Origin of the sequence: Protofrankia sp. BMG5.30 (genome assembly GCF_001983005.1) — a bacterium.
GTDB classification, from domain to species: domain Bacteria; phylum Actinomycetota; class Actinomycetes; order Frankiales; family Frankiaceae; genus Protofrankia; species Protofrankia coriariae.
In genome coordinates, this window is sequence record NZ_MOME01000039.1 from 1 (window position 1) to 57,671 (window position 57,671).

The following is a 57,671-nucleotide window of genomic DNA, read 5'->3' on the forward strand; positions in this document are numbered from 1 at the left end:
ATCTTGCTTGCGAGGGGTCATATCACCCGATGTCATCACTCACAGTGCCCATCCCGCCGGACCCCGAGGGCCCGGCGTGTCGGGCCGGAAACACCGATCTTGAAACAGTCCCGGGCCTTTTGGCGGCCGGATTCTCGACGTCCCGTGCGGCAGCGGCCGCCACAGCCTGGCGCTCGCGGCGCTCGGCCACCGGGTGACCGGGGTCGACATCTCGGCCGAGGCCGTCGGCCATGCCAGGCGGGAGGCGGCTCGGGCCGGCCTCGACGTCAGGTTCGCCCAGGCGGACATGCGCTCGATCCCACGGCCGGCGTCGTTCGACGCCGCCGTGTGCCTGGGCAACAGCTTCGGTTACCTGGACACCGCCGGCACCCGGGAGTTCATCGCGGCCCTCGCCGGTGCCCTCCGCCCCGGCGGGGGTCTCGTCATCGACTTCAACGCGACCGCGGAGACCGTCCTGCCGGGCTACACCGGTCAGCCACGCACCATGCGGACCGGGGACATCACGGTCGAGACGACGACCGAGTACGACGTCGACGAAAGTTGCCTGATCAGCCGGTACCGGTTCAGCCGGGGCGGGGAGGTCGTCGACGCCACGGCACTGCACCGCGTCTACACCAGCCGCCAGCTCGGTGAGCTGCTCATCGACGGCGGGTTCACCGGCATCGAGCGGTACGCCGGGCCGGACGGTGCGCCCTACCAGCTCGGCTCGAGCCGGTTGATGCTCGTCGCCCGCCGAACCTGACCCGCTGAATCACTCGAGTTCGTCCCTGACCAATCGAGAGCGGATCGGTCAGGGACGAACTCGTTCAACGTCCACGTCCGGGGCGCTGCCGGCCGAAGGAGCCGTGTCCGTCGAGCGGCATGCCGGACGGGGTAGCGCTGGGCCTATTCGTGGCTGTCGAGGCCGTAGGCGGCCAGGGCCTGGGTGGCGGCGGTGTGGATGCCCGCGACGATGTCGGGGGGCCCGAGAGCTCTGGCCTGGTCGCCGAGGCCGAGCAGCAGGCGGCGCAGCCAGCCGGGCTCCCAGATGCGCAGTTCCACCAGCAGACGGCCGCCGTCGAGCTCGCGGCGGGAGACGACCGGGTAGTGGTCGGCGACCCAGCGTGCGGCCGGTTCCAGCTCGAGGACGACCAGCGTCTCCGCCGGGCCGGGCTCGAACAGGCCGTCGGTGTCCCGCGGGCGGGCCTCCAGCGGCGGGTCGGCGGGTGTGTCGAGCACGGTGACGCCGTCCGGGCCGTCGATCCGGTCGAGGCGGAACAGCCGGACCGCCTGTGACCGGTGGCACCAGCCCTCCAGGTACCAGTGGCCGTCCCGGGTGAGCACCCGCATCGGGTCGACGTCGCGTTCGGTCAGCTCGTCGCGGGACCAGACCAGGTAGCGCAGGCGCAGCTGCCGGCCGCGGGCCACCGCGTCCTGGACGGCCCGCAGGACCCCGTCCTGGGCGTCGAGCTCGACACGGACCCGGTCGGCGGGCAGGGTGCCGACGGCGTCCGCCAGCTTGCCCAGCGCCCGGTCGAGCGCGTCGCGGGCGGACAGGCCGGGCACGTCGGCGAGCGTGCGGGCCGCGACGACCAGCGCCATGGCCTCGTCCGCGGACAGCCGCAGCGGGCGGTCGAGGGTCTGCGGGTCGAGGACGGAGATCTGGTCGGCGGAGTAGCTCAGATCGATCAGGTCACCGGGGGCGCCGCCGGGCAGGCCGCAGACGAACAGCAGGTCCAGGTCGTCCCGCAGCTGGCGGACGGTGATCCCGAAGGTGGCGGCGGCCTCGTCGAGGCACACCCCGGGATGGGCGCGCAGCCACGGCACCAGGGCCAGCAGCCGACTGAGCCGGTCGGCGGCGGAGGCGGAGGACACCGGCGGGCTCACGGCACGTTCTCCGGCAGCGTCGCCGCCCCGCTGGGCGCCCTGCCCGCTTCCCCGTCGGCCGGGGCGTCCGACGAGGGCAGCGGCGGTCCCGCCGGATCCCTGGCCACCGTGTCAGCGACCGGCGGGACCACCGGCGGAATCACCGTGTCCCCGGTTGGCTTCCCCGGGGACGCGGCCGCCGACTGCCTCTTCCGTCCCCCGGTCGGCTTTTTCACAGAGGTGGCCGGTGGGGAGGCCGGGGCCGCGGAGCAGAAGAACGCCCGGGAACCGGCTGGGTCCGCCGGTTTCGCCGCCGGGCGTGGCCGTTCGATGCCGTCGTGGGCCCGGGCGGCGTCGGCCAGTCGGCGTACCACCTCGGCACGCAGCTGTGCCGGCTGCTCCACCAGCACGTCCGCGCCGTAGCCGGCGATCCATCTGGCCAGCTGCTCGGTGTCGGAGTAGTCGAGCTCCACCCAGTCCATCCCGGCCGCCGCGGCGGCCAGGCGGCCCTCGTCGCTCCCCGGCGCGAGATGCCGCGGGCCGTCGGCGGGGAGCGCCCGGGCGTACCGGCGCAGCGCGTGACCGGCCCCCGGGCGGACGCACAGGACGGCGGTGCGGGTGGGCTCGGGCGACGGCGCCGACGCGGACACCAGCGCCCGCAGGTCGACCCCGTCGGGGACGCGGACCGCGCCTGCCGGCCCGACCGCGCGCACGGCGCCGGTCACCCGCGACAGCCGGAAGACCCGGGGGGCCCGCCGGTCACGGTCGTGGCCGACGAGGTACCAGCGTCCCCGCCAGGAGACCACCCCCCACGGCTCGACGTGGCGTTCGCGGGCCTCGGTCTGTTCCACCTTGCGGTAGGGGAAGCGGACGGCCCGCCCGGCCTGCACGGCGGCCAGGCAGGGTGCGAACGCGGGCTCCGTGGTGGCGACCCGCGGCTCCAGGCCGTCCGGGCCGGGCAGGGTGCGGATACCGCCGGCCGCGAGCTTGCGCAGGGCGCTGGCGGACGCGTCCGCCAGCGCCGTGCTGGACCACAGCTGGGCGGCGAGCCCGAGAGCGGCGGCCTCGTCCGGGTCGAGGGAGATCTCCGGCAGCGCGTAGTCGCCGCGGCGGATGCGGTAGCCGACCTCGTCGCTCCAGTACGAGTCCGACCCGGTCTCCAGCGGGATGCCGATGTCGCGCAGGTACTGCTTGTCCCGCTCGAACATGCGGCGGAACGCCTCCTGCTCGTCAGCGGTGTCGCCGGGGGTGTAACCCTCCACGAGCTCGCCGATTTCGGAGACGGTGAGGAACCGCGATGTGGCCATCAGGCACATCGTCAGGTTCAGCAGCCGTTCCAGCCGACGACGGGACACCGTACGAGGCTAGAACACCCCTGTTGGATCTTCAGCGTCGCCCATGCGACAACCCGGCCCGTAAAGCGTCGACCGCGCGTTCGAGGAGATCGAACACACGATCGACGCCTGTCGCCCGGACTGGCCGGCGGCCCGACCCGGCCCGGCCCGGCCCCGCCTGATCGGTCCGTCCGCGTCCGCGCGGACCGGTCGGGCGGGACACCGGTCAGTTGTCGCTGGCCTGGACGCCGACGAGATCGACGACGAAGACCAGGGTGGATCCGCCCGGGATCGGCCCCTGGTCCGTCGCGCCGTAGCCGAGTTCGGGCGGGATCACGAGCGTGCGCCGGCCGCCGGTCTTCATCCCGGCGATGCCCTGCTGGAAGCCGGGGATGACGCCGTCCAGCGGGAAGATCGACGGCTCTCCACGGTCCCAGCTCGCGTCGAACTCCTTGCCGTTGGCCCACAGGGTGCCGACGTACTGCACCGACACGGTGCTGGTCGGCGACGCCACCGCGCCGGTGCCGACCACGAGGTCGCGGGTCACCAGCGTCGCAGGCGGCGTGCCGGCACCGGCCGCGATCGTCGGCTTGGCCGACAGGTCGCCCGCGCCTGTCACTGTCGGTAGCTGCGATTCGCCCGTCCCGTCGGGCGCGGTGGAGCTTCCGCAGGCGGCAAGTGTGACGGGCAGCGTGGCGAGCAGAACGGCGGAGAGTATAACAAAACGGACACCTCGGCCAAGGCGTGGAACGACGGTCACAGGTAGGTGGTCCTCACATGCTGGCGATGAGTTTGTCGACCCGGTCGTCGACGGACCGGAACGGATCCTTGCAGAGCACCGTACGCTGTGCCTGATCGTTCAGTTTCAGGTGTACCCAGTCGACGGTGAAGTCGCGTCGCTTCTCCTGGGCCCGCTTGATGAACTCACCACGCAGCCGGGCCCGAGTGGTCTGCGGCGGGACGGACTTCGCCTCGAAGATGTCGAGGTCGCGGCTGACCCGTTCCACCAGCCCGCCGCGTTCCATCCGGTAGTACAGGCCCCGGTCACGATGGATGTCGTGGTACTTCAGGTCGATCTCGGCCACCCGAGGCGAGGCCAGCGACAGGCCGTGCCGGTGCCGGAACCGGTCGATGAGCACGTACTTGGTCACCCAGTCGATCTCGCGGGCGACCAGTTCCAGGTCGTCGGTCTCGATCGCGAGCAGGGTGCGGCCCCACAGGTCCAGGACGCGCTTGGCGACCGCGTCCCCGCCGCGGCGTTCGACGAACTCCTGCGCCTTGGTGAAGTACTCGCGCTGGATCTCCAGCGCGCTCGCCTCCCGCCCGTTCGCCAGCTTGATCCTGCGCTGGCAGGTCATGTCGTGGCTGACCTCGCGGATTGCCCGGATGGGGTTCTCCAGCGACATGTCCCGCAGCACCACCCCGGCCTCGATCATGCGCAGGACCAGATCGGTCGAGCCGATCTTGAGCAACATCGTGGTCTCGCTCATGTTCGAGTCGCCGACGATCACGTGCAGGCGCCGGAACCGCTCGGCGTCGGCGTGCGGCTCGTCCCGGGTGTTGATGATCGGACGGGACCGGGTGGTCGCCGACGACACCGACTCCCAGATGTGCTCGGCGCGCTGCGAGATGCAGTACACYGCCCCCCGCGGGGTCTRCAGGACCTTGCCCGYCCCGCACAGGATCTGCCTGCTGACCAGGAACGGCACCAGGACGTCGGCGAGCCGGCTGAACTCGCCGTGCCGCCCCACCAGGTAGTTCTCGTGGCAGCCGTAGCTGTTGCCGGCCGAGTCCGTGTTGTTCTTGAACAGGTGGATGTCGCCGGCGATACCCTCCTCGCGCAGCCGCCGTTCCGCCTCGACCAGCAGCCCCTCCAGGATGCGCTCGCCGGCCTTGTCGTGGGTGACGAGGTCGGGCACGGAGTCGCACTCGGGGGTGGCGTACTCCGGATGGCTGCCCACGTCGAGATAGAGCCGGGCACCGTTCTTCAGGAAGACGTTGCTGCTACGACCCCAGGAGACGACCCGACGGAAGAGATAGCGGGCCACCTCGTCCGGGGACAGCCTGCGCTGGCCGCGGAAGACACAGGTGACCCCGTACTCGTTCTCCAGGCCGAAGATGCGGCGATCCACACCGACGACCCTATGCCGCCCGCCCACCCTGGTGTGAGCGGACGCTCCAGCCGCCCTCGTCCGTGGCCGCCTGTGACCTCCTCGGCGCCCGTCGTGGCACAGAGGGTCACAACCCTGACGCAAAGGGTGGTGAAGTGGGTCGGATGCGCGCCCGCGTCCGGTAACGTCCGCGCCGGAGCCGCAGGCTGCGATCCAGAGACGATCAAGAGACAGTCCGGAGATGATCCGGGGCGCGATCCGAGAACTCCGAGGGCCGTCTCCGCCGGAAGAGCCCGCCGGAGACGGTAGAGAGGACGACCAGCATGACGGTGACGCCCGAACCCTCCGCAGTCGTCACGACCGTGGGTGGCACCACCCCTGCCACGGTGGTCACGCCGCGCCCGGGCAGTCCGACCCACGGCGGGGTGATCGTGGTCCAGGACGCGCGGGGAATCACGCCGTACCTGGTGTCGGTGTGCGTACGGCTGGCCGGTGCCGGCTGGCTCGCGGTCGCCCCGCACCTCTACCACCGGGACGGGATCGCCGAGGTCGACCCGGCCGGCAGCTGGCCGTCCGCGCCGCGGCAGATGGGCACTCTGACCGCCGCCGGCATCACCACGGACGTCGACGCCAGCCTCACCCACCTCGCCGGCGCAGGCTTCGCTCCCGGGCGGACCGCGGTGCTCGGCTTCTGCATGGGCGGGACCGTGGCGCTGGCCACCGCCACCCGCCATGCCGTGGGCGCGGCCGTGTCGTTCTACGGCGGTGGGGTGCGCACACCGTACTGGGACGGCATACCGCCGCTGGTGYGCCTCGCTCCGGCGCTGCGCGCGCCATGGCTCGGTCTGTACGGCGAGCAGGACACGCTGATCAGCATCGACGAGATCGACGCGCTGCGGACGGCCGCGGGCACGGCGGCGGTGCCCACCGCGCTGATCAGCTACCCCGGCGCCGGCCATGCCTTCCACAGCGACGACCGCGTCGAGATCCACCGGCCAGCGGCGGCCGAGGACGCCTGGAACCGAACGCTGGCCTGGCTGCGCGCCCATGTGGCCGCCGCCTGAACCAGTTCTCCCAGGCCGGCGGCGACGTGAGACGAGTCACACATCGCCGCCGGCCGCACCGGCCCTCCGGCGGAGGAACAGCCAGCCTGCCGGGTCAGGTCGGGGTGTCGGCGCCTTCGTCCAGCAGCGCGTCCAGCTGTGGGCCGGAGATGCGCTTGAACAGCCGACGGCTGCGGGTGCGGTCGAGCATCGCGACCTCGAGGTTGGCCGAGGACAGGACGCGGTCGCCGTTGGCGCCCGGGGGCGTGCCGGCCCGCAGCGCGTTCGCGGCGACCCGCAGCGCCGTGGCCAGCGGCTGCGCGTCCGCGTGATGCTCCTTCAGGGACGTGTTGACCTGCTCGGACTGCCCACCGATGGCCACGAACCCGCGTTCGTCCGCGATCGACCCGTCGTAGGTCAGCCGGTAGATCTGGTCGGAGACGGCATCCTCTCCGACCTCCGCGACGACGATCTCCACCTCGTACGGCTTGATGCTGTCGGTGAAGATCGTGCCGAGGGYCTGGGCGTAGAAGTTGGCCAGCGCCCGCCCGGTGACGTCCCGGCGGTCGTACATGTACCCACGGACGTCCATCATGCGTACACCCGCCGTCCGCAGGTTCTCGAACTCGTTGTACTTGCCGACCGCGGCGAAGGCCACCCGGTCGTAGATCTCGCTGATCTTGTGCAGGGTGGACGAGGGGTTCTCCGCCACGAACAGGATGCCGTCGGCGTAGCTGCGCACAACCACGCTGCGGCCGCGCGCGATCCCCTTGCGGGCGTACTCGGACCTGTCCCGGACCTGCTGCTCCGGACTGGCATAGCCGAAGGGCATGGTCATGTCAGCCTCCCGGATTCGTCAGACGGCCGGCGACGACGGCCTCGACCACGGCGCCCACCTCGTCGTCGGTGAAGCGGCGGAAACCGTCCTCGGTCACCGAGGCGACCACCGGGTAGATGCGGCGGGACAGGTCCGGGCCGCCGGTGGCGGAGTCCTCGTCGGCGGCGTCGTAGAGCGCCTCCACGGCGACCCGGACGGTCGCGTCCTGGGTGAGGTCGTCCCGGACCTTCTTCTTCAACGCGCCACGGGCGAAGACGGAGCCGGAGCCGATGGCCTGGAAGCCGTGTTCCTCGGCCCGGGAACCGGTGATGTCGTAGGAGAAGATCCGCCCCTTGCCGGCGTCGAGGTCGTAGCCCGCGTACAGCGGGATGACCGCGAGCCCCTGCAGCGCCAKGCCGAGGTTGTTCTTGATCATGAAGGACAGTCGGTTGGCCTTCGCGTGCAGGCTGAGGGTGGAACCCTCGATCTTCTCGTAGTGCTCGAGCTCGACCTGGAACAGGCGGACGAGATCCGCGCCGATCCCGGCCGTGCCGGCATAGCCGACACAGGAGTACTCGTCGGCGTGGAAGACCTTCTCGACGTCCCGCTGTGCGATTAYGTTCCCCATGGTCGCGCGGCGGTCACCGGCCATGATCACGCCGCCGGGGTACGTCACCGCCACGATCGTCGTGCCATGGGCCACCTCGGTGACGGCGGCCGGCAGACTGCCGCGTGCGCCTGGCAGCAGCTCGGGCGCGGCCATGGCCAGGAACTCGGTGAACGACGACGTTCCCGGTGTCATGAACACAGACGGTAGACGCCCGGCGACTCCCGCTGGATCAGCCACACATCCCCCTTCAGGTAGTCGGTGGGTCGGATAAGTGGTACCAGGTCGTCGGTGAGGCCGCCGAGACCCATGGTGCGGATGACGCACGCCATGACCCACGGTGCGCTGAGGCGCACAATGACCCACGGTGTGACGACGCACACGGAAACCCGTAGTGCGATGCCGCACACGATGTCACTGTCGTCCCGCGCCGCTGATGCCGGGGCGGCCCACCGGCGACGTTGCCGGGGCCGCGCACCGCCGCGACCGGGATGGGCCCTACGCGGCCCGGCAGCCGGCGGGCCCCGGTCGGGCATGCACCCGTCCCGCCCTGTCCGTCAGGCGGGCTGTGCCGTGCCCCACCCGGTGGCCGGCGTCCCGGCCGGTTCTCCCGGCCCCGGTCCCGATGTTCCCGCTCGGCCGTTGCGGCCGGTCGGCGGGGGCTGCCTACTCGCCCCCCTTCTGGACGTAGCCCTTGACGAACTCCTCCGCGTTCTCCTCGAGCACGTCGTCGATTTCGTCGAGCAGGGAGTCGACGTCCTCGGACAGCTTCTCGTGCCTCTCCTTGATGTCGCTGGCGCTGGACTCCTCGACCTCGACGTCGTCACTCTGGTCCGTCCGTCGGCCCGCGCGCTGCTGACCGCCGCCGGTGTCCTTCGTGGCCATGAGACCCTCCTTCGATCGTCTGGAGCGACACTATCTCCGGGCCCGGACATCCTGAGGCGTTCCTCGCCGCCCGCCATCGACCTCACCACGCCGACGTGGTGGTCGCGAGCCCGGCCCGCCATGAGCCCACCCGCAGGCTCCGGCCGCCGGCAGCGCGAAAAACATGATCGCTCTGCCTTTGGCCGGTGACCCAGGAGTCTGGCCGCCGGCAGCGCGAGGAACATGATCGCGCTGCCTTTGGCCGGTGGAGAACCACTTCATCACGATCCAGCGGATCCGTCGCGACGTCCGCCCATGGCGCAACGCACGGACGGCCCGCTCGGCCACCAGCCCCACCTCGTCGTCAGCGGCGGTGTGGCGGGCCTGCGGGCCCGCTACGAGGACGAACGAGGCAGGCCCGTACCCCAGGGGCGCACGCTGCACCCACGGGCCCAGGGCGCCCGGCCCGGCCCGGCGGTCGGTTCCCTGCCTGCTCGCCCCGGCCGAGCAGGGCCCCACGCCGGCGGTAGAGCCGGCTGGCGTGGGGCCTGGCGTCCGTGTGGCGGGGACGGTAGGAGTCCGGTGGGGGGTTGGTGGAGGCTGTGTGAGGTGGTCCCGGTCAGCCGCCGGTGAGGGCGTCCACGAGGTCCAGCGCGGTYGGGCAGCGGGCGAGCAGCTCGCCGACGTGCGCCTTCGTCCCGCGCAGCGGCTCCAGGGTCGGCACCCGCTGCAGGGAGTCGMGGCCGATGTCGAAGATGACCGAGTCCCAGGATGCGGCGGCCACCTGCTGCGGGTACAGCGCCAGGCAGCGGCCCCGGAAGAACGCCCGGGTGTCGTGCGGCGGCTCGGYCATGGCGCGGACGATCTCGTCCTCGGTGAGCAGCAGATCGACCCGGCCGCGCGCCACCAGCCGGTTGTACAGGCCACGGTCGGGCCGCACGTCGGAGTACTGCAGGTCGACCAGCTGGAGCCGGGGAGCGTCCCAGCCCACCCCGTCCCGGGCCCGGTAGCCCTCGAGGATGGCGAGCTTGGCGACCCAGTCCAGCTCCCGGGAGCAGCTCATCGGGTCGTCCTCAAGACGCACCAGGACGGACTCCCAGCGGGAGAGCACGTCCGCGGTCTGCGCGTCCGGGTCGGTGCCGAAGCGGTCCTCGACGTACTTGCGGGCCTGCTCGAGGTACTCCATCTGCAGCTGGACGGCGGTCATCTTCCGGCCGTCGCCGAGCGTCAGCAGGTGGCGCAGGGACGGGTCGTGGGAGACCGCCCGCAGGCTGCTCACCGGGTTGTCGACGCTGAGGTCGACGTCGAGCCAGGAGTCCTCGATCATCGCGAGCACGAGCGAGGTGGTGCCGACCTTGAGGTAGGTCGAGATCTCGCTCATGTTCGCATCGCCGATGATCACATGGAGCCGGCGGTACTTCTCCGGGTCGGCGTGCGGCTCGTCCCGGGTGTTGATGATCGGACGCTTCAGGGTGGTCTCCAGGCCGACCTCGACCTCGAAGAAGTCGGCCCGCTGGCTGAGCTGGAAGCCGGCCTCCCGGCCGTCCACCCCGATGCCGACCCGGCCGGCGCCGCAGACGACCTGCCGGGAGACGAAGAACGGGATGAGATGGCGCAYGATGTCGCCGAACGGCGTGGACCGGGCCATCAGGTAGTTCTCGTGGCAGCCGTAGGAGACGCCCTTGTTGTCCGTGTTGTTCTTGTACAGGTGCACCGGCATGGTGTTCGGCACGGACAGCGCCCGCCGGGCGGCCTCGGCCATCACCCGCTCGCCGGCCTTGTCCCACAGCACCACGTCGCGCGGGTTGGTCACCTCGGGCGTGGAGTACTCCGGGTGGGCATGGTCGACGTAGAGGCGGGCGCCGTTGGTGAGGATGACGTTGGCCAGGCCCAGGTCGTCCTCGTTGGCGGGCGCGGACGGATCGACCACCGGCTCGCGGGGCAGCTCGAAGCCCCGCGCGTCGCGCAGTGGCGACTCCTCCTCGAAGTCCCACCGGGCCCGGCTGCCGCCGGTCGCMTGTCGGCTGGCGTAGGAATTGACCACCAGCGACGAGGCAAGCATCTGGTTGGTGGTTGGCTGACCGGGCACCGAGACGCCGTACTCGGTCTCGGCTCCCATGATCCGGCGAACGCTCACACTGTCAGCGTAGGTGCTTTGAGCCCGCACCGAGACCTGGACCGGACGGGTGACCTTCGGTGACTGCCTGACAAAATCCCAGAAATACGGACCAAACACCCCATCGACGGCCCGCTGATGACCGGAAAACCCTGGCCCGGGAGCGTGCCGCGCCTGCGGAACGCCCAGGGAAATCGTTTACATCCACTCCCTCGGGGCTCCCTCGGCGCATCCTCGATGCCCCTCGACGTCCGCCCCGCCCCGGCCCGGGCGCGTGCCGCGCCCCGTCAACGCCGAGGGCGGGAGAGCGGGGATTCCCTGCTCTCCCGCCCTCGGCGGAACGTCCTGCGTACCCGGAAGACACCCGTGGCTGTGTTTCTTCGCCGTTCCCTCGCCGCGCTCCCCGATGCTCCCTCGCGGCTCTGTGCACACCGAGGAGAGGGCACCGAGAGGACACCGAGGGGAGACGAGACGGAGCGGGGCCCGGCCCTGGGACGCCCTGGCGTGGGTGCCCCGGGGCCGGGCCCCGCTCCGTCCGGTGCCTTCCGGTCTCTTCCTCCGATCGGCTGGGCCGACCGACTTACAGGTACTGGCCCGTGTTGGCGATCGTGTCGATGGACCGGCCGGCCTCGGTGCCCTTGGTCCCGGTGATGAGCGTGCGGATGTAGACGATCCGCTCGCCCTTCTTGCCGGAGATCCGTRCCCAGTCGTCCGGGTTGGTCGTGTTGGGCAGGTCCTCGTTCTCCTTGAACTCGTCGACGCAGGCGTTGAGCAGGTGCTGCATGCGCAGCCCCTTGACGCCCCCCTCGATGAGTTCCTTGACCGCCATCTTCTTCGCCCGGGCGACGATGTTCTCGATCATTGCGCCCGAGTTGAAGTCCTTGAAGTACAGGACCTCCTTGTCACCGTTGGCGTAGGTGACCTCGAGGAAGCGGTTCTCCTCGCTCTCGGCGTACATCCGCTCGACGACCCGCTGGATCATGCCCTGGCAGGTCGCCTCCCGGCTGCCGCCGTTCTCGGCGAGGTCCTCGGCGTGCAGCGGCAGATCGGGCGTGACGTACTTGGCGAAGATGTCCTTGGCCRCCTCGGCGTCCGGACGCTCCACCTTGATCTTGACGTCCAGTCGGCCCGGACGCAGGATCGCCGGGTCGATCATGTCCTCACGGTTGGACGCGCCGATCACGATCACGTTCTCGAGCTGCTCGACACCGTCGATCTCGCTGAGCAGCTGCGGGACGATCGTGTTCTCGACGTCCGAGGACACCCCGGACCCGCGGGTCCGGAAGATCGAGTCCATCTCGTCGAAGAACACGATCACAGGCATGCCCTCGGACGCCTTCTCCCGCGCCCGCTGGAACACCAGCCGGATCTGCCGCTCGGTCTCRCCGACGTACTTGTTCAGCAGCTCGGGGCCCTTGATGTTCAGGAAGAACGCCCGGCCGCTGCCCTGGCCGGTCTGGGCCTCGACCTTCTTCGCCAGCGAGTTGGCCACCGCCTTGGCGATGAGCGTCTTGCCACAGCCGGGCGGGCCGTAGAGCAGGACGCCCTTCGGGGGCTTCAGCTTGTGCTCGAGGAAGAGATCCTTGTAGAGGAACGGCAGTTCGACGGCGTCCCGGATCGACTCGATCTGGCCCTTGAGACCACCGATCTGCTCGTAGCCGATGTCCGGTACCTCCTCGAGGACCAGCTCCTCCACCTCGGACTTGGGGATGCGCTCGAACGCGTACCCCGACCGAGTCTCGATCAACAACGAGTCGCCGGCCCGCAGGTGCCCCTCCAGCAGCGGCTGGGCGAGCAGGACCACGCGCTCCTCGTCGGTGTGGCCGATGACCAGAGCCCGGTCACCGCTTTCCAGGACCTCCTTGAGCAGGACGATCTCGCCGTGACGCTCGAACGCGCGCGCGTCGACGACATTGAGGGCCTCGTTGAGCATGACCTCCTGCCCAGGGCTCAGATCGCCGACGCCGACGTTCGGCGACACCGTCACCCGCAGCTTGCGCCCCTGGGTGAACACGTCGACCGTGCCGTCGTCGTACGACCCGATGAAGATCCCATAGCCGCTGGGCGGCTGGGCGAGTCGGTCGACTTCTTCCTTCAGGGCGATGATCTGATCACGAGCTTCGCGCAGTGTGGCCACGAGCTTGTCGTTCTGCCCGCTGAGGCCGGCGAGGTCCGCCTGGGCCTCGGCCAGTCGCTCCTCAAGCACGCGAACCTGCCGCGGCGACTCGTTGAGCCTGCGCCGCAGCATCGCCACCTCCTCCTCGAGGAAAGCGACCTGTGTTGTGAGCTCGTGTACTTCTTTCTCGTACGCCGACGCTCGTGGATCTCCATCGCCTGGACGGCCCGAAYTCCCACCGGAGCCAGAGCCCGAACGGGGACCGGACACCGCGCCTCCACCTCCCCCGTGCTGACCGGGACGCACCCAACACTACCGTTGTGACCGCCGCTGGCACGCCGGTCTGACGACTACGGGCCTGCTTTGGCGTAAACAGCGAGTTACGGTGCCATGGTGACAGACGATCGGAGCCCTGTGGCAACGCCCACGAATTTCCCTGAGGCATCGACGCCTTCGACAGCGCCCACGACGAGGCCCGCAGCAGGGTCCACGGCGGCCTCCTCGGCGGGGTCCACGGCAGCGCCCTCGACGTTGCGAGTACGTGTGGACCAGGGCGCGTGCACCGGCGACGGCCTCTGCGTCCAGCTCGCCCCGACCGTGTTCGAGTTCGACATTGACGGTCTGGCATACGTCAAGGGCTCCGACGGCGAGCTGCGCACCCAGGCCGGCGCGTCGGCGCCGGTACCGCTGCCGCTGGTGGACGACGTCGTGGCCGCCGCGGACGACTGCCCGGGCAACTGCATCTACGTCGAACGCCCCGACGGGACCCTCGAGGCCGGCCCCGGCTCCTGACCGTCTCACCCGGGCGCACTGTCTCACCCGGGCGCACCGCCCCATCGGGTGTCGGGTGCACCGGCATCCGGCGCCCGGCGGCACCCCGGGAACATCTCAGCCGATCGGGCGCTGGACGGGAGCCGGGAGCGTCCCGGTGTTCTCAGCGTCACGAAAGCCGGGCGCCCGGATGTCGGGGATCCGACATCCGGGCGGTACCGGCGTCAGGAATCCGACACCGGAGCGGCTGTCTGGACCGCTCCGGAAATCTGTGTCTCCTCGGGATGCGCGCCCTTGGCGGGCCGTCGCCGCCGCGGCGGGGCGGTGACCCCGTCTGCCAGCCGCCGGGCCGTCACGAGGAAGCCGGTGTGGCCGACCATGCGGTGGTCGGGGCGCACCGCCAGCCCGTCCACGTGCCAGGTGCGCGTCATCGACTCCCAGGCGGCCGGCTCGGCGAACGCGCCGTGGGCCCGCAGTTCCTCGACGACGCGGGCCAGCTGCGTGGTGGTGGCGACGTAGGCGCAGACGACCCCGCCGGGCACCAGCGCCGCGCTGACCGTGCCCAGCACCTCCCAGGGGGCCAGCATGTCCAGGACCACCCGGTCGATGTCCCGCTCGGTCGCCTCGGCGAGGTCCCCGACGTGCAGGACGTGGGCGGGGTGCGGCCCGCCGAAGAAGGTCTCGACGTTCCTGCGCGCGATCTCGGCGAAGTCGGCCCGCCGTTCGTAGGAGACGACCAGCCCCTGGTCGCCGACGGCCCGCAGCAGCGAGCACGACAGCGCCCCCGAGCCCACGCCGGCCTCCAGCACCCGCGCGCCGGGGAAGACGTCGGCGTAGGTCACGATCTGCGCGGCGTCCTTCGGGTAGACCACGGCGGCGCCGCGTGGCATGGACAGGACGAAGTCGGTCAGCAGCGGGCGCAGCGCCAGGTAGGGCGTCCCCCCGGTGCTGGTGACCACCACGCCCTCGGTGCGGCCGATCAGGTCGTCGTGCTCGATGGCGCCGGCGTGGGTGTGGAACTGGCGGCCCGGCTCCAACGTCACGGTGTGCCGCCGCCCCTTGGGGTCGGTGAGCTGGACACGGTCACCCTTGGTGAGGGTCCCGCGACGGTTGGCGGCGCCGGTGGGTGACCGGTGTATCACTGGCTCTCCTGGTTCGTCTGGTTCGCTCGCGTCACCGTGCGGCGCCGGCTCGGCGCTCACCGCTGGTTCACCAGCCGGCCGATGCTCGCCGGGTCGATACGGGCGACCAGGTCGACCATGGCGAGCACGCCCACCGGGCGCCCGTCCTGCGTCACCAGATACTCGCTCGCGGGTGTGCCGCGTACCGCCGCCAACAGGTCCTCGCCTTCCAGTTCCGCTGCCAGCACCATRCCGGGGGTGATCGTGCGGCTGACCTCGTCCACGGTCATCCATGGCCGGCGGTGTTCGGGCAGGGCGTCCACCGCGGAGCCATTCATGATCTTGACGGGTGTGCCGGCGGAGTCGACCACGGCCACCGCGCTCGCCCCGAGATCCCGGGCGCGTCGCAGCGCCTCGGCGAGCGGCACGTCCCCCTGCACCGGTAGGGTACGCCGCACCAGACGCCCGGCCGACACCCCCGGCAGGCGCATCCGGATCCGCGCCTGGCGCAGCGACTGGTGCGCCCCGAGCGCGATGAACGCCGCCACCACCAGCAGGTAGAGACCGGCGAACCGGTTGCCCGGGGAGAGCAGGACCCACAGCGCCAGCAGGCCGGCGACCACGTAGCCGCCATACGCACCGGCCCGGGCGCCGCGCAGCCTGTCCCGGGTGCCGCCCCAGACGGCGGCCACGACCAGCCGGCCCCCGTCGAGCGGGAGACCGGGCAGCAGGTTGAACACGAAGAGGATCAGGTTGGTCGCGGCCAGGTCAAGTATGACCACGCTGGGCTGGGTGCCGCTGTCCAGCGCGGCCAGCAGGGCGAAGCCCACGCCGGCCAGCACCCCGTTGACGGCCGGCCCGGAGACGGCGACCAGAAACTCCCGGGCGGGGGTCGGCGGCTCGGGTTCGATCTCGGTGAATCCCACGAACCCGTGCACCGTCACCGCGCGCACCCGCAGGCCGAGGCCGAGGGCTGTCAGGCAGTGGCCGATCTCGTGCAGGACCAGGGAGGCGATGAACCCGGCGGAGGTGATCGCGACCAGCAGGTACAGCCGCCCGTCCGCCACACCGGGCAGACGCTCCCGGTTGGGCTCAAGCAGCAGCAGGCCGATGATGAGGCCGAACAGCAGCGCCAGCGGGGAGAGGTACACCGGTACGCCGCGGACCCGCCCTACGAGCATGCCGGGCGGCCGACGGCCGGGTTCGCCCTCCTGGCCGCCTCCGCCGGCGTGGGGGAAGCCGGGACGCGGGACCTGGTCAGGCTGATCGGCCATGTCTGCGATGCTACGGAGTCTTTGCCGGTGGCGGGACACCCCATGACCGCCAGTGCGTGTCGGGCGTACCCGGCGTGCCGGTGGCGGGCTGGAGATGGTCGGGCCGGGCCGGTCGGGGCCGGCGTCCGGATTGTCGGACCGGCCGCCTATGGTCCGGAGGCATGAGCCCGTCCATGGACCAGCCACCCGCGCCCGGCGGGGACGCTCCGCCTCCCGCGGGCGGGATTCGTGTCGTCGGATCGCTCTCGCCGTCGCGGGCGGGCGACTTCATGAACTGCCCCCTGCGCTACCGCTTCCGGGTGATCGACCGGCTGCCCGAGCCGCCGAGTTCCGCCGCGGTGCGCGGGACGGTCGTCCACACCGTCCTGGAGCGGCTGTTCGACCATCCCCCGCCGGAGCGCACGATCGCCGCCGCCGAGGCGCTGCTGGAGCCGGCCTGGCACGACCTGCTCGCCCGGGAGCCGGAGCTTGCCACCCTGTTCACGGACGAGGCCGAGCGGGCCGCGTGGCTGGAGTCGGCCCGTTCCCTGCTCACCGGCTACTTCAGCCTGGAGAACCCCGCCGGTCTCACCCCGGCGGCCCGGGAGCTCTACGTCGAGCACGTGCTCGACTCCGGGGTGCGGCTGCGCGGCTACATCGACCGTCTCGACGAGGCGGCGACCCGCGACGGCCCGGCGTTACGGGTCGTCGACTACAAGACGGGCCGGTCGCCCGGCCCGGCGTTCGAGGGCCAGGCGCTGTTCCAGATGAAGTTCTACGCCTACCTGCTCTGGCGGATCCGTGGTGTGATCCCCCGCGAGCTGCGGCTGTACTACCTGGCCGACCGGACCTGGATACGGGTGCAGCCCGACGAGAGCGACCTGCGCGCCACCGAACGGAAGATCGACGCTGTGTGGTCGGCCATCAGCCGGGCCCGGCGCACGGGCGACTGGCGGGCGACCCCCAGCAAGTTGTGCGACTGGTGCGATCACAAGATCAGATGTCCGGCGTTCGGCGGGACGCCGCCGCCGCTGCCCGCCGCCGACCGTCCGGCCCCGGAGGCCACGACAGTCGATCATCCGGAGCCGAAACCAGCGGCGTCGGAGCCGGCGGTACGGCGGGCAGCGGACGCTCACCAGCCGGACCCGGGCCGGCCAGGCACGGGCCCCGACACGGACCCGACAGATGGCTGACAGTCGGTTGACGACAACCCGGCACGATATGCGTCCATGGCGGTGTGCGTTCATAGATTGCCAGTCGCCGTACATCCGGATTTCGGCGGCTATTCGGATCGCCGCCGGGCCGGACAACGTTGGAAAGTCGAGAACGACACCGAAAAAGTCACGGGCGATCGTCGGACGAGGGTGGGACAGTACCGGGAGCCGGGTGGATCTGATCCGATGAATGCGCCGCCGCGGGGCCGGTCATCGCTTCGATGAGCGCCCCCGGCGGGCGGTGCGGATCAGTTCCGGCCGGTCCCGGCCCGCGGGACGACCGGCGGGGTGCCGGCATTTGTCGGACATCCGGGCGGACGGTGTCAGCAGGTTGTTCGTGGTGTCAGCACGTTGTTTGATCAGCGCATCATGATCGACATGCTGTGATCGACATATTGTTTGAAAGGAGCTTCTTCCATGAGCCGAGCGGGCCGGATCTCCGGCGCCGATCCCCAGGCCGAGCCGGTTGTGTCCCCGGAGCCTCCGGATTCGGCCGGTGCCGCTGGCGGGGTGGCCCTCGCCGCGGCCGCCGCCCGCGCCGAGGGCCTGGTCAAGATCTACGGATCGGGGCAGACCGCGGTCACCGCCCTGCGGAACATAGACGTGTCCTTCCCCCGCGGCCGCTTCACCGCGATCATGGGGCCGTCCGGGTCGGGAAAGTCGACCCTGATGCACTGTCTGGCCGGTCTCGACACGGTGACCAGCGGCCGGGTCTACGTCGGCGACGTGGACCTGTCCAAGCTGTCGGACAAGCAGCTCACCCAGCTGAGGCGGGACCGCGTCGGGTTCGTGTTCCAGCAGTTCAACCTCCTGCCGACGCTGACCGCCGCGGAGAACATCACCCTGCCTCTCAGCATCGCCGGGCGTAAGCCCGACCAGGAGTGGCTGCGCGCGGTGGTCGACGCCGTCGGGCTCGCCTCCCGGCTGAGCCACCGTCCCGCGGAGCTCTCCGGTGGGCAGCAGCAGCGGGTCGCCTGCGCCCGCGCCCTGGTCACCCGTCCGGAGATCGTGTTCGCCGACGAGCCCACCGGCAACCTCGACTCCCGGTCGGGCGCGGAGGTGCTGGCGTTCCTCCAACGGTCGGTGCGCGAGTTCGACCAGACCGTCGTCATGGTCACCCACGACCCCACCGCGGCGTCCTTCTCCGACGAGGTCGTCTTCCTCGCGGACGGGCAACTCGTCGGCTCGATCCCGAACCCGACCGCGGAGAGCGTCCTCGAACGCATGAAGCATCTCGACGATCTCCAACAGGAGGCGTCCGCCGGCGGCGGCGCGTCGCCGGAGGCCCACCAGCCACAGCCCCGGCAGAGCCCGGACGAGTGGCACGAGGCGGGCCAGGAGCAGGATCACGGATCCGCGGGCAGGGTCTGACACGATGCTGCGCGCGACCCTCAAGAGCCTGCTGGCCCGTAAGATCCGGCTGGTGCTGTCCGCGCTGGCGGTCGTGGCCGGCGTCAGCTTCGTCACCGGCACGCTGGTCCTCACCGACACGCTGAACCGGACCTTCGACGGACTGTTCGCCAACATCTTCCAGAACGTGGCCGTCTCGGTCCGGTCGACCAACGCGGTGGACAACACCTCCGGGACCAGTAGCAGACAGCCCCTGTCCGCCTCCGTGCTGGACACCGTCCGGGGCGTCGACGGCGTGCGCGAGGCCTTCGGCGGCGTCGACGGCACGGCGGTTCTGGTCAACCCCCGTACCGGCAAGGCCGTCGACACCGGTGGTGGGCCCTCGCTCGGCACCAACTGGGACGGTGGCAGCCAGACCTCCGCGGTGGAGCTCGCCAGCGGCCGCGCGCCGCGCGGGGCGGAGATCGTCGTGGACAAGGCCACCGCGGACGATGCCGACCTGCGGCTCGGGGAACAGGTGACTGTCCTCACCAACGGTGGGCCGACCCCCTACACCCTGGTCGGGACATTCCGGATCGCCGGGCAGGACAGTCTCGGCGGCGCCGCGGTGACCGCGTTCGACACCGCCACCGCGCAGCGCGTGCTGCTCACCCCGGGCGAGTTCAGCTCGATCAGCATCGCGGCCGACGACGGCATCTCCCAGAACGAGCTTCGCGACCGGATCGCCCGGGTGCTGCCCACCGGCGTCGAGGCGATCACCGGCAAGCAGCTGACGGACGAGAACGCCAACACCGTCCAGGAGGCCATCGCCGGCTTCTCGACGTTCCTGCTCGTCTTCGCGGGCATCGCGGTCTTCGTCGGCGCCTTCATCATCTTCAACACCTTCACGATGCTGGTGGCCCAGCGGGTGCGGGAACTGGCCCTGCTGCGGGCGCTGGGCGCCCGCAGACGGCAGGTGCAGTTCACGGTCCAGCTGGAAGCGCTGATCGTCGGCTTCGTCGGAGCCACCCTGGGGCTGCTGCTCGGTGCCGGGCTGGCGGTGCTGCTGCGGATCGTGACCGCCGCCGTCGGGGTCTCCCTCCCCGACGGGGGCCTGGTCTTCCAGCCGCGGACGATCATCGTCGCCTATGCCGTCGGGATCATTGTCACGGCCGTCGCCGCGTTCGTTCCCGCACGCAAGGCCGCGTCGGTACCCCCGGTGGCGGCGATGCGGGAGACCTTCGTGCTGCCCGCGCGTTCGCTGCGTATCCGGGGGGTCGCGGGTGGTGCGCTGGCGCTCATCGGTGCCGCGCTGCTGGTGCTGGGCCTGACGACGGCCAGCGGCAAGGGCGCGGCGGCTGTCGTCGGCATCGGGGCGGGGCTGGCCTTCCTCGGGGTGTCCACCCTCTCGCCGCTGCTGGCCCGGCCCGTCACCAGGGTCATCGGCAGCCCGCTGCCGGCCCTGTTCGGCGCGACCGGGCGGCTCGGGCGGGAGAACGCCATGCGCAACCCGCGCCGCAGCGCGTCCACGGCGTCCGCATTGATGATCGGTCTTGCGCTGGTAAGCGCCTTCTCCGTGCTCGGCCAGTCCATCAAACAGTCGGTGACGAACACGGTCCGCAACAACCTGGGCGCGGACTTCTACCTGACCTCGACCAGTTTCGCGCAGGGCTTCAGCCCCGACGTCGCCCGTTCGCTGCGGGACGCCCCCGGTATCGAGCTCGTCACGGGGCTGCGGTCCGACGTCGTGCGGATCAACGACAGCAAGAAGCAGGTCACCGCGGGCGACCCGGCGGCGCTGCCGACCCTGCTGGCGCTCAAGACCACCGCCGGTGATCTCCGAGCCCTGGGCAGGGGCTCGATCCTGATCGACGAAGACACCGCCAGGGAGCAGAAACTGTCCGTCGGCCAGGAGGTCCCGGTGGTGTTCCCGGACGGGCCCACGACGCTGCGCCTGGCCGGCACGTTCGAGAAGAGCCCGGTGGCCGGGCAGTACCTGATCTCGCTCGACGAGTTCAGCCAACGCTTCCCCACCAACACCCTGGACTTCTTCGTTCTCGCGAAAACCGTGAAGGACGCGGATCTCACCCAGGTACGCCAGGAGATCGACGCCACGGTCAAACCCCATCCGAACGTGGAGGTCCGGGACCAGTCCGAGTTCATCCGGCAGCAGGAGAACCAGGTCGACCAGCTGCTGGGCTTCATCTACGTTCTGCTCGCACTGGCCGTCGTCATCGCCCTGTTCGGGATCGTCAACACGCTGGCCCTGTCGGTCATCGAGCGGACCCGGGAGATCGGGCTGCTGCGCGCGGTCGGCATGAGCAGACGGCAGCTACGCAGAATGGTCCGGTTGGAGGCGGTCGTGATCGCGGTGTTCGGAGCGCTGCTCGGGGTCGCGGTCGGCAGCTTCCTCGGCTGGGCGCTGACCATCGCGCTGAAGGARCAGGGCATCGACACCTTCGCCTACCCGACAGTAGCGATCATCGCTGTCGTGCTCGTCGGTGGTCTCCTCGGCGTCCTCGCCGCCATCTTCCCAGCCCGCCGGGCCGCGAAGATGGACATCCTCCGGGCAATCGCAACCACCTGACGGCGGTTTGACTGCTCCTGGTGAGGCCTCCCAGCACCGAACATGCTCGGGAGGCCCCATCAGAGCACCCGTTCGCCCAGCACAACCGTCGCGTCGCTCGTCATGCCGTTTCCCGGCCCCCGTGACCCACGGCGGCGAGGGCCACGGCGGGTAACGCCGGACCACGGGAGTCAGGGATCAGACGGTCGATATGGCGACCGTCTGATCCCTCACTTGTGGATCCCTCATCTGCCCGCGTGGAGCAGGGCGTGGTGCCGGTCGGAGTCGGCCGAGGAATCGCCTGTGGCGCAGGCGCGGGCCAGGATGTCGAGGGAGAGCCCGAGTGCCCCGGCCAGGGCGGCCACGGTGAAGAACGCCGGTGTCGGGATCCGCCCGGTCTCTATCTTGCGGACGGTCTCGGTGGACAGCCCGGCGGCGGCGGCGACCTGCGCCATGCTGCGCTCACCGCGGGCTTCGCGCAGCGCCGCCCCGAGCCGCCGGCCGCGTTCCAGATCCATCGCCGTCAGCGCCGTCCGCACCATGAACGCAATACTAATACCGGTATAGTTATTGGGCAGGGAAAGCGAGGCGTGGACGACGGGGCGAGGACGAGGCGAGGTGGGGGCATGGTCGAGCTCAAGACGGACGTGGCGCTGGCGGCGATGCGGGAAGCGGGCCGGGTGGTCGCACGGGCGCTGGCAGCGGTCCGCGAGGCCGCGCACGTGGGCTCGAGCCTGCTCGAGCTCGACGACATCGCCGCGACGGTGATCCGCGAGGCCGGCGCCAAGCCGGTGTTCCTGCACTACCTGCCGTCCTTCGCGCCGACCCCGTTCCCAGCGGTGATCTGTACGTCGATCAACGATGTGATCGTGCACGGTGTACCGGACGGCTACCGTCTGCGCGACGGCGACCTGGTCAGCATCGACTGCGGCGCGCAGCTCGACGGCTGGACCGGCGACGCCGCGGTCAGTTTCGTCGTGGGCACCCCGCGCCCGGCCGACCTGCGGCTGATCGCCACCGCCGAGCGGGCCCTGGCCGCGGGCATCGCCGCCGCCCGGGTCGGCGCCCGTGTCGGGGACATCTCCCACGCGATCGGGCGGGTGTGCCGGGCGGCGGGCCTGGGTATCCCGGACGGCTTCGGCGGGCACGGCATCGGCCGGCAGATGCACGAGGACCCCCACGTCCCGAACGACGGCCGCCCCGGCCGGGGCCTGCGGCTACAGCCAGGGCTCGTCCTCGCGATCGAGCCGATGGTCACCGCCGGAGGCGGCGACCGCTATCGCACCGCCCCGGACGGCTGGGCGCTGCACACCACCGACGGCGACCGCGCCGCCCACGTCGAGCACACTGTCGCCATCACCGATGACGGCCCCCGCATCCTCACCCTCTCCTGAGAACGATCATTCCCCTGGCGATCACTCCTCACCCGTCCCTCCTCGGCCTGAAGCCCACAGCCCCGAAAAACGCCGCTCAGAAGGAACRCGAAGGCGAAAACAACCGCTATGGCGACCGTCCGATCCCTCGATCCGGTGTTACCTGGGTGAGCGCCTGCCCCGGYGGTCCGGCGGCAGAGAATCAACCCTCCAGTGGCCGGAGAGGTCAGTATGCCTGCTCGCGGAGACATTCGGCCAGATTCTCAACGACGAGTGCCGCCGTCCCTGGCTGCTGCCCCTCGTCGTAGACGCCCACGAGCACCGTCTGAGCCGTCTTGGCCAGGATGACGCCGCTGGACCCCTTCTTGCCATAGATCGACTGCGAGTCTCCCTTGATTCCCGCATATGTGGTGCCGTCGACCGTGACGCTGGAGGTGAATACCCCGGAAGGATCGTTGAACAGCCTGACAATCCTTAGCCCTTCGCCCTCACGGAGCGGGAAGCCCGCGCTCGCGGCCCAGGTGCCACCATTGTGACCAATGGGGTGCGGCGTCAGCCTCCGGCCGGCCTGAATGCCACCCAGAAATTCTGATCTATGACTATCCGTACTCGCAGGCGGTCATGACCATCACTAATGTGGGCGGGAGGAGACCGTATCCGTGACCTTCCTGGTCGATCACGTGAGAGGACAGGAATATGACCACTGCCATCAGCAATCCCATCAATACCAAGATCGGGTATGTGTTCGACGCACTGGACGCCAATCGGGACGGATACGTCGACTGGGCCGACTACCAGCAACTGATCGATCACCACGTTAACGCATACGGYCTGAACCGGGATGATAGCAGGGCTCGCGCACTCGCTGCGACGTACCAGATATTCTGGCTGGAACTCCTCCGCCACGCCGACTCGAGCAGCGACCGCCTGACCAGGGACGAATACATCGTGGCAACCCGCCTGGCGAGCGTCGACACCAGCCGGATAAACGTGGCCGAAGGCATTCCGCATGCACTCTTCGACCTCATCGACATTGACGGTGACAACGAGGTGAGCAAAGATGAGTTTGCGCGCTACGAGCGGGAGGTCTGGAAAATAAGCGCCCCGGACGCCGTGGACGTCTTCGCGGCTTTGGACGTCGACGGGGACGGACGCATTTCACGCCAGGAGTTCATCCGGGCGTTCCGGGAGTTCTATTTCTCTTCCGACCTGGAAGCCCCGGGCAGCCTGCTCTTCGGACACTTCGGACGCGCCTGACACCGACGTTTCTCGCCTGCCCTGCGGGCATCGTCTGCCGTGATCCATCCCGGCAGACGATGCACCTGCTGGTCGCCAACAAGGAAAATCCACACGTCGAGACTGCAGCAGGCGCCGATCGCCAGCCACGGGAGCCGATCCGTCGCGCTGTCATGGCGCGACGGCGTCTTCGCCCCGCGGCATCGGCGGTCGGCTCCTCGAGCGGACCCTTGAATGAAGCTACCGCGCCTCGCCCGCAGAGCGGAGAGACCGCGCCAGCAGTCGACGTCTGGCGGCGCCCCGACGGGTCGCAGCATCACGAGCGCCACGTCCAGTACGTCAACCGCGTCGGCATGAACGTCGGCGGACCGCAGCCCGCCGACCGGGACGACCGCCCGACGGAATTCCCACCGGGCCCGCCGGAGCTCGACCCCACGACGATGYCCACCGACACCGCCCAGCTCCACGCACGACTGATCGCCCGCGCCGTAACCAGCGGTGCCCCTGCCARCTTCCATGACATCGCCGTCGCTGGGGACGCTCTGTCCGATCTCGCCTCCGGTCTCACCAGCCCCCAGCAGAACGCCGCCTACCTACGAGGTCCTCGCCCAACTCCCGGGCGTCTTCGACGCCGGGCCCGTCCGTGACCGCGCCGGCCGCCCCGGCCACGCCATCGGCATCGTGGTCTCCGACCACACCAGCCTCGTCGTCGCCACCAGATACCTGGTGCTTGCCGAGACCGGCGCGCCGCTGACCATCGAAACGGTCTCCACCCCGGACGCCCCGCCCGGCCTGCGCCTCCCTCCGGGCCCGACCGTCGCCACGTACACCCAGATCATCACGGCCAGCCGCGTCCACACCGTCGGCGACACCCACTGACACCGACCAACCAGGACCGGTAGGTGGAGGCCCAGCCGTCGGTGACAACCGCTACCAGGACGACGAAAGCCACCTACAGCCGGGCGGAGCGTAGGTGGAAAGCGCTGTCAGGAGAACGGAAACCACCTACGCTTTGCGCCGCTTACGGCGGAAACGTCCGACGATCTTTATAGGTGATCTTCGGAGCGAGGCCATAAGCCGCAGAGGAAGATGAACGTCGCTGTCCGTCACGCCGTTTCGCGGGCAGGACCCGCTGCCACGGGGCTCGTGGGCGGCGGTGCACACCGCCGGTCCTTGGCATCTCCTTCAGTTGCTAATGTTTGCAATTGGTAAGGTTGCCGTGCCACATGCGGGGAACAGCCCGTGGCCGGCCGCAGGCCACCGGGCGCGCCGGGCGCCGGCAACACGGACTGGGTGACACGGATCGTGGCGAGGCGGGGCATAGGTGTGGGCATGTCGGCGTGGACGCGATGGGGCGAGTAGCCGGCGGAGCGTGGTGGCGGGGCGTGCGAACAAGTGATGGGGGCCAAGAGGTGAGCCGGTGATGGCGGGCCGGGAGGCGGTATCGGTGACCGCGCCCCTTTATCAACTGAAGGCGGAGTTCTTCAGGACGCTGGGGCATCCGGTGCGTATCAGGGTGCTGGAGCTGCTCAGCCAGCGTGAACACGCGGTGGCGGAACTGCTGCCGCAGGTGGGTGTGGAACCGGCCCACCTCTCCCAGCAACTGGCGGTGCTGCGCCGGGCGAACCTGGTCGTGGGCCGTAAGGAGGGCTCCTCCGTTCGCTACTCGCTGACGAGCCCTCACATCACCGGCCTGTTGACGGTCGCGCGGACGATCCTGACCGGGGTGCTGACCGGCCAGGCCGAGCTGCTCCAGGACCTGCGTGCCGTCGCGCCGGAGACCGGGCCGCCACCACACCAGCCACACCAGCCACGGCAGCCGCAGCCGTCGTAGCTGTCGTACGGTCCCGTGGCGCCACCCGGCGGGCATCCCGCGCCAAGCCCCGTTTCCGGCCAGGGCGGTCACCGCGGGTACGGGTTCCGGCTCGAGTTCCGAGCCGGTCCAGACCAGTTCCAGAGCATTTTTTCGATCACCACGAAGGACGCCGTCACCGAACATCAGGAGCATGTGGTGAATCTGCTGCGCAAGATCCGCGAAACCGGGCGGGTGGCCGAACAGGCCCCGCCAGCGCCGCAGGCGGAGCGCCTACCGGCGGCCCGCGAGCTCGCCGGCTCGGTACAGGTCCGATGTGTCGATGCCGGGTCCTGCAACGGGTGCGAGATCGAGATTGCCGCCGCGTTCGGCCCGGTGTACGACGCCGAGCGGTACGGGGCGCGCGTGGTGGCGTCACCCCGGCACGCGGACGTGCTGCTGGTCACCGGGCCGGTGACGCGCAACATGGCCGAGCCGCTGCGCCGCACGGTGGAGGCGACACCACGGCCACGGCTGGTGATAGCGGTGGGTGACTGCGCGTTGAACTGCGGGGAGTTCGCCGGCGGCTACGGCGTGCAGGGCTCGGTGGCCGACGTGGTGCCGGTGGACCTGCAGGTGCCGGGCTGCCCGCCGGAGCCGGACGCGATCGTGGCCGCGCTACGCACCGTGACCCGCCGGTGAGCGGTCTGGTCGGGCCTGCGCTGGCCACCGCCACCGGGCTGGCCGGTGTCGGGGCGGTGGCCGGGGCGTTCACCCTCGAGCGGGTGCGGCCGGCACTGGTGGGGGTGGCCACCGCCGGGGTCGGCGTGGCCGGGCTCACCGCCGGGCTCGCGGCGCTCGGCGGTGGCGCGCCGTGGTCGGCGAGCCTGCCCGACCTGCTGCCGTTGGCCGGGGTGCATCTGACGGTGGACGCCCTGTCCGGGCTGTTCATGGCCGTCTCCGGCGCGGTGGTGGCGCCGGTGGCGCTCTACGGGATCGGTTACACCGGGCACGGGGTGTCCGCCCGCGGGACGCAGGCGGTGTTACCCGTCTTCGCGGCCACGCTGCTGCTGGTACCGGCGGCGTCCAGCGTGTCGTCCTTCCTGCTGCTGTGGGAGCTGATGGCGGTCACCTCGCTGCTGCTGGTGTTGGCCGAGCACCGGTCGCGGGCCGCGGTGCGCGACGCCGGGGTGTGGTACGCGGTGATGACGCATCTGGGTCTGGTGGCGCTCCTGATCGCCCTGGCGCTGTTCGCGGCCCGCGCCGGCGGTGAGACGTTCCCGGCGCTGCGCGCGGGCGCGGGCGAGGTGCCGCCGGCCGTACGGAGCACGGTCTTCGTGCTGGCGGTTGCCGCGTTCGCGTCCAAGGCGGGCACGGTCCCGCTGCACGCCTGGCTGCCGCGGGCGCATCCGCAGGCGCCCAGCCACGTCTCGGCGCTGATGAGCGCGGCCATGGTGAACCTGGGCGTCTACGGGGTGATCCGCGTCGGGTTCGACCTGCTCGGGGGCGGGCCGCGCTGGTGGTGGCTGGTGCTGCTGACCGCCGGGGCGGTCTCGGCGGTGTACGGGATGTTGCAGGCGGCGATGGCCACCGACGTCAAACAGCTGCTGGCGTACTCGACGAGCGAGAACATGGGCCTGGTCCTGATCGGCGCCGGTGCGGCGGGGATGTTCGCCGCCGCCGGGGAACATCCCCTGGCCGCCCTGGCGCTCGCCGCCGCGTTACTGCACGTGGTCAACCATGCCGCGTTCAAGGCGCTGCTGTTCTGCGCGGCCGGGTCGGTGCTGCGGGCCACCGGAGTGCGTGACCTGGACGCGCTGGGCGGGCTGCGGGCCCGGATGCCGGTGACGGCCGGGCTGTTTGCGGTGGGTGCGCTGGGGGCGGTGGCGCTGCCGCCGGGCAACGGGTTCGTCAGCGAGTGGCTGCTGCTGGAGTCGCTCGTCCACGGGCTGGGGGTGCCGGGGACGGCCAGCGCCGTGACGCTGCCGCTGGCGGTTGCCGCCATCGCGCTGTCCGCGGGGCTGGCCGCCGCCACCTTCGTCAAGGCGCTCGGGGTGGGGTTCTTCGCCCGCCCGCGCGGCGCCGAGGCCGCCTCCGCGCGGGAGAGCCCGCCGGTCATGCTCGCCGGGATGGGGCTGCTCGCCGCCGGCTGTGTCGCCCTGGCGCTGGTCCCGGGGACGCTTGCCGGCGGCCTGTCCGACGCGGTGGCGGCGACCGGCCTGACCGGGCCAGACGGGCCGTCCGACCCGTCTGGGCCTGCCGGGTCGGACGCTGGGTGGGCGTTGTCCGACGGCGGGGTGGACATCCGGCTGGACCGGCTCGCCACGACGCTGTCGCCGCTGTGGGTGGCGGTCGCGCTGGCGGTCGCGATACTCGCCGTGGCGACGGCGACGCGCCTGCTTACGCGCCACCCCCGTCGCGTCGGGGCCGAGCTGTGGGACTGCGGCGGCGGCGCGCCGAGCGCCCGCATGCAGTACACGGCCACATCGTTCGCCGAACCGTTACAGCGTGTGTTCGACGATGTGCTCGCGCCCGAGCAGGACGTCGACGTCACCCCGACCCGCGAATCGGCCTACCTGGTCGAACGGGTCCGCTTCCAACGGAGGATCCCGGACCGGATCGAGTACCGCCTGTACCGGCCGGTGCTGGCGGCGCTGGCCGGGGTGGGCGCGTCCGCACGGAAGCTGGCCAACGGCAGTGTGCACCGTTACCTCGGCTACGGGTTCTCCGGGCTGGTCGCCGTCCTGCTGGTACTGGCGGTGACCCGGTGAGCGCCGTCGGGACGGTGGCGGTGCTCACCCAGGTCACCGTCGTGGTCGCCGGGGCGCCGCTGCTGACCGGGCTGATGCGGCAGGTGCGGGCCCGGATGGAGGGGCGCGCCGGCGCCGGCGTCGGACAGCCATGGCGGGACCTGCGCAAACTGCTGCGCAAGCAGCCCATCACCCCGGTGGGTACCGGCCCGGCCTTCCGGCTGGCGCCGCTGCTGCTGGTCGCCACCACCCTCGTGGTCGCCGCGCTGGTGCCGCTGGCGTCCACCGCCACCCCGGTGCGTGACAGCGCGGACCTGCTCGTCGTGGTGACGCTGCTGGCGCTGGGCACGGTGATCCTGGCGCTGGCCGGCCTGGACACCGGGACCGCCTTCGGGGGCATGGGCGCGTCCCGCGAGATGACCGTGGTCGCCCTGGTGGAGCCGACCATCCTGCTGTCGGTGGTCGCGCTGTCGATCCCGGCCGGGTCGACCAACCTGCCCGCCATCGTCGCGCACGGCGTCCACGACCCGGCCCGGCTGGCCTCCCCCGCCAGCCTGCTGGCCGGTGTCGCCCTGGCCGTGGTCACCCTCGCCGAGACCGGCCGGCTGCCGGTGGACAACCCGTCCACGCACCTGGAACTGACGATGATCCACGAGGCGATGATCCTGGAGTACGCCGGCGGGGACCTTGCCCTGATCGAGCTCGGCGCCCAGATGCGGCTGACGGTGCTGCTGGGCCTGCTCACCAGCCTGTTCGTCCCCTGGGGGATCGCCACCGGCACCGCGGCGGCGGCCCTGCCGCTGGCACTGGCGCTCTTCGCCGGGAAGGTCGCCCTGCTCGGCGCCGGGCTGGCCGCGGCCGAGGTGTTCTGGGCGAAGATGCGCCTGTTCAAGGTGCCCGAGCTGCTCGCCGGCTCCTTCCTGCTCGCGCTGCTCGCCGTCGGCGCCTCGTTCTTCCTACCCGGAAACTGAAGCCCGCCCATGACCCTGTCTCGCCGCCCCGCGCCTCGCCGCCCCGCACAAGGTGGGCCACGATGAGCACCGGCACGTACACCCAACTGCTCGACCTGGCCTGCGGAGTGTTCCTGCTCGCCGCCGTGCTGGTGCTGTGGCGCCGCGAACTGACCGCGCTCGTGCGCCTGTTCGCCGTCCAGGGGGTGGTGCTGGCCGCCATCGCCGCCCTGTCCGGCATCCACGAGCACCGGTTCGAGCTGCTGGCCGTGGCCGTCGGGATCCTGGTGCTGCGCGCCGGGGTGCTGCCGTACCTGATGCGGCGGGTGCTGGCCGCCAGCGGGGAGACCCGGGAGACCGAGCCGCTGGTCAACGTGGCGGCCTCGCTGCTGACCGCCGCGGCGCTGACCCTGCTCGCCTACGCCGCGTCCCGCCCGCTGGTGGAGCTGGCGCCCAGCCCGGCGACCCGGGCCCTGCCGGTCGGCCTGGCCGTGGTCCTCATCGGCTTCTTCACCCTGGTCACCCGGCGCCGCGCACTCGCCCAGGCGGTCGGGTTCCTGCTACTGGACAACGGCATCACCGCCATGGCCTTCCTGGCCACCTCCGGCGTGCCGCTCATCGTCGAACTCGGGGTCTCCTTCGACGTGCTGCTCGCCGTCCTGGTCCTGCAGATCCTCACGACCCGGATACACGCCACCTTCGGCGGGACCGACATCGACGACCTGCGGGAGCTGCACGACTGATGACCTTCGCCGCCACAGCATCCGCCGCGGTATCCGTCGGCACGGCATCCGTCGGCACGACCTTTGCCGCCTCGGCACCCGCCGGCACCACATCCGTCGCCGCCACGCTGCTGCTGACCGCCCCGGTCGCGGTCGCGCTGGCCACCGCGGCCGGCTACGCCGTGCTCGGCTGGCGGCCGGCCACCGCGTGGGCGGGTCTTGTCTCCCCCGCCACGATCCTGGGCTGCGCGATCGTGCTGGCCGTCCGCGTCCCCGGGCACGGGCCGGTCACCGGCTACGGCGGGCTGGCCCGCGCCGACGCCCTGTCCGCGTGGATCCTGCTGGTCATCGGCGCGGTCGCGGTCCTCGCCTGCGCGGCCGGCCCCGCCTACCTGGCGGCGGAGAACGCCGCCGGGCACACCGACGCCCGCGGCGCGCGCCGCTACGGCATCCTGGTGCACGCGTTCCTGGCCGCGATGGCCGTCGCCGTCCTGGTGGCCAACCTCGGGGTGCTGTGGGTCGCCATCGAGGCCACCACCATCGTCACCGCCTTCCTCGTCGGCCACCGGCGGACCCGCGCCTCGGTCGAAGCCGCCTGGAAGTACGTCGTCATCTGCTCCGCCGGGATCGCCCTGGCCTTCCTGGGCACCATCCTGATCTACTACGCCGCCCGGCAGGCCGGCATCGCGGAAGCCTCCGCCCTGGACTGGCCGGTGCTCGTCGCGAGGGCGCACGAGCTGGATCCGGCCGTCACCCGGATGGGGATCGCCCTGGTCATCCTGGGGTTCGGCGCCAAGGCCGGGCTGGTGCCGCTGCACGCCTGGCTGCCCGACGCGCACAGCCAGGCCCCGGCGCCGGTGTCGGCGCTGATGTCCGGGGTGCTGCTGGCGGTGTCCTTCACCGCGATCCTGCGCTACAAGGTGATCGCGGACGTGGCGCTGGGCCCCGGGTTCGCCCGCACCCTGCTGGCCGGTGCCGCCGTGCTCACCCTCGCCCTGGCCGCCGCCCTGYTGCTCGGGCAACGTGACTACAAGCGCATGCTCGCCTACTCCAGCATGGAGCACATGAGCCTGATCGCGCTCGGCGCCGCCGCCGGCAGCCGGCTGGCGGCCTCCGCGGTGCTGCTGCACATCGCCGGCCACGGGCTGGCCAAGAGCGTCGCGTTCTGCTCCAGCGGGCACATCCTGCACCTGCGGCACACCACCCGCATCGGCCGGGTGCGCGGCCTGCTGGGCCAGGCGCCGGTCCTCGCCGCCGCGTTCGGCCTGGCTGTGCTGGCGCTGCTCGGCTTCCCGCCGTTCAGCCTGTTCGCCTCCGAGCTGGCCATCGCCCGCGCCGGTCTCACCGGGCCCGCGGGGCTGGGCTGGGCCACCGCCGCCGCGCTGGTGCTGGTGCTGGCCGCGTTCGCGGCGATGACCGCCCGCACCGCCCACATGCTGCTGGGGCCCGCCCCCGGCCGGGACGGCGACACCACCGCCGCTGTGCCGGCCGAGGGCGGCGGCGGTGGTGTCGCTGTGCCGGTACGGTTCGGTGCCGCGGTGTGGGCGCCACTGGCCGTCGGGCTGCTGGCCTGCGCCGCCCTGGGCGTCAGCGACGTCCCCCTGAGCAGCCTGCTGTCCACCGCCGCCGCGATCACCGGAGGGCCCTGACACCCATGTGCCCCGACCCGACCTCCCGCACCGACCAGCCTCGTCCCGGCCCACGCCACGCCGGCCGGGACGTGATCGACACCGGGGTCACCGAGCTGCCCCGGCGGGTCCGCGAGATGCTGGCCGACGGCCACCGTCTCGCCCTGGTCGCGGCCCACCACGACGGCGCCGACGCCCCGGGCGGCCCGGCCATCCGGGTGGTGTACCTGTTCGTCAAGGGCCCGCCCGACTCCCGCGTCGAACTGCACGTCCGCCTCGATCCGGACACCCCGGCGCTGCCGAGCCTCGCTCATCTGTCCTTCCCCGCCGGCCGGTTCGAGCGCGAGATGCGTGACCTGCACGGCATCGTCCCGCTGAACCATCCACTGCCCCGCCGGCTGGTGCGTCACCCGCACTGGCCCCGCGGCTGGTATCCGATGCGGCCCGACGCCAGCCCCCCGCCGCCGTTCGCCGAGCCCGAGGGCCCCTTCCCGTTCCTGACCGTCGAAGGCGACGGCGTCTACGAGATCCCGGTCGGGCCCGTCCACGCCGGTCTGATCGAACCCGGCCACTTCCGCTTCTCCGTCGTCGGCGAGACCATCCTCAAGCTCAAGGCCCGGCTGTGGTTCGTCCACAAGGGCATCGAGAAGCTCTTCGAACAGCGGGACGTGGCGCAGGGGCTGCCGCTGGCCGAGCGGATCAGCGGGGACACCGCTGTCGGCCACGCGCTGGCCTACTGCCTCGCCGTCGAGGAGGCCACCGCCACCACCGTCCCCGAACCGGCCCGGCGCGCCCGGGCGCTCCTGCTCGAGCTCGAACGGCTGCACAACCACGTCGCCGACCTCGGCGCGCTGTGCAACGACGTCGGTCACGGCATCCTCAACGCCCAGGCCCAGCGCGTCCGCGAACAGCTGCTGCGCCTCAACCAGGAGGTCACCGGGCACCGTCTGCTGCGCGGGGGCGTCATCCCCGGCGGCGCCGCCGTCCGTGCCCTGCCGGATCCGGCCCGCATCCGCGCGATCGGTGACGACATCCGCGACATCGTCGCCCTCGCCCTCGGCCACAGCACCGTACGTGACCGTTTCACCGGCGCCGCCCGCCTCGACAGCCGGGCCGCCCGCGACCTGGGCTGCCTGGGCTACGTCGCCCGGGCCAGCGGCGTACGGGTGGACGCCCGGCAGGCCCATCCGTTCCTCGACTACGGCGACGCCCTCACCGTCCCTGTGCACACCAGCGGTGACGTCCTGGCCCGTTTCCTCATCCGGGCGGAGGAGATCGACGTCTCCCTGGCCCTCGTCGAGAAGCTCGCCGAGGGCCTCACCCCCGGCGTCACGCGCGCCGAGCTCGGGCCCGCTTCCGGGCCTGGCCGGGACGACATCCCCGGCCGGGCTGGTCCGCTCCTGGAGCCCGGTTCGGAAGCGGACCCCGGCTCGGACCTGGGCCCCACCGGCCCGCTCTCTGGCCCCGGTTCAGGTGTGGGCCCCGGCCCGGACGTGGGCCCGGACGTGGGTATCGGTTCGGGGACAGGCCCCGCTTCGGGGGTGGGCATCGTCGAGGGCTGGCGCGGCACCATCACCACCCGCGTCGAGCTCGCCCCCGACCGCGCCCTGGCCCGGGTGAAGGTCGTCRACCCGTCCTTCTTCAACTGGCCCGCCCTGCCCATCGCCCTGGCGGACACCATCGTCCCCGACTTCCCCCTGACCAACAAAAGCTTCAACCTCTCCTACGCCGGCAACGACCTGTGACCCCGCGCCGCCGTCCGGAGGCCGCTCAAGCAGCCGCGCAACGGACGACGGCATTCAAGCGTTTCCGCAGGCCACGAGCCCCATCCGGAAAAACACCGACCAAGATTCCCCCGTATCCCGAAACGGGATACGGGAACAAAAATCGATCATGTTAATGAGGGCACAAGTGGCTGCCCCAGCAACCACTTACGTACTCGTTCCGGTGCGGGAGTGTGGCGGGGGGCGGATCCTTCGGCATACCCGCGATCGTCGGGGCGAGCGGTGAAGGCGTCGGCTCGGCTCGAGCGGCTGCGCGAAGGCAGCGGTGGTCAGCCGGCCGGGGCGGGGTGGCTACGGCCGGTCTGCATTCGCTGGCTGGGTGGCCAGGAGGTCGAGCAGGTCGACGGTGACCTCGTGCAGGCTCGGGCGGACGGTCAGCTCGGCGGCCAGCGGATGGGCCGTCGATGCCGTCACGGAAGGTAGCGACGGGACGAAGATCGTCGGGCAGCCGGCGTCGAGGCCGGCCCGGGCCCCGGCCTCGCTGTCCTCCAGGACCACGCAGCGGGCCGGGTCGGCCCCGAGCAGCCGCGTCGCTGTCAGGTACGGCTCCGGATGCGGCTTGCGCCGGCTCACCTCGTCCCCGGCGACCGTCACCGCGAACCGGTCGGCGCCAACCGCGGCCAGCACCGGATCCATCAGGACCCGGAACGACGACGACACCAGGGCGGCCGCGATCCCGGCGGCGGCCAGCGCGTCCAGCAGCGCCACGGCGCCGGGCATGGGGACGATCCGCTCGGACTCGCCGAAGAGCTCGGCGGTCCGTTCGATCAGGAAACGGGCGGCGGCGTGCGGGTCGGCGTCGGGCACCCCGAGCATCGACAGCATCAGCGGCAGGGCGGTGTCCACGCCGTGACCGATCATCGCGGCCTTGATCTCAGGGGTGAAGCGGGCGCCCAGGCTGGCCGCCAGCTCGTGCTCGGCCACCGTCCACAACGGCTCGGTGTCGACGAGCAGCCCGTCCATGTCGAACAGAACGGCGGCGACACCGCCGCGCCCCCGCGGCCCGCGCCCCTGCAGCCCACCGTCGCCTGCGGGGCCCACCGGCACCGTGTCGTCACCAGGGCCGTGAGCATCGAACAAGGCCGCGCCCGCGGGACGCACCGGCCGCTGGTTGTCACCGGGCCTGTGGGCACCAGGCAGGACCGCGTCCACGGGATGCACCAGGGCCTGCTCTCCTCGGGCGGGCCGGCTCCCTGACAACGGCCGGGTCTCTCCCAGCCAACCAGGCTCGGCGTCATCGACGCCAGAACACGTGACGCGGATCATCCTGACCCAGGCCGCCTCGCAGATCTCTACCGGACTCCCAGAACGACCGTTCATGGGAGTCCTTTCAGCGCAGGGTGGGAACAGCCCGGATCTGTGACAGGCCGGGACGGGAGAGGGAGTCTGTTGTCTGGCAGGCCCGGTCGGCGGCGGTAAGCAGACCGGTGAGCTCGGCCGCCATTGTCAGGGGAAGGAGTGGCGCTGCCGCGGTGGTGAAGGTGCGGAAGTACGGCATCTGCTCGCGGAAGGGGCCGCGTGCCTGCCAGAAGGTGTCCGGGTCGTCGGCGCGGGCCGCCCGGCGCAGCACCGACCCGAACGCGACGATCTTGTCTGCGGTGATGGCCAGCAGAGCCGGCATGTCGGCGGCGGCGAGCCGGTGGACACGGTCGAGCGTCTGTTCGCGGCTGGTATGTGGGTTGCGCATGGCGTGATGTTCGGTTTCCAGTACGCGGATGATCCGGAGGGTGTCCGCGCCGAGCAGGGACGTCACCAGCGGGTCGAGTTGGTCGGGTGGGGCCAGTTCGGGGCGTCGTGCAGGAGGACCGCGGCCAGCAGCGCGGGCGGGGCAGCCGGATGATGCCGGCCGAGTACGACCGTGACGCGGACCGCGTGGGCGAGTGCCGGGGCGCCGTCGATGCTGTGACCGGAGCACCAGCGCCGGGCAAGCTGTAGCGCGCTGGTAACGGTGGGATGGCGCGGTGGGAACAATATGGTCATGACCGGATCTCCCGAGCGGCCGGCCGATGATGCTCTGATCTGTGTGACCTGCCCGTCCCGGGTCCTGCCCCGCGGGCGGTTCGATGTCGCCGCAGGCCCCGACCCCCGCCGGCACACACTCGACCGGGCGGCCGGTTATCAGGTGGATCAGGCCAGCGGGGTTGCGGTCTGCGTGCATCCCCACAAGGTTGGTCTGCCCGCCGGGGCCTACGCCAGCGAGGGCGCCACGGTGCCGGCCGGCACCCCGGCTGCCGTCGAGACGGGGGACGGGTGGGACGACCCGGACCTTGTTGACCGTCTGCTCGACGCCGCCGGGCCGGATGTGGTGGACATGCGGCGGGCGCTCGTCGCTGAGACGCCCGCCGCGGCCCGGCAGAGATTCCCGCGGCTGCGGGCGGTGTTCCGGCGCCGGTCAGCCCGGTAGTGCCGGCTCCGGGACGTCGAAGGTGATGCGGTGGGCGCGGCCGCCGGGATTGATGCCGACGGAGGCGTACAGGCCGTTGAGGATCGTGTGCCGTCGGGCGGTTTCCTGTGCGCCGATCCAGTACCGGCGGTTGGGTTCACCCCAGCCGGCGGCCTGGTAGCACGCGTCGGTGTAGCAGCCCGGTTCGTAGTCGAACTGTTCCTGGTCGGTCATGTGGACCAGGTCGAGCGCGAGGCTGCGTTGCATGCGGGAGATGAGAGTGTGCTGGGCGAGGACGGCGTGGACCATCTCGTCCACCGGGGCCGCGACAGCAAGCTCGGCGGCGGCCTCGTTGCCGCCGGTGAGGGTGAAGACTGTTGTTTTCAGGGCCAGGGTGCGGATGGCTTCGTCGAACAGCGGCGGGCCGTCGAGCGTCAGGTCCCATTCGGTGATGATCGGGTAGCCCGTGAACGTCGCCCAGCACTYGGGATAGAGCAGGGCTGCTTCCTTCAGCCGCAGGAATTCGGGGTAGTTCCGGATCTGCCTGATGATCTCTGTGGTGCGGTGGCCGACATCCTCGGGAGCGGGCGCGGTGACGGTCATGACGGTCCCTTTCCGTGGATGGGTGGGTGCACGCGCCGGCCCGCGGCCCTGCCCATGGCTGACGGGGGTGGGCGTGGGACGGGCCGGCGCGCGTCGGACAGGCCCCCGCCCTGCTCACCAGGCACGGTCGGCGGGGGCCTGGTCTTCAGGTCCCCGGCCGGGACGGGTGGAACGGGAAGGCGACCGGGATCACTCGGCCATCCAGCCCGTGGCTTTCCGCGTGGTGGTCGGCGGCGGCCACGCTGGGGAACGGCATGCGGACTTCGACCGGCCGCTGATCCGGTCCGTAGACCACGACGGCGTACAGCACRTGTCCGCGGGAACACCGGGCCGAGGCCGGGTCTGGATCGTGCAGGTCCCGGTTCGTGGCACGACATTCCCGTTCGTGAATCGGCTGCGTGGCCGGCCGGTTATCGTGCCGACACGAGTACGACACAACGTGCCGGCGGGGTAACAACAGGACGTGACAGATCGCCACGCCGTACGGAGTTACGGGGTAGCAGGCGGCTGTTACCCCCGCTGGATGCCGGGAGGCGCGCCGATGGGTGAAGGCGGAGCGAAGCGGGAGCTGGCCAGCCGCATCCGGGAACTACGACTGGCCGCCAGCCTTTCCCAGAAGCAGCTCGCTGACCGGGTGGGCTTCGAGCGCGGCTACGTCTGCCAGGCCGAATCGGCGCGGGGAGTGCCGTCGGAAAATCTCGTCTACGCCCTCGACCGGGCATTGGACGCAGCCGGGGAACTGCGTACCCTGCGTGAACAGGCCCGGCGAGAGCAGCAGGCACGCCGCTACGGCCTGCCCAACCCGCGGGAGGTGACGGACACGGACCGGCGAGAGTTCGTCCAGTCAGGGGCGCTGGCCGCGGCCGCGGGTATGGCGGCCGACGTGTCACGGCTGATCGCCTCGGTGGATCCCGACCCGCTGACCATGGAAGAGATGGAAGCCGACGTCGACCGCATCGCGGCCACATACATGACCACACCTCACCAGGTCCTGACACCACGGGTGCTGGACGGGTGGCGTGAGGCGGAAAAAGCGCTGGCCGGACGGGTCAGCCTGGCCTTTCCGTAAGCGGGTGACGGTACTCGCGGGCCAGTACAGCTACTACCTGGCCCGGTTGGCGTTCAACACCGGCGACGACATCGCGGCCCGCCGGTTCGCGGTGCTGTCCTCCCAGTACGCCGACGACGTCGGCGATTCGCTGCTGACCGGAGCAGCGGCGGGACTGCGCTCGTCGATCGCCTACTACGGCGGCCGGTTCCACCTGGCCGCCGACCTGGCCGCGCAGGCACGGCCGTCCGCGCACCCGTACCTGCGGGCCCGGCTGGCCGCCTATGAAGCCCGCGCCCGAGCCACGGCCGGCGACGTCGGCGGCGCCCAGACCGCACTCACAGCGATGGCCAACAGCCTGTTCGACTCGGCGCCGATGTTCGGTGAACCCCCGTTCGACGCCGAAGCCGTCGCCGGGTTCACCGCGGTCGTCGCCGGACGGCTCGGCGACGGGGAACGCGCCGAGACGCACGCCCGGCAGTCCATCGCCATCCTGGACGCCCGCGGCGGCGGCTACCCGGAGGACTACGGCAACACTCTCGCAGCGCTGTCCGTCGCGCTGCTGGCACGTCCGCGTCCGGAGCCGGAGGAAGCCGCGGCGGTCGCGATGCGCGCGCTGGACGTCGTTGCCGCGTTCCCGACCCGTACGGTCGTGCAGCGGGCCCGGGACCTCTCCGGCCTGTTCGCCGACCACCGCGAGCTGTGCCCCCGGTGGCGGACTTCCGGGAACGGCTCGCGGCCGAGGCGCCGCGGCTGATGCTGACCGCTGGCGCATGACCCTGCACTTCGGTCAGCCGACGACCGTCACCATCCCCACAGTCATCACCGACCGGCTGATCCTGCGCTGCTGGCAACCGGAAGACGTCGGCCCGTACACCGCGATGGCGGCACATCCGGACATGTCCCGCTACACCGGCAGCCCCCGCGACCGGGAAGCCGTCTGGGACATGGAAGCGGCCCTGACCGGCCACTGGCATCTGTGCGGGTTCGGCATGTGGGCCGCGGAAGACCGGTCGAGCGGCGAGTTCGTCGGCCGTGCCGGGCTGTACCGGCCGGAGGGCTGGCCCGGCATCGAAGCCGCCTGGACGATCCGCCGGGACCGGTGGGGGCAGGGGCTGGCGACCGAAGCCGTCTCCCTGATCCACCCGGACAACGCCGCGTCGATCCGGGTTGCCGCCAAGCTCGGCCTGACCGACGCACACCGCACCTTCCGCGGCGACGCCGTCTACGTCGCTGCCCGGCGTACGTGGACGTCCCGCATCGGGTAGGTAAGGCCCAGCACGGCCGGGATCAGGTGGCGAAGTACTTGGCTTCGGGGTGGTGGGCGATGATGGCTGAGGTGGACTGTTCCGGGACGAGCTGGAACTCCTCGGAGAGCTCCACACCGACCCGGCCCGGCGTCAGCAGCTCGAACACCCCGACCTGCTGCTCAAGGTCGGGGCAGGCGGGGTAGCCGAAGGAGTAGCGGGAGCCGCGGTAGCCCTGGCGGAAAACCGCGGCCAGTTCGTCGGCGTCGGCGGCGCCGGTGGGGGTGCCGTCCGGCAGGAGCAGTTCGGCGCGGATCCGCTTGTGCCAGTATTCGGTGAGCGCCTCGGTGAGCTGCACGGACAGCCCGTGTAGCTCCAGGTACTCCCGGTAGGAGTTGGCGGCGAACAGCTCGGCGGTGACCTCGCTGATCCGCCGGCCCATCGTGACGATCATGAACGGTACGACGTCGACCTGGCCGGACTCCTCCGACCGGTAGAAGTCGGCCAGGCACAGCCGGCGGTCCCGGCGCTGGCGCGGGAAGGTGAACCGGGCCCGCTCCGCGCCGTCCCCGGACAGGACGATCAGATCCTCACCCTTGCTCACGCAGGGGAAGTAGCCGTAGACGACGGCCGCCTCCAGCATCCGCTCGGAGGCGATGCGGTCGAGCCACATCCGCAGCCGCGGCCGCCCCTCGGTCTCCACCAGCTCCTCGTAGGAGGGCCCCTCGCCGCCGCGGGCGCCGCGCAGCCCCCACTGGCCGAGGAAGGTCGCCCGTTCGTCCAGGTAGGACGCGTAGTCGGCCAGCGGGATGCCCTTGACGATCCGGTCCCCCCAGAACGGCGGGGTGGGCACCGGGTTGCCGGTGGCCACGTCCGAGCGCGGCGGCGTCTCGGCGGGGGGCTGCCCGGCGCGCTCCTCGACCCGGGCGGCGGCCCGCACGGCCTTGATCCGCTCGGTGCGCTCCCGGCGGGCGCGGCGCTGCGCGGTGCGCGGGTCGTCGGCCAGCGGCGGGGCCTGCCCGCGCTTGGCGGCCATGACCGCGTCCATGAGCGCGAGCCCTTMGAAGGCGTCCCGGGCGTAGCGGACGTCGCCCTGGTAGAGCTCGGCGAGGTCCCCCTCGACGTAGGCGCGGGTGAGCGCGGCGCCGCCGAGCAGCACCGGCCAGGTGGCGGCCACCCCGCGGGTGTTCATCTCCGCGAGGTTCTCCTTCATGACCACGGTCGACTTGACCARCAGCCCCGACATGCCGATCGCGTCGGCGTCGTGCTCCGTCGCCGCGGCCAGGATCGTGCCGATCGGCTGTTTGATCCCGAGGTTGACGACGGTGTAGCCGTTGTTGGACAGGATGATGTCGACGAGGTTCTTGCCGATGTCGTGGACGTCGCCCTTGACCGTGGCGAGCACCAGGGTGCCCTTGCCGCGGCTGTCGGTGCGCTCCATGTGCGGTTCGAGGTAGGCGACGGCGGCCTTCATGACCTCGGCGGACTGCAGCACGAACGGCAGCTGCATCTGCCCGGAGCCGAACAGGTCACCGACGACCTTCATGCCGTCCAGCAGGGTGTCGTTGATGATCGCCAGCGGGTCGCGGGAGCGCATCGCCTCGTCGAGGTCGGCCTCCAGGCCGGTGCGTTCCCCGTCGACGATCCGCCGCTTGAGGCGTTCGTCCAGCGGCAGGGCGGCCAGTTGCTGCGCCCGGGTCGGCCCGCCGGCGCTGCCGTCCACACCCTCGAACAGCTCCAGGAAGCGGGTCAGCGGGTCGTAGCCGTCGCGGCGGCGGTCGTGGACGAGGTCGAGGGCGACCTCGCGCTGCTCGTCCGGGATACGCGCGGTCGGCAGAATCTTCGACGCGTGGACGATGGCCGCGTCCAGCCCGGCGGCGACGCACTCGGCCAGGAACACCGAGTTGAGCACCACCCGGGCCGCGGGCTTGAGCCCGAAGGAGATGTTGGACAGCCCGAGGATGGTCTGGACGTCGGGACGCCGGCGTTTGATCTCGCGGATGGCCTCGATGGTGGCCACCCCGTCGCCGCGGGACTCCTCCTGGCCGGTGCCGAGGGTGAAGGTGAGCGTGTCGACGAAGATGTCGGCCGTGCGCATCCCCCACCGGTCGACGAGATAGTCGATCGTCCGTTCGGCGATCTGTACCTTGCGCTCGACGGTGCGGGCCTGGCCCTCCTCGTCGATGCACATCACCACGACGGCGGCGCCGTGCTCGACGATGGCCGGCATCACCCGGGCGATCCGGGAGTCCGGCCCGTCGCCGTCCTCGAAGTTGACCGAGTTGACCACCGAGCGTCCGCCGAGGCACTCCAGGCCGGCCTCGATGACCGGCGGTTCGGTGGAGTCGAGCATGACCGGCAGCGTGGAGGCGGTCGCGTAGCGGCTGGCGACCTCGCGCATGTCGACGGTGCCGTCCCGGCCGACGTAGTCCACACACACGTCGATCATGTGGGCGCCCTCGCGGGTGGCGGTACGGGCGATCTCGACGACGTCGTCCCAGCGGCTGTCGATCAGCGCGTCGCGGAACGCCCTGGACCCGTTGGTGTTGGTGCGTTCCCCGACCATCAGGACCGAGGTGTCCTGCCGGAACGGCACGGACTGGTAGAGCGAGGCCGCGGCGGCCGGCGGCTCGGCTTCGGCGATGGCCCCGGCCGCCGCCGAGGAGCCCGTCCGGGCGGCGGCCGGGCGGCGGGTGGGCACGCCCCGGCCGGCGACCCGCTCCACGACCTGGCGCAGATGCTCGGGGGTGGTGCCGCAGCAGCCGCCGACGAGCACCGCGCCGTAGTCGCGGGTGAAGGCGTCCTGGGCGTCGGCGAGCTCCGCCGGGGTCAGCGGATAGGTGGCGCCGTCCCTGCCCAGCTCGGGCAGGCCGGCGTTCGGCATGACCGACAGTCCGACCCGGGCCTGCTGGGACAGGTAGCGCAGGTGCTCGCTCATCTCGGCCGGGCCGGTGGCGCAGTTCAGGCCGATCAGGTCGATACCGAGCGGCTCCAGCGCCGTGAGCGCCGCGCCGGTCTCCGAGCCGAGCAGCATCGTGCCGGTCAGCTCCACGGTGACCTGCGCGATCAGGGCCACCCGCCGGCCGGCCTCGGCCATCGCGCGGCGTGCCCCGATGATCGCCGCCTTGGCCTGCAGGAGGTCCTGGGCGGTCTCGATCAGGATGGCGTCGACGCCGCCGGCGAGCAGGCCGGCGGCCTGCCGCTGGTAGGCGTCCCGCAGCGGCCGGTAGGTGATGTGGCCGAGGCTGGGTAGCTTGGTGCCGGGGCCCACCGAACCGAGGACGAAGCGGGGCTGGCCGGGTCGGCTCCAGAAGTCGGCAGCCTCACGGGCTATCCGGGCGCCCGCTTCGGCCAGTTCCCCGATACGGTCGGCGATGCCGTACTCTCCAAGATTGGCGAGGTTAGCCCCGAACGTGTTTGTCTCGACTGCGTCACACCCGACAGCGAAGTAGGCGTCGTGGACAGCTCGTACCACGTCTGGACGCGTCACGTTCAGGATCTCGTTACAGCCTTCGTGCCCGTCGAAGTCGTCGAGTGTCAGGCTGGCGGCCTGCAGCATCGTTCCCATGGCGCCGTCGGCCACCACGACGCGCTCGGCCAGGACGGACAGCAGATCTCCTCGCACGTCCGAAGCGTACCGGTAGCATCACCGCCGCCCACGGTCGCAGCTTGTGCTCGCCACTGGGTTCGCCCTGCTTACGGGCCTTCCGGCCGGCAATATTTTCGTCAACTGGACGGTGGAGCGGGACGGGCCGGGGCGGTCTCGCGGCATTTCTCCGACAGTGGGTCACAAGGATCCGCCGGCACGCACGAACGTAGGACGTACCGTTGCACTGTCACAGGGGCAGTGAACCGCCAGGGGGCGGCAGGAGGTGGCAGGTGATCGAGTTCTCCGATGTCGGTCAGCTACGGTCGCCGATCGTAGTGGCTGCCTTCGAAGGCTGGAACGATGCCGCGGACGCGTYGTCCGCGGCCGTCGAGCATCTGGAGTCGACGTTCGACGCGAGAGTCGTCGGCGCCATCGATCCGGACGACTACTACGACTTCCAGGTGAACCGGCCGACGGTGAGCGGGACAGGCGATGCCCGTAAGATCGCCTGGCCGACGACCCGGCTGTCGGTGGCGAGTCCGACCAGCGGCGACAGCGACCTGATCCTCATCCGTGGTCTTGAGCCGAACATGCGCTGGCGCAGCTTCACCGACGAGCTGATCGAGGCCGTGCACGCCCTGGGCGGCGAGACGGTGGTCAGTCTCGGCGCGCTGCTCGCGGACTCGCCGCACACCCGCCCGGTGCCGATCAACGGCACCGCCGGGGACGCCGGCACCGCCGCCCGTTTCCGGCTGGACGCGTCGAAGTACGAGGGTCCGACCGGCATCGTCGGGGTTTTCGCGGACGCGTGTACCCGCGCCGGGCTGGCGTCGGTGTCCTTCTGGGCCGCGGTCCCTCACTATGTGGCGAACCCACCCTGCCCGAAGGCGACGCTGGCGCTGCTGCGCCGGGTCGAGGACCTGCTCGACATCGAGATCCCCCTCGATGACCTGCCCGAGCGGGCCCGGGCCTGGGAACGCCAGGTGGACGAGCTTGCCGCCGGTGACACCGAGGTCGCCGAGTACGTCCGTGCGCTCGAGTCGAGGGAGCCGGAGACCGAGTTGCCGGAGGCCAGTGGGGACGCGATCGCCCGCGAATTTGAACGGTACCTGCGCCGTCGCGGGCGGTAGTCACCCAATCCCTGATCTGATCTTCGAACACCCTGCTCGAATGTGATATACGACACAGGGCCTCCCCGTCGCCCGTCATGGCACTCCACCGCCCGACGGCCGCCGTTGCTCGGCGGCTACTCCTCGACGACCTCGGCGTCGATGATGTCCTCGTCGTCACGGTAACGCGAGGAGCCACCGGCCGCCTTCGCCGCCCGGGCGAAAAAGCTCGTATCCGCAAAGCTCGTAGCAGCGTTTGTATCGGTGCTCGCGGCAGTGACTTTCTGCTCCGAGTCTATCACCGTCTGCGCGGATGTGGCCGCGTCCGGACGGTACGCCGTGGTCCGTTCACGCTCCTCGACGCCCGCGGGATCGCTTGCGCCCGCAGCGGCGGACGCGGCCCCGGCCCGGGCCAGCTCCGTGACCGCCCGGTCGATCTCCTCGTTGTTGACCAGGCTGCGCAGCCGCAGCAGCGCGCCGAGCACCTCGCCCTGCTGGTGGCGCAACGTCTCCAGGTTGCCGGACAGCCGCGCGATCTGCGTCTCGACGTCGGCGTGCCGCTGCCGGGCCTGAAGCCGGGACTGCTCGACCGCGTCGAAGAGCAGCTTGTCCGCCTGCTCACGCGCCCTGCGCACGATGGGATGGTTGGCGGCGGAGTCCTCGACGACCTCCTGAAGGGCCCGTTCCGCGATGCCGCGGGCACCCGCGACGATCTCGTCGGCCTCCTGCTGCGCGATGGCCAGCATGATGCCGATCCGTCCACCCGCCTGCGCCGCGGACCTGTCGGGCAGTTGGGACTCGGCGTCCCGACGGAGGCGTTCGCTCTCCAGCGCCRCCTCGGCCGCGGCCGCCCGGGCCGTCACCTGGCCCGCGTACCGCCACAGCGTGTCCAGGTACTCCTCGACCTGCTGGGGGTCGTAGCCCCGCGCCACCTCGTCGAATGTCGGCCGTTCGCCGAATGCCGGTCGTTCGCCGTAGGTTCCAGCGTCTGCCCGCTGGTAGTGGGCGCCCATCAACGTGAACATCCTCCAGGCACGACAGGGTCAAGGTACAAACCGGTCAAGGTACAACCGGGTCAAGGTCCACCCCGAGTAGCGAGTCGATGATGGCACGCGCCAGTCCGGGAGCCTCAGGGTCCTGCCCGCCCACGGTCAGCGCCGTGGCCGCCCAACGGTCGACCGCGGCGAGCGCACCCGGAGCGTCAAGATCGTCTGCGAGGTGCCGGCGGACGTCGTCGAGCAGTGGCCGGGCGTCGGGGGCACTCGCACCGGCGGTTGCCGCCTGCCAGCGGGCCAGCCGGTCACGGGCGGTGTCGATCGCGCCCGGCGTCCACTCCCACCCCACGGTGTGYCGGTGGTCGAGCAGGGCAAGCCGGATCGCCGCCGGCTGGACACCGCCGCGCAGCAGCCGGGAGACGAACTCCAGGTTCCCCCGCGACTTCGACATCTTGTGCCCACCGAGCGAAACCATGGCGGTGTGCACATAGGTGCGGGCGAACGGCCACACCCCACTGGCCACCTCGGCGTGGGCGACGCCGCACTCGTGGTGGGGAAACACCAGGTCGGTGCCGCCGCCCTGAATGTCGATGCTGTCCCCGAGATGCGCCAGGGCGATAGCGGCACATTCGATGTGCCAGCCCGGCCGGCCCGGCCCGAACGGGGAAGGCCATGAGGGTTCCCCGGCGCGTTCCGCCCGCCACAGCAGCGGATCGAGCGGATCCTCCTTGYCCACGCGCCGCGGATCACCACCGTTGYCCGCGGCCCGGGTGACCATTTCGGCATGGCTGAGGTGGGAGACCTCGCCGAAGCGGGGAGCCGCGCCGATCGGGAAATAGATGTCCTGTTCTACCGGATAGGCCGCGCCACGGTCGCGCAACTGCTCGATCAGTTCGATGACGAGGGGAATCGACTCGACCGCCCCGGCGTACACCGCGGGCGGAAGGATACGCAGCGCGGTCATGTCGGCGCGGAACAGCTCGGTCTGACTGCGGGCAATCTCCCGCCAGTCCAGGCTGTCCCGCCGGGCCCGCTCGAACAGCGGGTCGTCGACGTCGGTGACGTTCTGGACGTAGACGACGTCATGCCCGGCATCCAGCAGAACCCGGTACGCCAAGTCGTAGGTGAGATAGGTGAATGCATGCCCAAGATGCGTGGCATCATACGGGGTGATCCCGCAGACGTACATTCGGACTGTCTGCCCCGCGGCGAGTGGGCGCACGGCGCGGGTGGCCGTGTCGGAAACCCGGAGGGGTAATCCCCGGCCAGGCAGCCGGGAGCGGGAGGGAGCCGGCCAGGATTGCATACAGTCAGCGTAGCCGGACGCGCGGAACGCGCAGTCGCTTCGTGGGATCCGTGGGTCCGCGCTGGCCGGCCGGTTGGTCAGTTGGTCAGAAGGGCGGCCAGGGGATTGCCGGCCAGTCACCAGACGGCATCGGAAAACGGCGTTCGGTCAGCAGACGGCCCACTCGGGCCCGCAATCCGTTGATTTCCGCGTTGCTGAGAAGGTCCGCGAGCTCCGCCGCAAGCGGGCCGCCGAGAGCCTCCCGCAGGCAGCTGAGCAGTTCGACCTCGTCCGTGCGCAGGCGCTGTCCCCGCCACGTCCACAGCACTGTCCGCAGTTTGTTCTCGACGTGAAAGGTCACCCCGTGGTCGACGCCGTAGACGCGGCCGGACGGGGCGGGCAGCAGATGCCCTCCCTTACGGTCGGCATTGTTGATCACAGCGTCGAACAGGGCGATCGTCCGTAGCCGGGGATCATCGGAACGGGTGAGAGCGATCAGGTCGACGGTCTCGTCGACGTCGATCCACAGCTGGACCATGCCCGTCCCGAACGGGCCGCCCCGCAGCACCGTGGGCGGCACGATCCCCGTCCCGGTCTCCTCGGAGACCAGGTAGGCCGCGCGTTCACGGCCGGCCAGCGTCCCGTCGGGGAAGTCCCACAGCGCGCGTTCGCCGCGCACCGGCTTGTAGATACACCGGCCGTCGACCCCGTCCAGGCTGATCTCGCAGTACAGGGTGGTGTTGCTGGCCTCGAGCAGGCGTCCGGTGACGGTGATCTCGCCGTCCCGCAGCAGTGTGAGGGCATCGGACGCGTCGAGGCCCCCGGTGTCGGCCAGATCGGGTGCTGGCCCCGGCCGTCCAGGCGGGGTGACGTTGGAAGCGGGCTCGCTCACGCCACCCAGTCTGGACGGCCGGGCACGCGCCCGTCCCACCGTGTGGCCCACCCTGCTTATGGTTCGGCCTACGCCCCGCCGCCTACGACCGCGTCGCCCTTGTCGGCGGGGAACATCCACGGCGCTGGCAGCAGGTCGGCGACGGAACCACCCCGGTCGTTCACCCGGATCACGAACGGCCGCCGTTCGGTGTAGCGGATGATGGTCAGCGAGCAGGGGTCGATCAGTATCCGCTGGAACAGGTCGAGGTGGATGCCCATGGCGTCCGCGACGATCGCCTTGATGACGTCGCCGTGGGAGCAGGCCAGCCAGACCGCCGCCGGCCCCAGCCGGGCGTTCCAGTCCCGCACCGCGGTGACGGCCCGGTGCTGGGTGTCACGCAGCGCCTCGCCGCCGGGGCCGGGGAAGACCACCGCGCTGGGATGGTCCTGGACGGTCCGCCACAGCGGGTCGGCGGTCAGCACCTTCGTCTCCTGGCCGGTCCAGTCGCCGTAGTGGCACTCCCCCAGYCGGTCGTCGAGCGTGACGGCGTCCCACTCCCGCGTGCCCGAGCCCCCCTCGGCGTTGGTGCCGGTGCCAGGCCCGGCCCGGCTGGCGTCACCGTCCTGACCGTCCTGGGTGCCTTCGCCCTGGTCCGCGGCGGCCGCCCGCTGCCGCGCGACGATCGCCTCGGCGGTCTCCCGGCAGCGTTGCAGCGGGCTGGAGACGACGGCGGTGAGCGGGACGGACGCCAGCCGCCCGGCCAGCGCGCCGGCCTGCGCCCGGCCTCTGTCGTCGAGGCCGACACCCGGCGTCCAGCCGAGCAGGATGGAGCCGGTCACCGCGGTCAGCCCGTGGCGTACGAGCAGAACGGTGGTCACCGCGGCTGCCCGACGGTGCCCCGCACGACGATCCCTACCGCGATCTTTGCCGCGGCCTGCATGACGATCTGCACGATGCCCACCCGCGAGACGCTGTGTTGCCGGGACGAGTTCCCGGGACCTGCCCCCCGGGACCTGGTTCCCGGGATGATCGCCGTCATGGCGTGGCCGCGACCACTCCGGAAGCGACCAGAAGGAGTACCAGGCTACCCAGCGCCACCCGGTATGCGACGAACACCATCGTGCTGTGCCGAACTAGGAACTTCAACAGACCGGCTATGGAGGCGTACCCGACGGCGAAGGCGAGGATGGTCGCGATCACCGTGGCCCCGATGCCGGCGCCGCCGTCCTCGCCGATCTTGCGGAGCTCCAGCAGGCCGGAGAGCACCACGGCGGGGATCGACAGCAGGAAGGAGTAGCGCGCGGCCGCCTCCCGGGTGAGCCCGACCAGCAGCCCGGCGGTCATCGTCGACCCCGATCGGGACACCCCCGGGATGAGCGCGCACGCCTGGGCGCACCCGATGATGGCCGCATCCCGCGGCCCGATGTCGTCGACGTCGCGTTTGAGCGTGGCCTTCCGCTCGGCGTACAGCAGCGCCAGGCCCAGCAGGATCAGCGCCGCGCCGATCACCCACAGGTTGCGGGCACCCGTTTCGATCTGGTGCTGGAAGGCGAAGCCCACCAGCCCGATCGGGATCGTGCCCAGCCCGATGTACCAGCCGAGGCGGGAGTCGAGCGTACGGCGGATCTCCGGGTCCCGCAGGCCCCGCGCCCACGCCAGCGCGATCCGGCTCAGATCCCCGCGGAAGTAGATCAGGACCGCGGCCATGGTCCCGAGCTGGGTGACCGCGGTGAACGCCGCGCCGGGATCCTCCCAGTCGAAGAACGCCGGGACGATCCGCAGGTGAGCCGTACTGGAGATCGGCAGGAACTCCGTCAGCCCCTGCACGGTGCCCAGCACGACTGCTTCCAGGGCGTTCACTCCCGGTCTCCTCTGTGTGTGGCTCTGGTATACGGCACTACATGATCAACACTGGGCATGGTTGCCGTCACCGCGATCGGCACGACAGGGCCGGTGTCGATGATCGGAATACGAGCCGCCACCGCGAGACCTGCTCAGGGTAGCTGTCCCGACGCCACACGCCCGGCTGCCCGGATCTGTCGTGGCGGAGCCCGACGGGTCGCATCGACCTTAGCGGCACCTGCCCGCGGGCCTTCGTCCGAGGTTCCCCCGGGGGCAGGGGCCGTCGTTCCGCTGATCGTCCGTGGGTCCCCCGTCGCTCCCGCATCGGTCATCCGTCGGCCGCCACGCCGACGCCGGCACGGCCGGCAGGGACACCGGGACGGCCGGCGGGAAGAAAAGGATGGGAAGCGGGAAAGACGGGAAGGACGGGAACGAAGACGGCCAGGCAGGAGACAGGACAGGCAGGAAACATCCAGCATCGGACGTCACTGTCAGTAACTACTGGTGGCACGTCGGGATTCGGCGCGCAACGGCCGGTCCGTCGGCCGCTCTAGACTGCCGGCATGCCGGCCGAGACCATCTCCACCGACGCGCTACCCAGCCTGGCCAGCGACGGGGTACCAGCGGACGGCCCGGCGAACGGCACGGCCGTCGACCCGGCTGTGCTGTTCACGGCCTTCTGCGCTGCCGGGCTGTGGCCGGGTCTCGGCCGGACGACCGCGGCCCGCCTGCCCGACGCCGGGATCCGCACCCCGTCCGACGTGGACGCGACCCGGCTGGCGACCGTCCCCGGCGTCCCTCCCGCACGGGCCCGGCGGCTGGTGGAGTCCTTCTCCGCCGCCGGGGGCGCCTATGCCGCGGCCGAGCTGCTGATCCTGGCCGATCTGCCGGTCCGTCTGGTCCACCGGCTGGTCGACGAACTCGGGCCGGGGGTGGCCGACGCCCTGCGCGCCGATCCGTGGGCGTTGCTCGCCGCGGGCGAGGCGGAGCTCACCCAGGCCGACCGGCTGGCCCGGGCCATGGGTGCGCGCCGCGACGACGACCGCCGTGGCCCCGCGGTGGTCACGTACCTGCTGCGCCGGGCCGCGTCCCGCGTCGGGGACACGGCAGCGGAGGTGGGCCCGCTGCTGCAGGCCGCCGCCCGCGACGGGGTCGGGGACCCGGTGGCGGCGCTGGGCAGCGCCGTCGAGGACGGTCAGGTGGTCATCACCGGTGAGCTGGCCGCGCTCGAGCGGTACGCCACGGCGGAACAGACCCTGGCCGAGGGGGTCGCGCGGCTGCTGGCCCTCGCCGAGCCGCTGCGCCCCGGATCCGTCCGCCCCCGGCCGGCCACAGCGACCACAGCGACCCCAACGGGCGCGACACCGGCGCGTCGACCGGCCGCCGCCGACGATGACGATCTTCCTGGCATGTTCGACGCCCTGGACGACATCGACGGTCTCGATCTCGATGACGGCGAGGAGCCGGGCGGTCCCGCGGACGCCGCTGCCGGGGCGGCTTCCCCGGCAGCGGACGCGGACGGGCCCGAGGGGGCGGACGAGAACGATGAGGACGACGAGAACCTTGCCGCGGTCCTGGCCGGCCTGGACGAGACCCAGCTGCACGCCGCCCGCACCGCCCTCGACGCGGGCGTGAGCCTGCTCACCGGCGGGCCGGGGACGGGCAAGAGCCGGACGGTCGCCGCGGTCGTGCGGCTCGCCCGCGCCGCCGGCGCGCAGGTGGCCCTGGCGGCCCCGACCGGCCGGGCCGCCAAACGGCTGGAGGAGCTGTGCGAGTGGCCGGCGAGCACGCTGCACCGGCTGCTGCAGGCGCAGGGCACCTCCGGGACCTTCGCGCGCGACGCCGACAACCCGGTCGAGGCGGACCTCGTCGTGGTCGACGAGGTGTCCATGCTCGACGCCGAGCTCGCCGCGGCCCTCGTCGACGCCTGCGCGGACGGCACCCATCTGCTGCTCGTCGGGGACCCCGCGCAGCTGCCCAGCATCGGCCCGGGCCGGGTGCTGGCGGACCTGCTGGCGGCCGGGGTGGTGCCCGTGACCGAGCTGCGGCGCCTCTACCGGCAGTCCGAGGGCGGGGGGATCGCGACGCTGGCGACGGCCGTGCGCGCCGGTGAGCTGCCCCCGCCCCCGTCCGGACCGGACCGCGAGGTGGTGGTGGTGCCCACCCGCAGCACGGGCGAGGCGGCACACCGGGTCGTCCAACTGGTCACCGACTCCATCCCGCGGGCGCTGGGCATCCCGGTCGCGGACATCCAGGTGGTGACCCCCGTCCACGGCGGCCCCGCGGGGACGCAGGCGCTCAACGCCGCGCTCAAGCAGGCGCTCAACCCCGGTACCCGGGCGGGCGGCGGGTTCGACGTCGGGGACCGGGTGGTGGCCACCGCGAACCATCTCGACGACGGGTTCGCCAACGGCGAGATCGGCGTGGTGACCGCGGTCGGTGACAAGGGCGCGCTCACGGTGGCGTTTCCCGGCGGGGCGGTGGAGGTCCCGGGCGGGATCGTCGGGGACCTGCGGCACGGCTGGGCGGTCACGGTCCATCGGGCCCAGGGCAGCGAGTGGCCGGCGGTGGTGGCCGTGTTCCCGCCGGAGGCGGGCCGGATGCTGACCCGTCCGCTGATCTACACCGCGTTGACCCGGGCACGGCGGCATCTGTCGGTGGTGTCCGTCAACGGCCCGGCGCTGCGGGCCGCGGTGCACCGCTCCGGCGGCCGGCAGCGCGCCACCCTGCTGCCGGCCCTGCTCGCCCAGGAGATCCAGCCTGAGGCGGCCGACGAGGAGGGACGGCAGGCCGAAGCATGAGCCCATCCGAACTTTCCCCCGCCCCCGTGCGGGCCGCGGCCGATCAACCGGCCGACACCGACGATCGGCAGGCCGGCACTGTGAGTACCGTCTCGCTGGTGAGAGCCGACTTTTCCGGGGGCCCGGTGGCGGATCCGCCCGCGCCGGTGCCCCTCGCGCCGACAGCGGTGTCGGTCATGCCGGCCCCGGCCCCGGCCCCGGCCCCGTCACCGCCGCCGGCGGCGGTGACGGCGGCGGTGACGGAAACGGCGGTGGCGTCGAGCACGGCACCGGCGGTGGTACCGGCGGCAGAGGCGGTGGTGGCGTCCCCTCCGGAGGCGACGTGCGTCCCGCCGGCGGCCGGTCCCGGCGAGGCCGAGCGGCCGTCGACCGCACGCGACTGGGCGGCGCACGGGGAGCGCTGGCTGCGCCGGCTGCTGGTCGTCGGCACCATCGCCGCGATCGTGATCGGGGTCATCGCCCGCTTCGCGACCCCGAGCCATCTGTGGCTGGACGAGTCGCTGACGGTGGAGATCGCCCGCAGGCCGGTCGGCGGACTGCTCGACGCGCTGCGGCGGGACGGCTCACCGCCGCTGTACTACCTGTCGCTGCACGTGTGGATCTCGATGTTCGGGACGGGCGACGTCGCCGTCCGCGCGCTGTCGGGCATCCTGTCGCTGATCACCCTGCCGGTCGCCTGGATCGCCGGCCGCCGGGTCGGTCGGGCGGCGGCGATGTTCGGCAGCGGTGACGCCGACACCCCGCGCCGCACGGGCCTTGCCGCCCTGCTGCTGTTCGCCTGTTCGCCCTACGCGATCCGCTACGGCAGCGAGACCAGGATGTACTCGCTGGTCGTCCTGCTGGTCCTRCTGTTCGGGCTGGCCCTGGTGCGGGCGTTGGAGCGGCCGACCCGCCGCCGGCTGGTGGTGCTCACCGTGGCCACCTCGGCGCTGGTCTACACCCACTACTGGACGTTCCTGCTGCTCACCACGGTCGCGGTCTTCCTCGCGGTGCAGGCGCTGCGCCGGGTGAGCTACCGCCGTCCCGCGCTGTCGGCCCTGGCGGCGATGCTCGCCTCGGCGGTGCTGTTCGCGCCGTGGATGCCGTCCTTCCTGTTCCAGATGCTGCACACGGGCACGCCGTGGGCGGCCCGGGTGCAGGCGCAGGTGCTGCTGGACACGGTGTTCGACTGGGCCGGCCCGACCTCGACCGGCGCGCTRCTCGGGGTGGTCCTGCTCGGCGCGGCCCTGCTCGGCCTGACCGGGCGCCCGCAGGACGACGGGCTGCACATCGTCCCGACCGGGCGGGTGCCCGGCCGCTACCTGGTCGCGGTGTGGCTCATCCCGCTCGTCCTCGCCTACCTGGTCAACACCACCGGCGGCAGTGCGTACACGGAGCGTTACACCGGGATCTCGCTGCCGGCCTTCCTGCTGCTCGCCGCGCTCGGCATCGGCCTGCTGCCCGGCCGGGCGCGGGCCACGCTCCTGGTCGTCGTCTGCGTGACCGGGCTGTTCGGCGGCTGGCACATGGCCCGGCAGGAACGCACCCAGGCCGGGGAGATCGCGAGCCGGATCGCGGCGCTGGCCCGGCCGGGTGACGTGGTCGCCTACTGCCCCGACCAGCTGGGCCCGGCGGTGTACCGGGCCATCGAGCGCCGTGGCGACCTCGACGTCCGGCAGATCGTCTACGCCGACACCAGCGGGCCGGCGCTGGTCGACTGGGTCGACTACGCGGAACGGATGCGACGGGCCTCCGGCGCGGACTTCGCCGCCCGGGTGAACACGATGGCCGGGCCGGGTCACGCGGTGTTCCTGGTCCGGGCGGACGGCTACAAGACCCTGGAGGGGGCCTGCGCGGTCGTCTCCGACCAACTGGCCGCCCTGCGCGACCGCACCTTCCAGGTCGACCGTCGCATGGTCTACGAGGGCGCCTCGCTGGAACGGTTCTCCACCCTGCGCTGACCGGCCGGCCGCCGCCGCTGCTGGCGGCCCGGCGGCCGGGCCGCCAGCTCGTGGCCCGGCCGCCGGCAGCTCACCGTCATCACCAGCAGCGCCATCGGCAGCGTGTAGTGGTTGAAGTACGACTGCTTGTTCATGACGTCGAGGGTCAGCAGCACCACGGCGGCGCCCAGGCAGAACCCGGCCGCGTCCGCGCGCACCCGCCAGGCCAGCAGGTAGGCGCCGGCCAGCGCGAGCGGCATCGGGGCGAACCCGGTCGTGATCCCGGCGTGGACCAGCACGCCGGGGACGGACAGCGAGTCACCCCGGACGGGGTAGCCCAGGTTGGTCGTCACCGCGTCCGCCCAGAAGTCCGCCGGCCCGGCCAGCACCCAGGGGGCGACCAGCGCCGCCGCGGCGCCGGCCGCCACAAGCACCCGCCGGGGCCCGAACGCCGGCCACATCGCCGCGACCGGCAGCAGCAGCGCCAGATGCTGCTTGCTGGCCAGGGCCAGGGCGAACGTGACGACCGCCCAGCCCGGCCGGCCCGCGCGCACCGCCCGCACCATCCCGGCCAGACAGGCGATGAGCAGCGGTTCGGTCCAGGACTGCTGCAGCGCGTACATGGCGCCGGGGATGACGAGCACCATCAGCGGCAGCGCCGCCGGAACACCGGGATCCGGGACACTGGGATCCGAATCCGTGGTCCCGGCCCACGGGCTGGCCCCGCCACCCGGCGTGCCCGTGTCCCGCCGCGCCTGCCAGCCGGGGGCGGTCACGCCGGCGATCCGGCGGACCGTGACGGCGGCGAGCACCAGCGCGGCCAGCAGGCCGTAGCGGACGTCCCCGAACAGCAGATGGAACGGCGCGAGCAGCAGTGTCGTGCCGGGCAGGTAGGGGTAGACGTCGAACAGCCCGTACACCGGGTACTCGGCGCGGCTGGGCGCCCACTGCTGTCGGTACATGTCGTGGCCGTCGAACAGGCCGCCGGCGGAGACCTGTAACAGGTGGAAGACATCGATCCGGGGCTGCGGCGCCGCCATGATCATCGCGACGCCGGCGGCCACGACCAGGCCGGTCACCAGCCAGAAGCAGGCCGGGGAGGCGAGTCGGCGGGCCGTCCGCCAGCGGCTGTCCGGCGCTGGCGGACGGGCCCACACCAGGACCGCCCCGGCGGTGAGCAGCCCGGCGGCCACCCCGAGCACATCGGAGAGGTCCGCCCACCGTCCGGCCGCGTAGTAGCGGGGCCGCAGCGCCACGCCGGCCGCGAGCAGCCCGGCCAGCCCCGTCCACACGGCGGTGTGCCAGCGCCCGGCCCACCGCCGCGCCCGCTCGGCGGGGCCCGCGGCCAGCAGGACGGCGAACCAGCCGACGAGCACGAACAGCAGCTGCCACGGCCCCCGCCCGTCACCGGCGCCGATGCCCACCGCGACACCGCCCCAGCCGACCAGCAGCAGGGCCGTCGTCCCCCGATCCGGGTGGCCCGGGGACGCCCACCCGGGTGCGGCGGCCGGATCGTCCGTCCGGGCGGGTATGGGCGCTGCCATGACGTGCACCATGCCAGAGCGCGCGGCACCGGCGTGCGCACGGCCGTCGGCGGGTGGGGTACGGCCTGGCGGCGGGGCGAGAGCAGGCTGTCGCGGCCGGCTCGCCGTGGCCGTCAGGGGGCGCGGACGGGCGCCCGCGGGGGTCATGCCAGACTGAGAAGCCAAAGCCGGATCATCGTCCACCGGCTTTCTGGTATGTCGCGCGGATGACCGTCGCGTGCGAAGGTGAGGAGAGGTCAGGCACAGTGGCCGAAAAGCCCGAGGTCGTCGTTATCGGAGCCGGACCGGCAGGTCTTACAGCAGGCTGGGAGCTGGTCAAACGGGATGTGCCCGTAACGGTCCTCGAAGGTGACTCGGTGGTGGGAGGGATCAGCCGTACCGCGCAGCGTGAAGGCTGGCGGTTCGACATCGGCGGGCACCGCTTCTTCACCAAGGTGCCCGAGGTCGAGGCGCTCTGGCACGAGATCCTGCCCGACGAGGACTTCCTGATGCGTCCGCGCTCGAGCCGCATCATCTACGACGGCAAACTGTTCGACTACCCGCTGCGCGCCGGCAACGCCCTGCGTGGCCTGGGTCTCCTCGAGGCCGCGCGCTGCATCTTCTCCTACTTCTGGGTGCGGGTCCGCCCGCCGAAGGACCAGACGAAAATCGAGGGCTGGGTCGCGGCCCGTTTCGGTTGGCGCCTCTACCGGATCTTCTTCAAGACCTACACCGAGAAGCTGTGGGGCGTGCCGGCGAACACGATCGAGGCGGACTGGGCCGCGCAGCGCATCAAGAACCTCTCGCTGCTCAACGCCATTGTGAACGCGGTCACACCGAAGCGGAACCAGAAGGACATCACCTCCCTCATCGAGGAGTTCCAGTACCCGAAGTACGGGCCCGGAATGATGTGGGAGGCCGCCGCGGACAAGATTCTCGAACGGGGCGGGAAGATCGTTTTTGAGGAGAAGGTCCGCGCGATCCACCACGAGGGCGGCCGGGCGACCGGGGTGAGCACGGTGGTCACCGGCGGGTACGGCCCGGGCGCGGGCGCGCCGGAGGCGTCCCGGACCGACATCGGCAGCGAGCACCACTACGACGCGGACGAGATCGTGTCGTCGATGCCGTTCTCCTCCCTGGTCCGCGCGATGGATCCCCCCGCTCCGGAGCACGTCCTGGCGGCCGCGAACGCGCTGCGCTACCGGGACTTCCTCACCGTCGCGCTCGTGGTGCCCGAATCCGCCGGTTTCCCGGACAACTGGATTTACATCCACTCTCCCGAGCTGCAGGTCGGGCGTATCCAGAACTTCGCATCATGGTCGCCCTTCCTGGTGAAGGAGGGACGCACCTGCCTCGGGCTGGAGTACTTCGTCTTCGAAGGTGACGAGACCTGGTCGATGGCCGACGACGACCTGATCGCGCTCGCCTCCAAGGAGCTCGCCGCCCTCGGTCTGGTACCGGCGGACCAGGTGGAGGGCGGTTTCGTGGTGCGCATGCCGAAGGCCTATCCGTTCTACGACTCCGAGTACAAAAAGAACGTCGACATCATGCGCGGGTGGCTCGCCGAGGTCGCTCCGAACGTCTATCCGGTCGGCCGCAACGGCATGCACCGCTACWACAACCAGGACCACTCGATGTACACCGCTCTGCTCAGTGTGCAGAACATGGTGGACGGCACCAACCACGACGTGTGGAGCGTCAATGTCGAGGAGGACTACCACGAGGAAGTCTCCCCTGGTTACACCGGCAACAAAGCGTCGCACTKACCCCAGGTCGCGGGACTGGAGGATCTGACCGTGACCGATATCGCGGTTCGGCCGGTGGAGAACATCCCCGATCCGGCCGACGCGGGCCTGAAGCGTCCTGACCGGGCAGCTGTCCTGTTCAGGGCAGTGCTGTTCGTCATTGTTGTCGCGGCGGTGGTGGCGCGTTTTTCCGCCCGGCAGGCGTTGTGGCTGGACGAGGCCCAGAGCGTGGCCATCGCCCGGCTCCCGCTGACCGGGTCGGGCCCGACGCTGTTCGACGGCCTGCGCCAGGACGGCTCACCACCGCTGTACTACCTGCTGCTGCACGGCTGGATCGAGCTGTTCGGGACCGGCACGTTCGCGGTACGGGCGCTGTCGGCGCTGGTGAACCTGGCCGCAGCCGGGCCGCTGTACCTGCTGGCCCGGCGGGTGGTCGGGGTACGCGCCGCGCGGGTGGCGGTGGTGCTCTATCTCACCTCGCCGTTCGCGCTGTACTTCGCGACCGAGACCCGGATGTACAGCCTGGTGGTGCTGCTGACCGCGGCCGGCGGGCTGGCGCTGGAAAGCACCCTGCGCCGGCGCTCGGCCGGGCCGGCCGTCGCGCTGGCGCTGTGCTCCGGCCTGCTGGCGCTGACCCACTACTGGTGCCTCTACCTGCTGTTCACGGTGGCCGGCTGGCTGCTGCTGGTTACGGTGCGACCACGGCCGGGCTGGGGCCGGCGGGCACCGCTAACCGCTCTCGGCGGCATCGTCGGCGGGGCGGTGGTGTTCGCCCCCTGGCTGGGCGGCTTCCACTATCAGCTGACGCACACCGGGACGCCGTGGGGCGAGCCGGCCACGTTCGCGGCGATCTCGCACGCCTACGGGCAGTGGGCGGGCGGCCCGACCACCGGCGGGCGGACGCTGCTGTTCCTCATCACCGGGCTCGCCGCCGCGGGGATGGCCGGCCGGGCGATCGACGGCCGGTACGTGATGGTGGACCTGAAGGGGCTCGAACCCGGGCGGACGCTGTTCTTCCTGGCCACCCTCACGCTCGTGGTGGCCGTCGCCGTGGGCAAGGTGGTGGGCAACGCCTGGGCCGACCGTTACACCGCCACCGCGTTCGTCCCGTTCCTGCTGGTGATCGGCCTCGGGATGACCGTCATCGTCGACAGCCGGCTGTTCCGGGGCGTCGTCCTGGCGTGCGCGCTGCTCGGGCTCGTCGGCGGCTACACCGACCTCTCCCGCGCCCGTAGCCAGGCCGGACAGGCCGCGGATGTGCTCGAGCGTCTCGGGCGGCCCGGTGACGTGCTGCTGGTCTGCCCGGACCAGCTCGGCCCGGGGCTGGCCCGCACGGTACCGGCGTGGATACGGGTGCACGTCGTCC

General features: G+C 71.5%; 49 protein-coding genes (1 of these 49 running past the window's edge). 24 read left to right on the forward strand and 25 right to left on the reverse strand.

The genetic code is table 11. The features are described from left to right. Nucleotides 1-130 precede the first annotated feature (130 nt). Nucleotides 131-742 carry a class I SAM-dependent methyltransferase gene (locus BL254_RS19085; RefSeq protein WP_083731202.1) on the forward strand — a complete coding sequence of 204 codons (612 nt, stop codon included), beginning with the start codon at nucleotides 131-133 and terminating at the stop codon, nucleotides 740-742. 143 nt (nucleotides 743-885) lie between these two features. On the opposite strand, the gene BL254_RS19090 is transcribed toward BL254_RS19085, so the two are convergent. The 4 genes from BL254_RS19090 to pafA form a co-directional block, all read right to left on the reverse strand. Beyond that, on the reverse strand, nucleotides 886-1,866 hold the full coding sequence (locus BL254_RS19090; protein ID WP_047223536.1) for a YafY family protein: 981 nt from the start codon (nucleotides 1,864-1,866) through the stop codon (nucleotides 886-888). Further along, nucleotides 1,863-3,152, reverse strand: a complete 1,290-nt coding sequence (locus BL254_RS19095; RefSeq protein ID WP_254858298.1) for a YafY family protein — start codon at nucleotides 3,150-3,152, stop codon at nucleotides 1,863-1,865. Before BL254_RS19095 ends, BL254_RS19090 begins: the two co-directional genes overlap by 4 nt. Nucleotides 3,153-3,405: 253 nt before the next feature. Beyond that, a complete protein-coding gene (locus BL254_RS19100; RefSeq protein WP_047223535.1) occupies nucleotides 3,406-3,939 on the reverse strand; it encodes an FKBP-type peptidyl-prolyl cis-trans isomerase in 534 nt (177 codons plus the stop codon). A gap of 13 nt (nucleotides 3,940-3,952) precedes the next feature. Continuing rightward, nucleotides 3,953-5,311 carry a Pup--protein ligase gene (gene pafA / locus BL254_RS19105; protein WP_076844391.1) on the reverse strand — a complete coding sequence of 453 codons (1,359 nt, stop codon included), beginning with the start codon at nucleotides 5,309-5,311 and terminating at the stop codon, nucleotides 3,953-3,955. A gap of 302 nt (nucleotides 5,312-5,613) precedes the next feature. Between pafA and BL254_RS19110 the strand changes: the two genes are divergently transcribed. Beyond that, on the forward strand, nucleotides 5,614-6,354 hold the full coding sequence (locus tag BL254_RS19110; RefSeq protein WP_076844394.1) for a dienelactone hydrolase family protein: 741 nt from the start codon (nucleotides 5,614-5,616) through the stop codon (nucleotides 6,352-6,354). Between the two features lie 94 nt (nucleotides 6,355-6,448). Here the strand turns inward: BL254_RS19110 and prcA are convergent, their stop codons facing one another. The 5 genes from prcA to arc form a co-directional block, all read right to left on the reverse strand. Then, nucleotides 6,449-7,171 (reverse strand): proteasome subunit alpha, encoded by a 723-nt coding sequence (prcA, locus tag BL254_RS19115; RefSeq protein WP_076844396.1) that lies wholly within the window; start codon nucleotides 7,169-7,171, stop codon nucleotides 6,449-6,451. Between the two features lies 1 nt (nucleotide 7,172). After that, complete coding sequence (prcB, locus tag BL254_RS19120; RefSeq protein WP_371390941.1) at nucleotides 7,173-7,952, reverse strand: proteasome subunit beta; 780 nt, start codon at nucleotides 7,950-7,952, stop codon at nucleotides 7,173-7,175. A 471-nt stretch (nucleotides 7,953-8,423) separates the two neighbouring features. Continuing rightward, on the reverse strand, nucleotides 8,424-8,642 hold the full coding sequence (locus tag BL254_RS19130) for a ubiquitin-like protein Pup (protein WP_047223530.1): 219 nt from the start codon (nucleotides 8,640-8,642) through the stop codon (nucleotides 8,424-8,426). 598 nt (nucleotides 8,643-9,240) lie between these two features. Beyond that, nucleotides 9,241-10,758, reverse strand: coding sequence for a depupylase/deamidase Dop (dop, locus tag BL254_RS19135; RefSeq protein ID WP_371390943.1), 1,518 nt, complete (start codon nucleotides 10,756-10,758; stop codon nucleotides 9,241-9,243). Between the two features lie 559 nt (nucleotides 10,759-11,317). Then, entirely contained in the window at nucleotides 11,318-13,123 is a 1,806-nt protein-coding gene (arc, locus tag BL254_RS19140) for a proteasome ATPase (protein WP_076844400.1), read from the reverse strand. 261 nt (nucleotides 13,124-13,384) lie between these two features. On the opposite strand from arc, the gene BL254_RS28620 reads away from it, so the two are divergent. Beyond that, entirely contained in the window at nucleotides 13,385-13,645 is a 261-nt protein-coding gene (locus BL254_RS28620) for a ferredoxin (RefSeq protein ID WP_047223528.1), read from the forward strand. Nucleotides 13,646-13,848: 203 nt separating this feature from the next. On the opposite strand, the gene BL254_RS19150 is transcribed toward BL254_RS28620, so the two are convergent. Continuing rightward, complete coding sequence (locus BL254_RS19150; RefSeq protein WP_371390945.1) at nucleotides 13,849-14,826, reverse strand: tRNA (adenine-N1)-methyltransferase; 978 nt, start codon at nucleotides 14,824-14,826, stop codon at nucleotides 13,849-13,851. Continuing rightward, nucleotides 14,823-16,019 (reverse strand): site-2 protease family protein, encoded by a 1,197-nt coding sequence (locus BL254_RS19155; RefSeq protein ID WP_047223527.1) that lies wholly within the window; start codon nucleotides 16,017-16,019, stop codon nucleotides 14,823-14,825. Before BL254_RS19155 ends, BL254_RS19150 begins: the two co-directional genes overlap by 4 nt. 161 nt (nucleotides 16,020-16,180) lie before the next feature. Here BL254_RS19155 and BL254_RS19160 point away from each other — a divergent pair, with 161 nt between their 5' ends. The 3 genes from BL254_RS19160 (at nucleotide 16,181) to BL254_RS19170 (ending at nucleotide 21,128) form a co-directional block, all read left to right on the forward strand. After that, complete coding sequence (locus BL254_RS19160) at nucleotides 16,181-17,191, forward strand: PD-(D/E)XK nuclease family protein (RefSeq protein WP_371390947.1); 1,011 nt, start codon at nucleotides 16,181-16,183, stop codon at nucleotides 17,189-17,191. A gap of 438 nt (nucleotides 17,192-17,629) precedes the next feature. Continuing rightward, nucleotides 17,630-18,583, forward strand: coding sequence for an ABC transporter ATP-binding protein (locus tag BL254_RS19165; protein ID WP_047223525.1), 954 nt, complete (start codon nucleotides 17,630-17,632; stop codon nucleotides 18,581-18,583). A gap of 4 nt (nucleotides 18,584-18,587) precedes the next feature. Continuing rightward, nucleotides 18,588-21,128: an ABC transporter permease gene (locus BL254_RS19170; RefSeq protein ID WP_047223524.1), complete on the forward strand. Its 2,541-nt coding sequence runs from the start codon at nucleotides 18,588-18,590 to the stop codon at nucleotides 21,126-21,128. Between the two features lie 224 nt (nucleotides 21,129-21,352). Here the strand turns inward: BL254_RS19170 and BL254_RS19175 are convergent, their stop codons facing one another. Then, nucleotides 21,353-21,649, reverse strand: coding sequence for a helix-turn-helix domain-containing protein (locus BL254_RS19175; RefSeq protein ID WP_047223523.1), 297 nt, complete (start codon nucleotides 21,647-21,649; stop codon nucleotides 21,353-21,355). An 84-nt stretch (nucleotides 21,650-21,733) separates the two neighbouring features. Here BL254_RS19175 and map point away from each other — a divergent pair, with 84 nt between their 5' ends. Continuing rightward, on the forward strand, nucleotides 21,734-22,501 hold the full coding sequence (gene map, locus BL254_RS19180; RefSeq protein ID WP_047223522.1) for a type I methionyl aminopeptidase: 768 nt from the start codon (nucleotides 21,734-21,736) through the stop codon (nucleotides 22,499-22,501). Between the two features lie 205 nt (nucleotides 22,502-22,706). On the opposite strand, the gene BL254_RS29595 is transcribed toward map, so the two are convergent. Next, entirely contained in the window at nucleotides 22,707-23,063 is a 357-nt protein-coding gene (locus BL254_RS29595) for a profilin (protein ID WP_083731204.1), read from the reverse strand. 113 nt (nucleotides 23,064-23,176) lie between these two features. Between BL254_RS29595 and BL254_RS19190 the strand changes: the two genes are divergently transcribed. From BL254_RS19190 to BL254_RS19230, 9 genes are all read left to right on the forward strand, one after another. Continuing rightward, the gene (locus tag BL254_RS19190; RefSeq protein WP_083731205.1) at nucleotides 23,177-23,737 is read left to right on the forward strand and encodes an EF-hand domain-containing protein; all 561 of its coding nucleotides are present in this window, start codon (nucleotides 23,177-23,179) and stop codon (nucleotides 23,735-23,737) included. Between the two features lie 495 nt (nucleotides 23,738-24,232). Continuing rightward, the gene (locus tag BL254_RS19195) at nucleotides 24,233-24,595 is read left to right on the forward strand and encodes a hypothetical protein (protein WP_047223521.1); all 363 of its coding nucleotides are present in this window, start codon (nucleotides 24,233-24,235) and stop codon (nucleotides 24,593-24,595) included. A gap of 568 nt (nucleotides 24,596-25,163) precedes the next feature. Then, complete coding sequence (locus BL254_RS19200; RefSeq protein ID WP_047223549.1) at nucleotides 25,164-25,550, forward strand: helix-turn-helix transcriptional regulator; 387 nt, start codon at nucleotides 25,164-25,166, stop codon at nucleotides 25,548-25,550. Between the two features lie 177 nt (nucleotides 25,551-25,727). Further along, nucleotides 25,728-26,210 (forward strand): NADH-quinone oxidoreductase subunit B family protein, encoded by a 483-nt coding sequence (locus tag BL254_RS19205; RefSeq protein WP_047223548.1) that lies wholly within the window; start codon nucleotides 25,728-25,730, stop codon nucleotides 26,208-26,210. Continuing rightward, nucleotides 26,207-28,279 (forward strand): proton-conducting transporter membrane subunit, encoded by a 2,073-nt coding sequence (locus BL254_RS19210; protein ID WP_052914671.1) that lies wholly within the window; start codon nucleotides 26,207-26,209, stop codon nucleotides 28,277-28,279. The genes BL254_RS19205 and BL254_RS19210 overlap by 4 nt, the downstream gene beginning before the upstream one ends. After that, on the forward strand, nucleotides 28,276-29,229 hold the full coding sequence (locus tag BL254_RS19215) for a respiratory chain complex I subunit 1 family protein (protein ID WP_047223520.1): 954 nt from the start codon (nucleotides 28,276-28,278) through the stop codon (nucleotides 29,227-29,229). The genes BL254_RS19210 and BL254_RS19215 overlap by 4 nt, the downstream gene beginning before the upstream one ends. Nucleotides 29,230-29,291: 62 nt before the next feature. Further along, on the forward strand, nucleotides 29,292-29,951 hold the full coding sequence (locus BL254_RS19220) for a hypothetical protein (RefSeq protein ID WP_047223519.1): 660 nt from the start codon (nucleotides 29,292-29,294) through the stop codon (nucleotides 29,949-29,951). Then, complete coding sequence (locus tag BL254_RS19225) at nucleotides 29,951-31,579, forward strand: proton-conducting transporter membrane subunit (protein ID WP_083731206.1); 1,629 nt, start codon at nucleotides 29,951-29,953, stop codon at nucleotides 31,577-31,579. The genes BL254_RS19220 and BL254_RS19225 overlap by 1 nt, the downstream gene beginning before the upstream one ends. Before the next feature lie 5 nt (nucleotides 31,580-31,584). Next, nucleotides 31,585-33,303: an NADH-quinone oxidoreductase subunit C gene (locus tag BL254_RS19230; RefSeq protein ID WP_254858300.1), complete on the forward strand. Its 1,719-nt coding sequence runs from the start codon at nucleotides 31,585-31,587 to the stop codon at nucleotides 33,301-33,303. Nucleotides 33,304-33,633: 330 nt separating this feature from the next. Here BL254_RS19230 and BL254_RS19235 read toward each other — a convergent pair whose 3' ends face one another. The 3 genes from BL254_RS19235 to BL254_RS25315 form a co-directional block, all read right to left on the reverse strand. Further along, nucleotides 33,634-34,503: an HAD family hydrolase gene (locus BL254_RS19235; protein WP_371390953.1), complete on the reverse strand. Its 870-nt coding sequence runs from the start codon at nucleotides 34,501-34,503 to the stop codon at nucleotides 33,634-33,636. A gap of 169 nt (nucleotides 34,504-34,672) precedes the next feature. Further along, a complete protein-coding gene (locus BL254_RS19240) occupies nucleotides 34,673-35,095 on the reverse strand; it encodes a hypothetical protein (RefSeq protein WP_052914670.1) in 423 nt (140 codons plus the stop codon). Next, the gene (locus BL254_RS25315) at nucleotides 35,092-35,322 is read right to left on the reverse strand and encodes a hypothetical protein (protein ID WP_083731208.1); all 231 of its coding nucleotides are present in this window, start codon (nucleotides 35,320-35,322) and stop codon (nucleotides 35,092-35,094) included. The genes BL254_RS19240 and BL254_RS25315 overlap by 4 nt, the downstream gene beginning before the upstream one ends. Between BL254_RS25315 and BL254_RS19245 the strand changes: the two genes are divergently transcribed. Next, complete coding sequence (locus BL254_RS19245; RefSeq protein WP_076844404.1) at nucleotides 35,321-35,746, forward strand: hypothetical protein; 426 nt, start codon at nucleotides 35,321-35,323, stop codon at nucleotides 35,744-35,746. The two genes, BL254_RS25315 and BL254_RS19245, sit on opposite strands and share 2 nt — an antisense overlap. Here BL254_RS19245 and BL254_RS19250 read toward each other — a convergent pair. Beyond that, on the reverse strand, nucleotides 35,735-36,328 hold the full coding sequence (locus tag BL254_RS19250; RefSeq protein ID WP_076844406.1) for a hypothetical protein: 594 nt from the start codon (nucleotides 36,326-36,328) through the stop codon (nucleotides 35,735-35,737). The genes BL254_RS19245 and BL254_RS19250 overlap by 12 nt on opposite strands. 541 nt (nucleotides 36,329-36,869) lie before the next feature. On the opposite strand from BL254_RS19250, the gene BL254_RS19255 reads away from it, so the two are divergent. From BL254_RS19255 to BL254_RS19265, 3 genes are read left to right on the forward strand one after another with little or no spacing between them, the layout of a single operon-like run. Then, a complete protein-coding gene (locus BL254_RS19255) occupies nucleotides 36,870-37,397 on the forward strand; it encodes a helix-turn-helix transcriptional regulator (protein WP_052914668.1) in 528 nt (175 codons plus the stop codon). A gap of 4 nt (nucleotides 37,398-37,401) precedes the next feature. Beyond that, a complete protein-coding gene (locus tag BL254_RS19260) occupies nucleotides 37,402-38,133 on the forward strand; it encodes a hypothetical protein (protein ID WP_052914667.1) in 732 nt (243 codons plus the stop codon). Nucleotides 38,134-38,149: 16 nt separating this feature from the next. Beyond that, nucleotides 38,150-38,644, forward strand: coding sequence for a GNAT family N-acetyltransferase (locus BL254_RS19265; RefSeq protein ID WP_047223515.1), 495 nt, complete (start codon nucleotides 38,150-38,152; stop codon nucleotides 38,642-38,644). A 22-nt stretch (nucleotides 38,645-38,666) separates the two neighbouring features. Here BL254_RS19265 and metH read toward each other — a convergent pair whose 3' ends face one another. After that, the gene (metH, locus tag BL254_RS19270; RefSeq protein WP_371390968.1) at nucleotides 38,667-42,191 is read right to left on the reverse strand and encodes a methionine synthase; all 3,525 of its coding nucleotides are present in this window, start codon (nucleotides 42,189-42,191) and stop codon (nucleotides 38,667-38,669) included. A 311-nt stretch (nucleotides 42,192-42,502) separates the two neighbouring features. Here metH and BL254_RS19275 point away from each other — a divergent pair, with 311 nt between their 5' ends. Next, nucleotides 42,503-43,342, forward strand: coding sequence for a PAC2 family protein (locus BL254_RS19275; RefSeq protein WP_076844410.1), 840 nt, complete (start codon nucleotides 42,503-42,505; stop codon nucleotides 43,340-43,342). 116 nt (nucleotides 43,343-43,458) lie between these two features. Here BL254_RS19275 and BL254_RS19280 read toward each other — a convergent pair whose 3' ends face one another. The 6 genes from BL254_RS19280 to BL254_RS19300 all read right to left on the reverse strand — a co-directional run bounded on the left by BL254_RS19280 (nucleotide 43,459) and on the right by BL254_RS19300 (nucleotide 48,335). Continuing rightward, on the reverse strand, nucleotides 43,459-44,334 hold the full coding sequence (locus BL254_RS19280) for a DivIVA domain-containing protein (protein WP_076844412.1): 876 nt from the start codon (nucleotides 44,332-44,334) through the stop codon (nucleotides 43,459-43,461). A 46-nt stretch (nucleotides 44,335-44,380) separates the two neighbouring features. Next, complete coding sequence (gene mshC, locus BL254_RS19285) at nucleotides 44,381-45,622, reverse strand: cysteine--1-D-myo-inosityl 2-amino-2-deoxy-alpha-D-glucopyranoside ligase (protein ID WP_076844414.1); 1,242 nt, start codon at nucleotides 45,620-45,622, stop codon at nucleotides 44,381-44,383. A gap of 85 nt (nucleotides 45,623-45,707) precedes the next feature. Further along, a complete protein-coding gene (locus tag BL254_RS19290) occupies nucleotides 45,708-46,493 on the reverse strand; it encodes an SCO1664 family protein (RefSeq protein WP_047223513.1) in 786 nt (261 codons plus the stop codon). A gap of 68 nt (nucleotides 46,494-46,561) precedes the next feature. After that, nucleotides 46,562-47,353, reverse strand: a complete 792-nt coding sequence (locus tag BL254_RS19295) for a histidine phosphatase family protein (protein WP_047223512.1) — start codon at nucleotides 47,351-47,353, stop codon at nucleotides 46,562-46,564. Next, nucleotides 47,350-47,514, reverse strand: coding sequence for a hypothetical protein (locus BL254_RS27325; RefSeq protein WP_157180501.1), 165 nt, complete (start codon nucleotides 47,512-47,514; stop codon nucleotides 47,350-47,352). The genes BL254_RS19295 and BL254_RS27325 overlap by 4 nt, the downstream gene beginning before the upstream one ends. Continuing rightward, nucleotides 47,511-48,335 (reverse strand): undecaprenyl-diphosphate phosphatase, encoded by an 825-nt coding sequence (locus tag BL254_RS19300; protein ID WP_047223511.1) that lies wholly within the window; start codon nucleotides 48,333-48,335, stop codon nucleotides 47,511-47,513. Before BL254_RS19300 ends, BL254_RS27325 begins: the two co-directional genes overlap by 4 nt. Nucleotides 48,336-48,880: 545 nt before the next feature. Between BL254_RS19300 and BL254_RS19305 the strand changes: the two genes are divergently transcribed. Together BL254_RS19305 and BL254_RS19310 are read left to right on the forward strand one after the other, a co-directional pair. Beyond that, the gene (locus tag BL254_RS19305) at nucleotides 48,881-51,118 is read left to right on the forward strand and encodes an AAA family ATPase (RefSeq protein WP_047223510.1); all 2,238 of its coding nucleotides are present in this window, start codon (nucleotides 48,881-48,883) and stop codon (nucleotides 51,116-51,118) included. Further along, on the forward strand, nucleotides 51,115-53,058 hold the full coding sequence (locus tag BL254_RS19310; protein WP_076844416.1) for a glycosyltransferase family 39 protein: 1,944 nt from the start codon (nucleotides 51,115-51,117) through the stop codon (nucleotides 53,056-53,058). The genes BL254_RS19305 and BL254_RS19310 overlap by 4 nt, the downstream gene beginning before the upstream one ends. Here the strand turns inward: BL254_RS19310 and BL254_RS19315 are convergent. Continuing rightward, on the reverse strand, nucleotides 53,016-54,581 hold the full coding sequence (locus BL254_RS19315) for a glycosyltransferase 87 family protein (protein ID WP_254858302.1): 1,566 nt from the start codon (nucleotides 54,579-54,581) through the stop codon (nucleotides 53,016-53,018). The two genes, BL254_RS19310 and BL254_RS19315, sit on opposite strands and share 43 nt — an antisense overlap. Nucleotides 54,582-54,787: 206 nt before the next feature. On the opposite strand from BL254_RS19315, the gene BL254_RS29600 reads away from it, so the two are divergent. After that, nucleotides 54,788-57,671, forward strand: partial view of an FAD-dependent oxidoreductase gene (locus BL254_RS29600; protein ID WP_371390961.1) — the 5' portion only. The gene runs 278 nt beyond the window's last position; 2,884 of the gene's 3,162 nt are visible here — the first part of the coding sequence; the start codon lies at nucleotides 54,788-54,790; the stop codon falls past the right edge of the window.

Coding starts and splice junctions, on each gene's coding strand:
- BL254_RS19095 (WP_254858298.1), bottom strand. CDS start 3,152: ATGGCCACATCGCGGTTCCTCACCGTCTCCGAAATCGGCGAGCTCGTG.
- BL254_RS19130 (WP_047223530.1), bottom strand. CDS start 8,642: ATGGCCACGAAGGACACCGGCGGCGGTCAGCAGCGCGCGGGCCGACGG.
- BL254_RS19160 (WP_371390947.1), top strand. CDS start 16,181: ATGAGCCCGTCCATGGACCAGCCACCCGCGCCCGGCGGGGACGCTCCG.
- BL254_RS19165 (WP_047223525.1), top strand. CDS start 17,630: ATGAGCCGAGCGGGCCGGATCTCCGGCGCCGATCCCCAGGCCGAGCCG.
- BL254_RS19175 (WP_047223523.1), bottom strand. CDS start 21,649: ATGGTGCGGACGGCGCTGACGGCGATGGATCTGGAACGCGGCCGGCGG.
- map (WP_047223522.1), top strand. CDS start 21,734: ATGGTCGAGCTCAAGACGGACGTGGCGCTGGCGGCGATGCGGGAAGCG.
- BL254_RS19195 (WP_047223521.1), top strand. CDS start 24,233: ATGACATCGCCGTCGCTGGGGACGCTCTGTCCGATCTCGCCTCCGGTC.
- BL254_RS19220 (WP_047223519.1), top strand. CDS start 29,292: ATGAGCACCGGCACGTACACCCAACTGCTCGACCTGGCCTGCGGAGTG.
- BL254_RS19245 (WP_076844404.1), top strand. CDS start 35,321: ATGACCGGATCTCCCGAGCGGCCGGCCGATGATGCTCTGATCTGTGTG.
- BL254_RS25315 (WP_083731208.1), bottom strand. CDS start 35,322: ATGACCATATTGTTCCCACCGCGCCATCCCACCGTTACCAGCGCGCTA.
- BL254_RS19255 (WP_052914668.1), top strand. CDS start 36,870: ATGGGTGAAGGCGGAGCGAAGCGGGAGCTGGCCAGCCGCATCCGGGAA.
- BL254_RS19265 (WP_047223515.1), top strand. CDS start 38,150: ATGACCCTGCACTTCGGTCAGCCGACGACCGTCACCATCCCCACAGTC.
- BL254_RS27325 (WP_157180501.1), bottom strand. CDS start 47,514: ATGACGGCGATCATCCCGGGAACCAGGTCCCGGGGGGCAGGTCCCGGG.
- BL254_RS19305 (WP_047223510.1), top strand. CDS start 48,881: ATGCCGGCCGAGACCATCTCCACCGACGCGCTACCCAGCCTGGCCAGC.
- BL254_RS19315 (WP_254858302.1), bottom strand. CDS start 54,581: ATGGCAGCGCCCATACCCGCCCGGACGGACGATCCGGCCGCCGCACCC.